Annotated in this window: 43 protein-coding genes and 3 pseudogenes (2 of these 46 only partly in view); 12 read left to right on the top strand and 34 right to left on the bottom strand. The window is 60.1% G+C overall.

Annotated features, from left to right (window positions below; genetic code table 11):
- The 3 genes from AB4N74_RS08735 to glgB all read left to right on the top strand — a co-directional run.
- On the top strand, positions 1–43 hold the 3' end of the coding sequence (locus AB4N74_RS08735; RefSeq protein ID WP_460099465.1) for an alpha-1,4-glucan--maltose-1-phosphate maltosyltransferase. The gene continues 1,952 nt to the left of window position 1, outside the view; 43 of the gene's 1,995 nt are visible here — the last part of the coding sequence; the start codon falls outside the window, past its left edge; it ends in the stop codon at positions 41–43.
- A 169-nt stretch (positions 44–212) separates the two neighbouring features.
- Positions 213–3,554, top strand: coding sequence for a maltose alpha-D-glucosyltransferase (gene treS / locus AB4N74_RS08740; RefSeq protein ID WP_093432957.1), 3,342 nt, complete (start codon positions 213–215; stop codon positions 3,552–3,554).
- 2 nt (positions 3,555–3,556) lie between these two features.
- Positions 3,557–5,788: a 1,4-alpha-glucan branching protein GlgB gene (glgB, locus tag AB4N74_RS08745; protein WP_427120085.1), complete on the top strand. Its 2,232-nt coding sequence runs from the start codon at positions 3,557–3,559 to the stop codon at positions 5,786–5,788.
- Between the two features lie 129 nt (positions 5,789–5,917).
- Here the strand turns inward: glgB and AB4N74_RS08750 are convergent, their stop codons facing one another.
- The 19 genes and pseudogenes from AB4N74_RS08750 to AB4N74_RS08840 form a co-directional block, all read right to left on the bottom strand.
- Entirely contained in the window at positions 5,918–6,985 is a 1,068-nt protein-coding gene (locus tag AB4N74_RS08750; protein ID WP_460099469.1) for an autotransporter domain-containing protein, read from the bottom strand.
- Positions 6,986–7,373: 388 nt separating this feature from the next.
- Positions 7,374–8,156, bottom strand: a complete 783-nt coding sequence (locus AB4N74_RS08755) for an endonuclease/exonuclease/phosphatase family protein (protein WP_093432948.1) — start codon at positions 8,154–8,156, stop codon at positions 7,374–7,376.
- 195 nt (positions 8,157–8,351) lie between these two features.
- Positions 8,352–9,110, bottom strand: coding sequence for a PIG-L deacetylase family protein (locus AB4N74_RS08760; RefSeq protein ID WP_093433571.1), 759 nt, complete (start codon positions 9,108–9,110; stop codon positions 8,352–8,354).
- A gap of 156 nt (positions 9,111–9,266) precedes the next feature.
- Entirely contained in the window at positions 9,267–9,953 is a 687-nt protein-coding gene (locus tag AB4N74_RS08765; RefSeq protein WP_093432945.1) for a glycosyltransferase family 2 protein, read from the bottom strand.
- Complete coding sequence (locus AB4N74_RS08770; RefSeq protein WP_460099473.1) at positions 9,950–10,549, bottom strand: SAM-dependent methyltransferase; 600 nt, start codon at positions 10,547–10,549, stop codon at positions 9,950–9,952. The genes AB4N74_RS08765 and AB4N74_RS08770 overlap by 4 nt, the downstream gene beginning before the upstream one ends.
- The gene (locus AB4N74_RS08775) at positions 10,546–11,304 is read right to left on the bottom strand and encodes a PIG-L deacetylase family protein (RefSeq protein ID WP_257354951.1); all 759 of its coding nucleotides are present in this window, start codon (positions 11,302–11,304) and stop codon (positions 10,546–10,548) included. Before AB4N74_RS08775 ends, AB4N74_RS08770 begins: the two co-directional genes overlap by 4 nt.
- Entirely contained in the window at positions 11,301–12,299 is a 999-nt protein-coding gene (locus tag AB4N74_RS08780) for an acyl-CoA dehydrogenase family protein (protein ID WP_093432936.1), read from the bottom strand. The genes AB4N74_RS08775 and AB4N74_RS08780 overlap by 4 nt, the downstream gene beginning before the upstream one ends.
- Before the next feature lies 1 nt (position 12,300).
- The gene (gene glgX / locus AB4N74_RS08785) at positions 12,301–14,460 is read right to left on the bottom strand and encodes a glycogen debranching protein GlgX (protein WP_460099476.1); all 2,160 of its coding nucleotides are present in this window, start codon (positions 14,458–14,460) and stop codon (positions 12,301–12,303) included.
- A 223-nt stretch (positions 14,461–14,683) separates the two neighbouring features.
- Positions 14,684–14,998, bottom strand: coding sequence for a DUF2934 domain-containing protein (locus tag AB4N74_RS08790; RefSeq protein WP_093432930.1), 315 nt, complete (start codon positions 14,996–14,998; stop codon positions 14,684–14,686).
- A 27-nt stretch (positions 14,999–15,025) separates the two neighbouring features.
- Positions 15,026–17,794, bottom strand: a complete 2,769-nt coding sequence (locus AB4N74_RS08795; protein ID WP_460099479.1) for a malto-oligosyltrehalose synthase — start codon at positions 17,792–17,794, stop codon at positions 15,026–15,028.
- The gene (gene malQ / locus AB4N74_RS08800) at positions 17,791–19,869 is read right to left on the bottom strand and encodes a 4-alpha-glucanotransferase (RefSeq protein ID WP_194934965.1); all 2,079 of its coding nucleotides are present in this window, start codon (positions 19,867–19,869) and stop codon (positions 17,791–17,793) included. Before malQ ends, AB4N74_RS08795 begins: the two co-directional genes overlap by 4 nt.
- Complete coding sequence (gene treZ, locus AB4N74_RS08805) at positions 19,866–21,668, bottom strand: malto-oligosyltrehalose trehalohydrolase (protein ID WP_460090805.1); 1,803 nt, start codon at positions 21,666–21,668, stop codon at positions 19,866–19,868. The genes malQ and treZ overlap by 4 nt, the downstream gene beginning before the upstream one ends.
- Positions 21,669–21,686: 18 nt before the next feature.
- Positions 21,687–23,273, bottom strand: coding sequence for a glycogen synthase GlgA (glgA, locus tag AB4N74_RS08810; RefSeq protein WP_099759054.1), 1,587 nt, complete (start codon positions 23,271–23,273; stop codon positions 21,687–21,689).
- 620 nt (positions 23,274–23,893) lie between these two features.
- A complete protein-coding gene (locus tag AB4N74_RS08815; RefSeq protein ID WP_460099484.1) occupies positions 23,894–24,847 on the bottom strand; it encodes a D-2-hydroxyacid dehydrogenase family protein in 954 nt (317 codons plus the stop codon).
- A gap of 13 nt (positions 24,848–24,860) precedes the next feature.
- Positions 24,861–25,910 carry an alpha/beta fold hydrolase gene (locus AB4N74_RS08820; RefSeq protein WP_093432913.1) on the bottom strand — a complete coding sequence of 350 codons (1,050 nt, stop codon included), beginning with the start codon at positions 25,908–25,910 and terminating at the stop codon, positions 24,861–24,863.
- An 87-nt stretch (positions 25,911–25,997) separates the two neighbouring features.
- Positions 25,998–26,432 carry a YqaA family protein gene (locus AB4N74_RS08825; protein ID WP_177413082.1) on the bottom strand — a complete coding sequence of 145 codons (435 nt, stop codon included), beginning with the start codon at positions 26,430–26,432 and terminating at the stop codon, positions 25,998–26,000.
- Positions 26,432–26,878 (bottom strand): DUF411 domain-containing protein, encoded by a 447-nt coding sequence (locus AB4N74_RS08830; RefSeq protein WP_093432907.1) that lies wholly within the window; start codon positions 26,876–26,878, stop codon positions 26,432–26,434. The genes AB4N74_RS08825 and AB4N74_RS08830 overlap by 1 nt, the downstream gene beginning before the upstream one ends.
- Positions 26,879–27,115: 237 nt before the next feature.
- Positions 27,116–27,643 (bottom strand): annotated as a pseudogene (locus AB4N74_RS08835) (methyl-accepting chemotaxis protein); the annotation flags it as partial.
- 381 nt (positions 27,644–28,024) lie between these two features.
- Positions 28,025–29,107, bottom strand: a pseudogene (locus tag AB4N74_RS08840) (cache domain-containing protein); the annotation flags it as partial.
- A 381-nt stretch (positions 29,108–29,488) separates the two neighbouring features.
- Here AB4N74_RS08840 and AB4N74_RS08845 point away from each other — a divergent pair.
- Positions 29,489–30,016 carry a hypothetical protein gene (locus AB4N74_RS08845; protein WP_093432901.1) on the top strand — a complete coding sequence of 176 codons (528 nt, stop codon included), beginning with the start codon at positions 29,489–29,491 and terminating at the stop codon, positions 30,014–30,016.
- 70 nt (positions 30,017–30,086) lie between these two features.
- Here the strand turns inward: AB4N74_RS08845 and AB4N74_RS08850 are convergent, their stop codons facing one another.
- The 6 genes from AB4N74_RS08850 to AB4N74_RS08875 form a co-directional block, all read right to left on the bottom strand.
- Positions 30,087–31,001, bottom strand: coding sequence for a GNAT family N-acetyltransferase (locus AB4N74_RS08850; protein WP_460099488.1), 915 nt, complete (start codon positions 30,999–31,001; stop codon positions 30,087–30,089).
- Positions 30,989–32,290, bottom strand: a complete 1,302-nt coding sequence (locus tag AB4N74_RS08855) for a phenylacetate--CoA ligase family protein (protein WP_460099491.1) — start codon at positions 32,288–32,290, stop codon at positions 30,989–30,991. Before AB4N74_RS08855 ends, AB4N74_RS08850 begins: the two co-directional genes overlap by 13 nt.
- 42 nt (positions 32,291–32,332) lie before the next feature.
- Positions 32,333–34,729 carry an acyl-CoA reductase gene (locus tag AB4N74_RS08860; RefSeq protein ID WP_460099494.1) on the bottom strand — a complete coding sequence of 799 codons (2,397 nt, stop codon included), beginning with the start codon at positions 34,727–34,729 and terminating at the stop codon, positions 32,333–32,335.
- A 1-nt stretch (position 34,730) separates the two neighbouring features.
- Positions 34,731–35,861, bottom strand: coding sequence for a LuxE/PaaK family acyltransferase (locus AB4N74_RS08865; protein ID WP_460099497.1), 1,131 nt, complete (start codon positions 35,859–35,861; stop codon positions 34,731–34,733).
- Positions 35,862–35,872: 11 nt separating this feature from the next.
- Positions 35,873–37,120 carry an MFS transporter gene (locus tag AB4N74_RS08870; RefSeq protein ID WP_460099500.1) on the bottom strand — a complete coding sequence of 416 codons (1,248 nt, stop codon included), beginning with the start codon at positions 37,118–37,120 and terminating at the stop codon, positions 35,873–35,875.
- Between the two features lie 274 nt (positions 37,121–37,394).
- The gene (locus AB4N74_RS08875) at positions 37,395–37,535 is read right to left on the bottom strand and encodes a hypothetical protein (protein WP_007918111.1); all 141 of its coding nucleotides are present in this window, start codon (positions 37,533–37,535) and stop codon (positions 37,395–37,397) included.
- Positions 37,536–37,693: 158 nt separating this feature from the next.
- On the opposite strand from AB4N74_RS08875, the gene AB4N74_RS08880 reads away from it, so the two are divergent.
- The gene (locus tag AB4N74_RS08880) at positions 37,694–37,882 is read left to right on the top strand and encodes a hypothetical protein (RefSeq protein WP_038363103.1); all 189 of its coding nucleotides are present in this window, start codon (positions 37,694–37,696) and stop codon (positions 37,880–37,882) included.
- Positions 37,883–37,900: 18 nt separating this feature from the next.
- On the opposite strand, the gene AB4N74_RS08885 is transcribed toward AB4N74_RS08880, so the two are convergent.
- Complete coding sequence (locus tag AB4N74_RS08885) at positions 37,901–38,278, bottom strand: fe2+ zn2+ uptake regulation protein (protein ID WP_093432884.1); 378 nt, start codon at positions 38,276–38,278, stop codon at positions 37,901–37,903.
- Positions 38,279–39,072: 794 nt separating this feature from the next.
- Here AB4N74_RS08885 and pvdQ point away from each other — a divergent pair.
- Positions 39,073–41,418 (top strand): bifunctional acylase PvdQ, encoded by a 2,346-nt coding sequence (pvdQ, locus tag AB4N74_RS08890; RefSeq protein WP_460099505.1) that lies wholly within the window; start codon positions 39,073–39,075, stop codon positions 41,416–41,418.
- 56 nt (positions 41,419–41,474) lie between these two features.
- Here the strand turns inward: pvdQ and AB4N74_RS08895 are convergent.
- A pseudogene (locus AB4N74_RS08895) lies at positions 41,475–42,477 on the bottom strand (FecR family protein).
- Between the two features lie 152 nt (positions 42,478–42,629).
- Between AB4N74_RS08895 and AB4N74_RS08900 the strand changes: the two are divergent.
- Complete coding sequence (locus AB4N74_RS08900; protein ID WP_093432877.1) at positions 42,630–42,899, top strand: PepSY domain-containing protein; 270 nt, start codon at positions 42,630–42,632, stop codon at positions 42,897–42,899.
- Between the two features lie 72 nt (positions 42,900–42,971).
- Here AB4N74_RS08900 and AB4N74_RS08905 read toward each other — a convergent pair whose 3' ends face one another.
- On the bottom strand, positions 42,972–47,837 hold the full coding sequence (locus tag AB4N74_RS08905; protein WP_460099508.1) for a dermonecrotic toxin domain-containing protein: 4,866 nt from the start codon (positions 47,835–47,837) through the stop codon (positions 42,972–42,974).
- Between the two features lie 228 nt (positions 47,838–48,065).
- On the opposite strand from AB4N74_RS08905, the gene AB4N74_RS08910 reads away from it, so the two are divergent.
- A complete protein-coding gene (locus AB4N74_RS08910) occupies positions 48,066–49,106 on the top strand; it encodes an Ldh family oxidoreductase (RefSeq protein WP_186625567.1) in 1,041 nt (346 codons plus the stop codon).
- A 199-nt stretch (positions 49,107–49,305) separates the two neighbouring features.
- On the opposite strand, the gene AB4N74_RS08915 is transcribed toward AB4N74_RS08910, so the two are convergent.
- A complete protein-coding gene (locus tag AB4N74_RS08915; protein ID WP_007917413.1) occupies positions 49,306–49,623 on the bottom strand; it encodes an ElaB/YgaM/YqjD family protein in 318 nt (105 codons plus the stop codon).
- A gap of 154 nt (positions 49,624–49,777) precedes the next feature.
- On the opposite strand from AB4N74_RS08915, the gene AB4N74_RS08920 reads away from it, so the two are divergent.
- Positions 49,778–50,032 (top strand): hypothetical protein, encoded by a 255-nt coding sequence (locus AB4N74_RS08920; RefSeq protein WP_007917411.1) that lies wholly within the window; start codon positions 49,778–49,780, stop codon positions 50,030–50,032.
- A gap of 4 nt (positions 50,033–50,036) precedes the next feature.
- On the opposite strand, the gene AB4N74_RS08925 is transcribed toward AB4N74_RS08920, so the two are convergent.
- Positions 50,037–50,945 (bottom strand): LysR family transcriptional regulator, encoded by a 909-nt coding sequence (locus tag AB4N74_RS08925; RefSeq protein WP_460090815.1) that lies wholly within the window; start codon positions 50,943–50,945, stop codon positions 50,037–50,039.
- Between the two features lie 84 nt (positions 50,946–51,029).
- Here AB4N74_RS08925 and AB4N74_RS08930 point away from each other — a divergent pair, with 84 nt between their 5' ends.
- Positions 51,030–51,953 carry a carbon-nitrogen hydrolase family protein gene (locus AB4N74_RS08930; protein WP_320336834.1) on the top strand — a complete coding sequence of 308 codons (924 nt, stop codon included), beginning with the start codon at positions 51,030–51,032 and terminating at the stop codon, positions 51,951–51,953.
- A 135-nt stretch (positions 51,954–52,088) separates the two neighbouring features.
- On the opposite strand, the gene AB4N74_RS08935 is transcribed toward AB4N74_RS08930, so the two are convergent.
- The 4 genes from AB4N74_RS08935 to AB4N74_RS08950 all read right to left on the bottom strand — a co-directional run bounded on the left by AB4N74_RS08935 (position 52,089) and on the right by AB4N74_RS08950 (position 55,810).
- Complete coding sequence (locus AB4N74_RS08935) at positions 52,089–52,634, bottom strand: GNAT family N-acetyltransferase (RefSeq protein WP_460099512.1); 546 nt, start codon at positions 52,632–52,634, stop codon at positions 52,089–52,091.
- A 53-nt stretch (positions 52,635–52,687) separates the two neighbouring features.
- The gene (locus tag AB4N74_RS08940) at positions 52,688–53,161 is read right to left on the bottom strand and encodes an LEA/WHy family protein (RefSeq protein WP_093432857.1); all 474 of its coding nucleotides are present in this window, start codon (positions 53,159–53,161) and stop codon (positions 52,688–52,690) included.
- A 67-nt stretch (positions 53,162–53,228) separates the two neighbouring features.
- Positions 53,229–54,695, bottom strand: a complete 1,467-nt coding sequence (locus AB4N74_RS08945) for a nucleobase:cation symporter-2 family protein (RefSeq protein WP_034156004.1) — start codon at positions 54,693–54,695, stop codon at positions 53,229–53,231.
- Positions 54,696–54,910: 215 nt separating this feature from the next.
- Positions 54,911–55,810, bottom strand: a complete 900-nt coding sequence (locus AB4N74_RS08950) for a LysR family transcriptional regulator (protein WP_116256224.1) — start codon at positions 55,808–55,810, stop codon at positions 54,911–54,913.
- 99 nt (positions 55,811–55,909) lie between these two features.
- Here AB4N74_RS08950 and AB4N74_RS08955 point away from each other — a divergent pair, with 99 nt between their 5' ends.
- Positions 55,910–57,001 (top strand): polyamine ABC transporter substrate-binding protein, encoded by a 1,092-nt coding sequence (locus AB4N74_RS08955; RefSeq protein ID WP_258709840.1) that lies wholly within the window; start codon positions 55,910–55,912, stop codon positions 56,999–57,001.
- A 16-nt stretch (positions 57,002–57,017) separates the two neighbouring features.
- Positions 57,018–57,671, top strand: the 5' portion of a protein-coding gene (gene speB, locus AB4N74_RS08960) for an agmatinase (RefSeq protein WP_460099517.1). Its footprint extends 306 nt past the window's final position; the window shows 654 of its 960 coding nt (coding positions 1–654); the start codon lies at positions 57,018–57,020; its stop codon lies beyond the right edge, outside the window.

Below are 57,671 nucleotides of genomic sequence, written 5' to 3' on the forward strand. Positions count from 1 at the left end.
CCCGGCGTACCAGCCATTCGGCATCTGGCGAATCACTGCCTGAACGCAGATCCCCTGTGGGAGCGAGCCTGCTCGCGAAAGCAATTTTGCAGGCGACATTTTTGCTGAATGTTAATCCGCATTCGCGAGCAGGCTCGCTCCCACAGGTTGCTCATTGAGTTGGAGTCAGGTGATCGGCTCGCGGCTTTTCAAGAATTGAACAGGAGTTTCACATGGCGAAGAAACCCAAGGCAGCCACCTTTATCAAAGACCCGCTCTGGTACAAGGACGCGGTGATCTATCAAGTTCACGTCAAATCGTTTTTCGACTCAAACAACGACGGGATCGGCGATTTTCCCGGCCTGATCGCCAAACTCGATTACATCGCCGACCTCGGCGTAAACACCATCTGGCTGTTGCCTTTCTATCCCTCGCCACGTCGCGACGATGGCTACGACATTGCCGAATACCGTGGCGTGCACAGCGATTACGGGACCATGGCCGACGCCAAGCGCTTTATCGCCGAGGCGCACAAGCGTGGCTTGCGGGTGATCACCGAACTGGTCATCAACCACACTTCCGACCAGCACCCGTGGTTCCAGCGTGCGCGCAAGGCCAAGCCCGGCTCGGCGGCGCGGGACTTTTACGTGTGGTCGGATGACGATCAAAAATACGACGGCACGCGAATCATTTTCCTCGACACGGAAAAGTCCAACTGGACCTGGGACCCGGTCGCCGGCCAGTACTTCTGGCACCGTTTCTATTCGCACCAACCGGACCTGAATTTCGACAACCCGCAAGTGATGAAAGCCGTGCTCTCGGTGATGCGCTACTGGCTGGACATGGGCATCGACGGCCTGCGCCTCGACGCGATTCCGTACCTGATCGAGCGTGATGGCACCAATAACGAAAACCTGCCGGAAACCCACGACGTCCTCAAGCAGATCCGCGCCGAGATCGACGCCAATTACCCCGATCGCATGCTGCTCGCTGAGGCCAACCAATGGCCCGAAGACACTCAGCTGTACTTCGGTGACACCGATGCGGCAGGCCTTAACGGTGATGAATGCCACATGGCGTTTCACTTCCCGCTGATGCCGCGCATGTACATGGCGCTGGCTCAGGAAGATCGTTTCCCGATCACCGACATTCTGCGCCAGACCCCGGAAATTCCCGCCAACTGCCAATGGGCGATTTTCCTGCGCAACCACGATGAGCTGACGCTGGAGATGGTCACCGACAAAGAGCGTGACTATCTGTGGAATTACTACGCGGCTGACCGTCGGGCGCGGATCAACCTCGGCATCCGCCGTCGTCTGGCGCCGTTGATGGAACGCGATCGCCGCCGCATCGAATTGCTCAACAGTCTGCTGCTGTCGATGCCGGGCACGCCGACCCTGTACTACGGCGACGAGATCGGCATGGGCGACAACATCTACCTTGGCGACCGCGATGGTGTGCGTACGCCGATGCAGTGGTCGATCGATCGCAACGGTGGCTTCTCCCGTGCCGATCCGGCCAGCCTGGTGCTACCGCCGATCATGGACCCGCAATATGGCTATCTGTCGGTCAACGTCGAAACCCAGTCCGGCGATCCGCATTCGCTGCTCAACTGGACCCGACGCTTGCTCGCTGTGCGCAAACAGTCCAAGGCGTTCGGCCGTGGCACGTTGAAAATGCTCTCGCCGAACAACCGTCGCGTGTTGGCCTACACCCGTGAATTCACCGATGCCGATGGCAAACACGAAATCATTCTCTGCGTGGCCAACGTCTCGCGCAGTGCGCAAGCGGTGGAGCTGGACCTGTCGGCCTACGTCGGCATGGTGCCGGTGGAGATGCTTGGCGGTAATGCGTTCCCGCCGATTGGCCAGTTGAATTTCCTCCTGACCCTGGCCCCGTACGGTTTCTACTGGTTCGCACTGGCGGCGGAAAACCAGATGCCGAGCTGGCACGTGGAGCCGGCGCAAAGCCTGCCGGACTTCACCACGCTGGTATTGAAAAAACGCATGGAAGAATTGCTCGAAGCGCCGTCGCGCACATCGCTGGAGCAAAACATTCTGCCGAGCTGGCTGCAGAATCGCCGCTGGTTCGCCGGCAAGGACGCGGCCATCGACAAGGTACATCTGGCGTACGGTGTGCGTTTCGGCGATGCGCAGCATCCGGTGCTGCTCAGCGAAATAGAAGTCACCAGTGGCGGGCAGACCAGTCGTTATCAGTTGCCGTTCGGCTTTATTTCCGAAGATCAGGTCGGCCCGGCGTTACCGCAGCAATTGGCCTTGTCCCGTGTACGCCGAGTGCGACAGGTCGGCTTGATTACTGACGCGTTCAGCCTTGAAACGTTTATTCGTGCGGTGCTGCAAGGCATGCAGAACAACACCGTGCTGGAGTCGAGCGAAGGCGAAATCCGCTTCGCACCGACGCCGCATCTGGAAACGCTCGGCCTCGGTACCGAGTCGGAAGTGCGTTATCTGTCTGCCGAGCAATCGAACAGTTCGGTGGTGATCGGCAATAGTCTGGTGCTTAAGCTGATACGCAAAGTCGCTTCTGGCGTACACCCGGAACTGGAGATGAGCGCTTACCTGACCGAGGCCGGATTTGCCAATATCTCTCCGCTGCTCGGCTCGGTGATTCGCCGCGATGCCAAGGGCGAAGACAATCTGCTGATGATCGCCCAAGGCTATCTGAGCAATCAGGGCGACGCCTGGGAATGGACGCAGAACAACCTCGAGCGGGCGCTGCGCGATGAGCTGGCTGATGCCATGTCCGAACAGGAACAGCATTACAACGCCCTCGGTGAACTGAAGGATTTTGCCGGCATGCTCGGTCAGCGTCTGGGCGAGATGCACAAGGTGCTCGCCGCGCCCACCGACAATGCCGACTTCGCCCCGCAGGTGTCGACGGCCAAGGACATGCAGGCCACCGGCAAGGATGTTGTGGCGCAGGTCGAACACGCGCTGAAACTGCTCAAGCAGCATCAGGGCGAACTCAATGCGGCGGATCAGAAACTGGTCAAACGCCTGATTGACGAGAAGAAAACCATCCTCACGCACGTGCAGGATCTGGCGAAAAAGGCCGTCGGCGGTTTGCGCATTCGCGTCCACGGCGATCTGCATTTGGGCCAAGTGCTGGTGATCAAGGGCGATGCCTACCTGATCGACTTCGAGGGTGAACCGGCGCGGCCATTGGGCGAGCGGCGTGGCAAACACAGTCCGTACAAGGATGTCAGCGGCGTGCTGCGCTCCTTCGATTATGCGGCCGCAATGACCATCAACGTGCACAACGTTGACCACAGCGCCGAGTCTGAAACCGCGCGGCGTCTGGTCGCCGAGCGCTATCTGCGTGAGGCCCGCGAGGCATTTGTTCAGGCATATCGCCGCGCGGCAGCTAGTCTTGATCATGCCTGGCAAGATCCTGAAGGTGCCGACGCCGCGCTGGCGTTGTTCGGCCTGGAGAAGGCGGCCTATGAAGTGGCCTATGAAGCCGAAAATCGCCCCACGTGGCTGCCCGTGCCGTTGCACGGTTTGTATGGGTTATTGACGGGGCTTAAACCCTTTTCCGATCTTGGTGGAGAGTAGTCATGAGTTTCTCGAACAAGGAACAGGGTGCGGTTAAAGAAACATTGCTGCCCTCGGCGAAAGATATTGATGCCTTGGTCCGCGCTGAACATCACGACCCTTTTTCCATTCTCGGCCCGCACGGCGATGACGCTGGCGGGCAGTTCATTCGTGCTTATCTGCCCGGAGCGCTGAGTGTCGTGGTGCTGGACAAGGACAGCGGTGAAGAACGCGGTCCGCTGGAGCAGACCGAAACGCCGGGGCTGTTTGTCGGCCATTTCGATCAGGCGCGGCCGTATCAGTTGCGCACGCGCTGGGCCGGCGGCGAACAGGTTGCCGAGGATCCTTATAGCTTTGGCCAGTTACTCGGTGAAATGGATTTGTATCTGTTCGCCGAAGGCAATCACCGTGACCTCAGCGCCTGTCTCGGCGCGCAGTTGAAAACGGTGGATGGCGTCGACGGTGTGCGTTTTGCCGTGTGGGCGCCGAATGCCCGGCGCGTGTCGGTGGTGGGTGATTTCAACGTTTGGGACGGTCGCCGCCATCCGATGCGCTTGCGGCATCCGTCCGGGGTCTGGGAATTGTTCATCCCGCGCCTGCAAGCGGGCGAGTTGTACAAATATGAAATTCTTGGCGCTCACGGCATTCTGCCGCTCAAGGCTGACCCGATGGCGCTGGCCACCAGTCTGCCGCCGGACACCGCCTCGAAAGTCGCTGAGCCACTGCAGATCGATTGGCAGGATCAGGAGTGGATGAGCAGCCGCCGTGACCGCCAGAAGCATTCCGCGCCGCTGTCGATTTACGAACTGCACGCCGGTTCGTGGCAGTGCGAACTGGATGATCTCGGTGAAGTCGCCCGCCAGTACACCTGGCCGGAACTCGCCGAACGCTTGATTCCCTACGTCAAGGAACTGGGTTTCACCCACATCGAACTGATGCCGATCATGGAGCACCCGTTTGGTGGCTCCTGGGGTTATCAATTGCTCTCGCAATTCGCCCCGAGTGCGCGGTACGGCTCGCCGGCGCAGTTCGCTGAATTCGTCGACGCCTGCCACCGGGCCGAGATCGGTGTGATCCTCGACTGGGTGCCGGCGCATTTCCCTACCGATACTCACGGTCTCGCCCAGTTCGACGGCACCGCGCTGTACGAATACGGCAACCCGCTGGAAGGGTTTCATCAGGATTGGGACACGCTGATCTACAACCTCGGCCGCACCGAAGTACATGGCTACATGCTCGCTTCGGGGTTGCACTGGTTGAAGCATTTCCATGTCGACGGCCTGCGCGTCGATGCGGTCGCTTCGATGCTCTATCGCGACTATTCGCGCAAGGCTGGCGAATGGGTGCCAAACCGTCATGGCGGTCGGGAAAATCTGGAGGCCATCGACTTCTTGCGGCATTTGAACGATGTGGTTGAACTGGAAGCACCGGGTGCGCTGGTGATCGCCGAAGAATCCACCGCGTGGCCCGGTGTCAGCCAAAGTACGCAGCAGGGCGGTCTCGGTTTTGCCTACAAATGGAACATGGGCTGGATGCACGATTCGCTGCATTACATTCAGCAGGATCCGGTGTACCGCGCGCATCATCACAACGAGTTGAGTTTTGGTCTGGTCTACGCCTGGTCCGAGCGTTTCATCCTGCCGATCTCCCACGATGAAGTGGTGCACGGCAAGCATTCGCTGATCGACAAGATGCCCGGAGATCGCTGGCAAAAATTCGCCAACCTGCGCGCGTATCTGAGTTTCATGTGGACCCATCCGGGCAAGAAGCTGTTGTTCATGGGTTGCGAGTTTGGCCAGTGGCGCGAGTGGAATCACGATCAGCAACTGGATTGGTATCTGCTGCAGTACTCCGAGCACAAGGGCGTGCAGAAACTGGTCGGCGATCTCAATCGGCTGTATCGCGAAGAGCCGGCGCTGCACGATCAGGACGACGCGCCGCAGGGTTTCCAGTGGTTGATCGGCGACGATGCGATCAACAGCGTTTATGCCTGGTTGCGCTGGAGCAAGGAGGGTAAACCGGTGCTGGTGGTGGCCAACTTCACGCCGGTGCCGCGTCAGGCGTATCGCGTGGGTGTGCCGTTTGCCGGGCGCTGGACTGAATTGCTCAACAGCGATGCTGACACCTATGCCGGTTCCAATTACGGCAATGGCGGCGGGGCGTTTACCGAGGAAGTGCCGAGTCATGGCCAGTCGTTGTCGCTGGAGCTGAATCTGCCGCCGTTGGCGGTGTTGATCCTCAAGCCAGAGGGTTGATCCGGTACCGCAAAACCTGTGGGAGCGAGCTTGCTCGCGAAGGCGATATGTCAATCAACAATGATGTTGAACGTTACACCGCTTTCGCGAGCAAGCTCGCTCCCACAGGGGCCTTCGGTAGCCTGAAGATCACCAACGCATCCGCACCCCAAGGCTGCCAATGATCCCGTTCAAATCATTGTCATCGACATCACTGCTGTAATCGGCACTGACATACAGACTCACCGCCGGCGTCACCCGCGCCACCAGCCCCAAGCCCAACTCAACGGTCGATGACTTGCGGCTGCTGCTGATCTTGTCGACCTGATCCAGTGTCACCGTGCTGCCGGTATAAACGGTGTGCCAGAGGTTGGTGCGCACGTAGGGTTCGACTGGCAGACCATTCAAATCGTAACTGCCTTTCAAACGGGCACCGACGCGGCCGCTCCAGGCGGTCAGATCGGTGGAGGACGCATTGCCCGAGCCGGCGTAGGGCGTGTCGAGGGTGATGCGTTGATTGATCAATTGCGCCTGCGGTTCGACCACCCAGTTGTCGCTCAAGCCAATTGGATAACCGCCTTCTACCGACAAGGTCAGTGCACTGCCTTCGGTAGCTTGGCGTGCACCTTGTTCATTGCGACTGAAACCGCTGACCCGGCCACCGCTGGCCGATAAATCCACGTGCCAGCCCTGGGCGCCGATCAGGCTGTAATAAGCGCCGACGCTTTGGCCTTGCAGGTTGAGAGTGTCGCTGTTCGGGTCGGCCAAGGCGCGGCTGGTGAGCAAGCCATTGCCATTGGCCTGGATCTGGTTGAAGCCGCCGATCAGGCCGAGGGTCTGGGTGTGGTTGCCGCTTTGCACGGTGAGCACCGCCGGGCCTTTGAAGTCGCCGCTGCCGGGTGTTGCGAAGCCTGACGACAGCACATCGGTTTGCGCCTGGCGGGCGTTTCGACCGTACAACTCGTCCCAGGCCGACGGTGCGAGGTCTTCGGTAATCAAGCGCGTGCCCCGCAGATCGGGCCGTGGGCTGAAGCGTTGCGGGCCGGGGGTGATGACGGTGGTGGGCAACGTCATCACGGGCACATCCGCGCGGTACCACAGGGTGGTTTCATCCGCCGCAGGACCGGCCTGCGCCTCCATGGATGAGCACAGCAAGATAGAACTCGACACTGTGCAGAAAGTGATTTTGATCTCGTGTGGGGTGATTGAAGTTCTCATGGAGGTCTACCTTGCAGGCGCATGCGGCATCTCGATGTGGCGTCTCTCCTACCCCGAACGAGGGGCGACCGAATGGAGCGGGGCGAACCGTGGCCGCTCGATTTCGCGAGTGTCCGAAGGCTCGTCCCGGTAGTTATTCCGGGGGTAGTAAGGTAGAGATAAGAAGAGTCGCGCGCCGCCGTCAAGAAATTGAACGATGAGCGGTAGTGGCAAAACAGGCTTTGCAAGCGTTTGTTTTTCTGCACATAACTAAGTGATTGTTTGTATGGAACAACCCAGCCAAAGCCCCGGCTCAGAGCGTTTCAGTTACCGACAGAAGGTCTGCCGGCACTGAAAGGGCACAAGGGTTGTCAATCTGGCACATAGGGTATTGCTGTCATTAATGCGGTTACAGATGCACTTCAACCGCCAATGGCAGGTGATCGGACAGATGCGTCCACGGCTTGTTGCCGAGGATCTGCGGGTCATGACTACTGGCATTGCGCAGGTAGATCCGGTCCAGTCGCAGCAACGGAAAACGTGCCGGATACGTTTTGGCCGGGCGCCCGTGATGGCGCTCGAAGGCTTCGTGCAAGTAATCGCGACGGGCGAGGGCGGCGTTGCCCTGTAACTGCCAGTCGTTGAAGTCGCCGGCGATGATTACCGGGGCATCCTCGGGCAGCGATTCAAGCAACTGACAGAGCAGTTGCAGCTGCAATTGCCGATGGCTTTCGAGCAGACTCAGGTGCACGCAGATTGCGTGGACCTCGGTGTGACCCGGCACATCGAGCACACAGTGCAAAAGGCCTCGGCGTTCGGGGCCGGTGATTGACACATCGAGATTGCGGTATTCACGGATCGGGTATTTCGACAGCAGCGCATTACCGTGATGGCCGTCAGGGTAAACGGCGTTGCGCCCGTAGGCGAAATCGCTCCACATGCTGTCGGCGAGAAATTCGTACTGCGAGGTTTGCGGCCATTCGTTGTAACGGTTCGAATGCCGTTCGTGTTCACCCACCACTTCTTGCAGAAACACCAGATCGGCCGAGGTGCTGCGCACCGCTTCGCGCAGTTCCGGCAGGATGAATCGCCGATTGAGCGCGGTAAAACCCTTGTGGGTGTTGACCGTCAGCACCCTGAGGCGATGAATGACGGGCGCGTCGATAACATGACGCTTGGGATCGCTGGACACGTTCACTCCTCTGGATTGCGGGCCGCTTATTCATGCGACTGATGGCGAGGGGCGGCAGTTCCTTCTGGATAATTTCGATTGCACATCAAACCCTGTGGGAGCGAGCTTGCTCGCGAAGGCGTCGGTCCAGTCGATACGAGTATTGAATGTGACGGCCTCTTCGCGAGCAAGCTCGCTCCCACAGGGAATCAGATATCAGACGAAGACGATTTCGTAGGGCAGGCGCATTCTTTCGAGAATCACCGGCGGCAGCATCGGCGCAATACCAATCGCCGGCTCACCCTTGAGCTGACTGGCGTAAGCATGGGTGGCGTGGCTCTTGCGCGCCACCGTCCAGGTGTCGAGACGCAGTTTGCGCGCGCGTTCCCAAGGGATCAGTTGCTGGTCGCGCTCGGGCCAGTGCCAGGCCCAGACCGGTACGTCGTGGAAGGTCGCCCCGGCTTGTTCCGCTGCCTGTGCGCTGGCCCGACCCACCGCTTCATGGTCGTCGTTGCCATCGCCGCGCCAGGTGCTGAACACCACATCGCCTGGGCGCAGGTAGCGGCTGATGAATTCGGTCACTTGCGCTTGCTGTTCGCACAGAGCGTTGTCGGTGAACCCGCCGCGCACCCATTTCAGGCTGTGCATTGGCAAGCCGAGACGGCGCAGGGCCTCGACGCTTTCCTGCGGGCGGAACACGCTCAGGCGTTTTTCCGACCATTGCCGCGAACCCGGGTGGCTGGCGCTGCCATCGGTGATCGAGAGCAATTGCAACGGATGACCGAGGCTGGAGAGTAATTGCAGCAGACCGCCACAGGTGACCACTTCATCGCCCGGATGCGGCGCGATGACCACGGCGCGGGCGCCGGCGGGTACCAGACTTAAAGTATTGATGACCGGGATGTTGTCCAGTTGCGGGGCGCTGTTCCAGATTTGCGCCGACGAACTGCTGTCGCTGAGGGTTAACGGTTTCATGGTGTGACGTCCTTGTGTTGTTTCGCCCTCAGTCGTGCGTTTGGCGGTGATTGCCAGACGCCGCCGACCCGTGAAGGCTGGTTGATTGCCCAGCGACGCTCCGAACCCTGGATTGCCGCGCAGCAGAGTATTGCTCATGAAGCGAAGTTCGTCGCGTCACAGATCAATCTGATCCGCTTTTTTTTGCTCCATCTGTGCCAGGTGTCGCAGATAGTCACCAAAGCCACCGCGCGCACGGCTGTCGAAGCGCGCGCTGGTCAGCACTTGCGGGCGATGACTCCAGGCGATGTTGGCACCGTCCCGTTCCAGTTCCCGCACCAACTGCACATCTTCGTCGCAGGCCAGCGGTTTAAAGCCTCCAGCCCAACGATAGGCGTCGGCGCTGATGCCCAGATTGGCACCGTGGATATGCCGGTGACCATCGCAGGCACGGTAATCCCGGTGATAGCGGATTTGCGCCGCTTCATCGAACGACTCGTGCCAGCGTTCGACCGTGACGGTACCGCATACCGCGTCCGCGCCCAACCCCAGTTGCGCCACCAGCCAGTCGTCGGCCACGCGGCTGTCGGCGTCCGAGCAAGAGATCCAGCGCGCGCCGCGCTCCAGCAATAGCTGCGCGCCGGCCGCCCGGGCCTGACCGACGTTGCGCGCATCGATGTGCAGGCTCAGCACCGGATAGCGACTGACGATCTGCGCCGAGCGGTCGGTGCAACTGTCGAGCACCACCAACACCTCAACCTTTTCACCGGCCAGCAAACCGTGGCGGCTGGCGCGCACTGCGGCGCTCAGGCAGTCGTCGAGCAGGTCTTCCTCATTGTGCGCCGGGATCAGAATGCCGATCATCGCAAGCCCTCCAGTGCCGCCACCGAGCGCGGTTCGCGGCTCCACACCTCAAGGATGAAGTCCGCTTCCTGATGCAAGACCAGACGGGGCAGATGCAGTTTTTCGTGAATCAGGTCGTGAACCTGCCGCGCATTCAGCGGGCAGCCTTCAATGGGCGGACGCCAGTGACAGGCGAGGAACTGGCCGTCGGCAGTCAGGCAATCACTGGCTCGACGGATCACTTCTGTCAGATCCTGACTATCCAGGTAGTAGCCGATCTCGCTAAATACGATCAGGTCGAATTTTTCCTCCGGCCAGTCGCCGGGAAGACGCTTTTGCCGCACTTCGGCGTGGTCGAACAGGCTCAACCGCGTGCGCGCCAGAGTCACTGCCGCACTGGCCGTGTCACAGCACAACAACCGATCGCAACGCGCGGCCAGTTCGGCGCTCAACTCGCCGTTGGCGCAACCCGGTTCGAAGATTGCCCGGTAGTGCGGGCGCGGCAGGGCGGCGAGGGTGATCGCGCGTTTGCGCTGCTCGTACCAGCGCTCACGGAACGCCCATGGGTCATCGTTGCCGGCGAACAAACCGTCGAAATAGCGATCCTCGACACTCATAGAAACACCACTTCGAAGGGCTGTAAGAGGCGATCGAGCACATACGGTGCGAGTACCGGACCGAGACCGGCGTCAGGATCGCCTTCCAGTTGACTGGCGAAAGCGTGCACCGCGTGGCGTTTGCGCGCGACTTGCGCCGGCGTCAGGAGAATCTTGCGTGCGCGTTGCCACGGTACGAAGGCGTCTTCCGGAGTTGCCCAGTGCCAGGTCCACACCGGCAGTTCATGGCAAGTCGCACCGACGCGACGGGCAGCCTCGGCACTGGCGCGGCCGACGGCCTCGTGGTCGCAATGTCCGTCCTCGCTCCACGTGGTAAAGAGCACGTCGTCGGGGCGCAGATGACGCTCGATGAACTCGACCAACTGCGCTTCCTGCGCCGCGACCTGAGTGTCAGTGAAGCCACCGCGCAGCCACTTCACGCGGTGCATCGGCAGACCGAGACGACGCAGCGCTTCGGCGGATTCCTGTGGGCGCACCACGCTCAGACGTTCCACCGGCCAGCGACTGGAACCGGGATGACTGGCGCTGCCGTCGGTGACCGAAATCAGTTGCAAGGGCCGACCGGCCTCGGCAAGCAATTGCAGCAAACCGCCACAACCGAGCACTTCGTCGTCCGGGTGCGGCGCGACAATCACCGCCCGCGCGCCCGGTGGCACCAGACTGAGGATGTCGATGCTATCCAGTTCCGCCAGATGCCGCGAAGCCTGCCATTGGTGCAGGCTTGTGCCCTGACCGACAATCGGATTGGTTTTCATAGTGCCCATGCCTCCACGGATTGCCCGGCCACCAATTGCCCGAGCGCGGCCAGATCCCGTTCGGCATGGCTCTGGCGCAGAAACACCGGCAGATCAGCGCTGAGCCGGGCAAAGTGGCGATCTTTGCAAAACGGCCCGGCACCGAGGGCGCGGCCGACTTCACGCATGACCTGTTCAGCCGACTGCTCGACCACCGCGCGGGCACGCCGGGCGAGCAATTCGGCGTTGTCCTCGGGATGCGCATCGATGTGCAAGGCGCTGAAACGCAGTACATCGGCAGCGGCCTGCAAAGCGCTGTCGACCGCGCCGAGATGCGCCAACGCGTGCGGTTCCGGACGTTGCCCACACTGGGTGCGCAATACTTCGGCAATTTGCCGTGCGGCGCCGTACCAGCACGCGGCAATACCGATCCCGCCCTGCCAGAAACCGGGGCGTTGCAGATAGTCGCCCGGATTGCCAATGGCCTGCGCTTCGGCACCGTCGAACAGCACCTCGACGCTGCCAGTAGCCGCCATGCCCACCGCTTGCCAGCCTTGCTCGGTGACGGTGACGCCCGGTTGGTCGAGGGCGACGGCGACCAGTTGCTGCTGATCGTCGCCATCCCAGGCGGTGAGCAAGGCGTGGCTGAGCACGGCGGCGCCGGAGCACCATGCCTTGCGTCCATGCAGCGCGACCATGTGCCCGGCCGGGCTGGCTTTGACTCGTGCTTGCGGTGGCTCCGCTGCCCACATGCCCCAAGTGCTGCCCGGCGTAGGTGAGCCGCCGAGTTGTTCAATGATCGCCAGCGCGTCGGTGTGGCCTTCGAACAGTTTGCACAGACCCAGGTCATGCCCGCCGACTTCCGCCAACTGCTGAAAGCGCTCCAGCGTGCGGCCACTGCCCGGTAACGGCAGACGATCCAGCCCGGCCTCGACCAGCGCCCGCAGGCACCCGCCGAGGGCTGCGGTGTGCGGATAATCCGTTGGTCGTCGGCTCAGATAACGGTGCAGATCCATATCAGTCTTCTTCGTCACGTTGCAGTTCAAACAGCAGCAGCGAGCGCCCGGTGACCGAGTATTCGTGACCGAAATCGAAGCGTTCCTGACCACGGATCGACGGCTGATTGGTGTCGATCATGCAGGTCCAGAAACTGCCTTCCGGTACCTCCGGCAAGGTGAAATTGACGATGTCATGATGGGCGTTGACCACCAGCAGCAAGGTCGCATCCGCACCTTTGCGGCGAATCCCGGTTTCCTGCGCGCGGCCGTCGAGCAACATGCCCAGGCAGCGGTTGTGCGCATCGTGCCAATGCTCGGTGGTCATCTCGGTGGCATCCGGCGCCAGCCAGGTGATGTCCTTGACGCCGATGTCCTCGTTGTATTCGCCAACCAGGAAGCGGCCGCGACGCAGGATCGGATAGGCCAGGCGCAGCTTGATCAGGCGTTTGACGAATTTCAGCAACGCCTTGCCGTCCTCGCTCAGGTCCCAGTTGACCCAACCGATCTCGCTGTCCTGGCAATAGGCGTTGTTGTTGCCGTCCTGAGTGCGGGCGAACTCATCACCGGCGACGATCATCGGCGTGCCTTGGGCGAGCAGCAGGGTGGCGAAGAAATTGCGCATCTGCCGATGGCGCAGGGCATCGATTTCAGGATCGTCGGTCGGGCCTTCGACGCCATGGTTCCACGACAGGTTGTTGTTGCTGCCGTCCTGGTTGTTTTCGTCGTTGGCTTCGTTGTGCTTGTCGTTGTACGAGACCAGATCGTTGAGGGTGAAACCGTCGTGGGCGGTGATGAAATTCACCGAGGAGTACGGCCGCCGCCCGCGCTGGTTGAACATCTCACCGGAAGCGGTCATGCGGCTGGCAAAGTCGGCGACCTGGCCGTCGTCGCCTTTCCAGAACGCGCGCACGGTGTCGCGGAATTTGTCATTCCACTCGACCCAGCCCGGCGGGAAGTTGCCCACCTGATAGCCGCCGGGGCCGCAGTCCCACGGTTCAGCGATCATCTTAACCTGGCGCAGCACCGGGTCCTGGCGACAGGCGACAAGGAAGCTGTGACGCTCGTCGAAACCGTCGTGGTAGCGGCCGAGAATCGTCGCCAGGTCGAAACGGAAACCGTCGACGTGCATCTCGCTGGCCCAGTAACGCAGCGAGTCGGTGACCATTTGCAGCACGCACGGGTGGCTCAGGTCGAGGGTGTTGCCGGTGCCGGAATCGTTGATGTAGTAGCGCTTGTCGTCGGGCATCAAGCGATAGTACGAGGCGTTGTCGATGCCGCGCATCGACAGGGTCGGGCCTTGTTCGTTGCCCTCGGCGGTGTGGTTATAGACCACGTCGAGGATCACTTCGAGGTTGGCTTCGTGCAGGTGCGCGACCATCTCCTTGAATTCGGCAATCTTGCCGCTGGCCAGGTAGCGCGGGTCCGGGGCGAAAAACGCGATGCTGTTGTAACCCCAGTAATTGGTCATGCCTTTGTGCAGCAGATGCTGGTCATTGACGAAGGCATGAATCGGCAGCAATTCGACGGTGGACACGCCGAGCCTGCGAATGTGTTCGAGCACGTCGTCGACCATCAGCCCGGCAAAGGTGCCGCGTACGTTCTCCGGTACCGACGGGTGACGCATGCTGATGCCGCGCACGTGGGTTTCATAAATGATGGTCTTGTCCCACGGCACGCTGACGCGATGGTCATTGCCCCAGGTGTGCGCCGGGTCGATGACTTTGCACTTGGGTACAAATGGTGCGCTGTCGCGTTCATCGAAACTGAGGTCGGCGTCGGGGTGGCCGATGGTGTAGCCGAACAGCGCTTCCGACCATTTGAGTTGGCCGACCAACTGCTTGGCGTACGGGTCGATGAGCAATTTGTTGTGGTTGAAGCGGTGGCCGTTGGCCGGGTCATACGGGCCGTAGACGCGGTAGCCGTAGATCAGCCCCGGGTGCGCATCGGGCAGGTAGCCGTGGTAGATCTCATCGGTGTATTCCGGCAGTTCGATGCGTTCGAGTTCGACTTCGCCGGCATCGTCGAATATGCACAGTTCGACCTTGGTGGCGTTGGCGGAAAACAGAGCAAAGTTCACCCCCAGACCATCCCAGGTCGCACCGAGCGGGAAGGGCAAGCCTTCACGGATTCTCGACGGCTCGGCGTGCGCGGTGGGCTCGACATTCTTTGGACGGGTCATGATTGCTCCTGCAAAACGGTAGTCTAGGCTGACACATCCCCCTGTAGGAGTGAGCCTGCTCGCGATAGCGGTCTATCAGGCGACATCAATGTTGAATGTCAGATAGCTATCGCGAGCAGGCTCACTCCTACAGGGGATTGGTGGGTTTCTTGAGGGCGAGTAAGCCCTCGGTGGCGAGCGAACCCGCCACACGTTCATTCAGTTCAATAATCCGGTTAGAGCGTCAGATCGCCGAAGGCTTCTTCGGCGCCCGAGGCTTTTTCTCGGCAGGCTTTTCGCCTGGGGGAACCACTTTAGCGGCGCTGGCCGGCTTGGCTTTGGCCGGTGGTTTCGGCTTGGCGGCCGGGGCCTTGGCCTCAGCTGTCTTGCCCGCCGGTTTGCTGCCGGCGGCTTTCGGCGGTTTCTTCGGTGCCAGCGCTTCCGCTTCGGCGAGCTTGCGCGCCATTTCCCAGTGGCGTTCTTCATGCCCCTCGGGCTTACCTTCCGATTCCCAGATTTGATAGGCGAATTCGCGGATGCGTTTATCGTCGGTACTCATCGCAATGCTCCTGAACTGAACTCATGCTTACGTTAAGTGTTGGATAAAGAGATTGACCGGGACATCCCCCAGCGCGTCGCTGATATTCAGCTCCCTGTTTTTTGTGACTGCGCTGCTTGAAAAAAGTCCCTTCAGGTTTGTCGCAGAGGCGGCGAACGGTAAAACCACCCGCGTATCGCCCCAGCGCAGCGCATCGACCTGAGGTACAGCACCGTTTTCCAGCAGGGTGGCGCAACGGACCGGCACGATCACGATGGCCTGCTTCCCCTCGTGCTCACGGGCAAACGCGAGCACGTTGTGCGCCTGACTGCCGAGCACTTCCAGAGCCTGGTAGCTGCCGCGGCGGAACAGCTCGGCATGTTCGACGCGCAGCTTTAGCACTTGGGCGATCAAGGCTTGCTTGATGCGCCCGTCACGCCAATTCGCCAGCAACTCCACAGCTGGCAATGGCTCGTGCAAAGCGTGTTCGCGAGCGGCGTAATCCACCGGCCGGCGGTTGTCCGGATCGACCAGGCTGAAGTCCCAGAACTCATTGCCCTGATACAGGTCCGGCACCCCCGGCACGGTCATGCGCAGCAAGGTTTGCGCCAAACCATTGAGCGCGCCGGCAGCGGCGATGCTGTTGACGGTCTTGCTCAGCGCGGCGCGCAGCAGTTCGCCTTCCTCACCGGTGAGGAGTTTTTCGGTGAACGCTTGCGCGGCGTTTTCGTAGCTTTCGCTCGGTGCGCTCCAACTGCTTTGCAGCTTGGCTTCACGCAGGGCTTTCTGCTGCCATTGCCAGATGCGCTTGGCGTAATCGGCGAAACCCGCCTGGTCGTCGTCACGCAGTTGCAGCGGCCAACTGCCCAGCAACGCTTGATAGAGAATCAGCTCATCGCCGCTCGATGGCATCTGATCATCCACCCGCACCGGGCGGGCGAGGGCGCGCCACAGCTCGATCTGCTCGGCGTACCAATGGCTGCGCTCACTGAGTACGGCCAGACGTGCGCGGGTGTCTTCACCACGTTTGTGATCGTGGGTCGCGGTGGCCAGCAAGTTGTCGGGGAATTCCTTCAGCCGTTGTTGATTGACCGCATGAAAGTCGCTGAGCGGAGCGCTGAACTGTTCGGTGTTGTAGCCGACGTCATTGCGCGACAGCAGCACAGCGGAGCGATACAGCGCGGTGTCTTCCACGGCTTTGGCCGCTGCCGGGGAGGTCAGTTGCTGAAAGCGTACGCAGGCATGCTTGAGAATCTTGCGCGAACGCCCGCGCGGTTTACGCCGCCACGGCGTACCGCCAAGCCAGGTGGCAACGCAGTCGAGCACCGGCCAGTCGCCTTCACCGAGGCTCTGTCGCGCGCCGTCCATGGCCTGCTGGAAGAACTTTTCATCCTGCGCGGAGCGGCCCATGGCGCTGATGTACGTGCGATACACCGGGAAGTGCACGATCAACGCTTGCAGCACTCGGCGGATCGCCCCGAGGGTCAGGTCGCGGGTCATCAGGTCATCGCGGGCGACTTGCAGCAGGGCCTGGGCGACGCTTTCGCAATCGCTGGCGAGCGAGCCGTTGAGGATCTGCTGACGCGCCAGTTGCGCTTCCTCGATGAACGCGGCCGGGCGTTCGCTACGCCGTTGCCAGAGGTCGCCGAGCATGTGTTCGCCATCCGGGTCGTGTTGCAGCAGCGACAGCTGATTCATGAATTCATAACCGGTGGTGCCATCCACCGCCCAGTCGCGGTGCAGGGTTTCGCCGGCGCCGAGGATCTTCTCGACGTAGATCGGCAAATGTCTGCCCGGTGCCAGCAGATCAACCCGGCGGCGCAGTTTGCGGCAGTAACCGCGCGGGTCGGCGAGACCGTCGATGTGATCGATGCGCAAACCATCGACCAGCCCTTCGGCAATCAACTGGAAGATCTTGCCGTGGGTGGCTTCGAACACTGCCGGGCGCTCGACACGCAGCCCACCGAGTTCGTTGATGTCGAAAAATCGCCGCCAGTTGATGTCGTCAGCCGCCGTGCGCCAACTCGCCAAGCGATAGCTCTGACGTTCCAACAACTGATGCAGCTTCTGGAAGCCTTCTTCGCTGGTCGAATCGTAGTGCTGCAGGTTGTTTTCGATGGCCTCGGCGATTGACGGATCACTCGCCAGTTGGCGCAATTCTTCTTTGAGCGGAATCGCCAGTGAATGAGCATCGGTCTGATAGCTGAGGGCGCCGAAGCGATCGGCCAACGGCTTCAGCGCATCCGAGGATTTCAGCAGCTCAGGGTAATCATTCGGGCACACCGGGAAGTGATGGTCATAGTGCTCGACATGGAAACTGCCGGTCTGCGCATTGAAGTGCAGTTTCAGCGTGCCTTCCTGCAGGGCCACGCCGTAATCGCTGCCGAGGAACGGCAGCAGCAACTGGCCTTCCATCAGTGGATCCGGCGAATGCCATTGAATGTCGAAGAACTCGCCATAAGGACTCAGCCGCCCCCATTCCAGCAGATCAAGCCACCACGGGTTGTCGCTGCCACCGACTGCCATGTGGTTGGAAACGATGTCGAGGATCAGGCCCATGTTGTGTTCGCGCAGGGTGCTGATCAAGCGCCGTAATGCCGGCTCGCCGCCAAGTTCCGGGTTGACCTGGGTCGGGTCGACCACGTCGTAGCCGTGCATCGAACCGGCCCGCGCTGCGAGCAGCGGCGAGGCATAGATATGGCTGATGCCGAGCCGGGCGAAGTACGGCACCAATGGCACCGCGTGCTCGAGGGTGAAACCTTTATGAAATTGCAGGCGCAAGGTCGCGCGCAGGGGCTGGATGAGCGCTTGGTTCATTGGTCACGCTCGGCAGCCTGAAGCCTTGCGCAGGCGAGTAATTCCAGACGTCGCGCCGCATCCGCGCCATCGAGCAGCGCCTCACTGGTGCCGGGCAAGCGCCGTGACCAGTTCGGATGGGTGTCGATGGTGCCGGGCAGATTCGCCTGTTCATTGATGCCCAGCGCATCTTCCAGCGGCAACAGCACCAACGGCGCGCGGGTGTGGCCAAGGAAGCGTACGGCGGCATCGACCACTTGATCGGCCTCGTGGGATTCCTCGCGAAAGTTTTGCGGGTCCTGGCTCAACGCGTTGCGCAGGCCTTCGCGCTCACGCTGGCGGTGATGCCGCCATTCGATTTCACCGTTGGCATCGACAAAGCCCAAGCGCGCGTTCCAGTCGATATCACGACCATGCCACCAGCCGTTGAGCGTTGGCAGGTCGTGGGTGCTGGTGGTCGCCAAGGCGTTGTCCGGCCAGTCGAGAATCGGTTTGAAAAAGGTGTTGTCCTGCTCGAACAGCAGCACGCGCATGCCGAGCATGGAGCGGGCGATGAGCTTTTCACGCAGGCCATCGGGCACCGTGCCGAGGTCTTCACCGAGGACGATGGCCTGGTGACGATGGGATTCGAGGGTCAGCAATCGCAGCAAGTCATCGACCGGGTAATACAGGTACGCGCCATCGGCCGGCGCCGCGCCGTTGGGGATCACCCACAAGCGTTGCAGGCCCATGACATGGTCGATGCGCAAACCACCGGCGTGGGCGAAGTTAGCACGCAGCATGTCGATGAAGGCACGGAAACCATTGCGAATCAGGCCTTCCGGCGAGAATGCGGAAATGCCCCAGCCCTGGCCCGAGCGATTGAGAATATCCGGCGGCGCACCCACGGTCAGCGAGGCGAGCAATTCATCCTGGAAACTCCAGGCCTGGCTACCGGCGCCATCGGCACCCACCGCCAGATCGGCGATCAGGCCAATGCCCATGCCGGCGCTGCGTGCAGCGGTTTGCGCGCGCTCCAGGCAACGGTGGATCAGCCATTGGCAAAAAGCGAAGTAGCCGATGCGTTCGGCATATTCTTCGGCAAAGGCTTCCAGCGCCGCGCCGCGTGGGTCGTGCCAGTGTTCCGGCCATTGTCGCCAGTCGAGGTTTTCACCACGGGCGGCGCGCATTTCCTGAATGGCTTCGAAGCGGCAATGGTTTTCCAGTGCTTCACCACCGGCATGGCGGAAACTGGCGAAGTCCGGGTGCAGCGGGTGGTCACCGGCGACGAAACCTTCATACAAGGCTTGCAGGAGTTTTTGCTTGGCGTCGGCGGCGCTTGGCCAGTCGATCAGGGTCAGGTCTTCCAGTTGCGCAAACTGCTCGGCGAGGCCGGTCGCGTCGATCGCATCGCGCAAAGCGCGCTCACCAAGAATCGCGCCGGGCGCGGCGTACAGGGGATTGAGGAACAGACGACTGGACGGCGAATAAGGGCTGTAGCGCCCGGTATCGGCGCTGAACATAGCGTGCAATGGGCTGATCGCCAGCGCATCGGCGCCGCGTTCACCCGCCACGCGCACCAGATCTTCCAACGCTTGGGTGTCACCGAAACCGCCATCGCCGGGGCGGCGCAGCGAATACAGTTGCGCACTCAGACCCCAAACGCGAGGAATCGGATTATCCACCGCATCGCCGACACTGAAGCAGCGCTCCGGGGCCACGGCCAAGGTGAAATATTGATCGCCGATGTGCACCTGTTGATAGCCGACCGGAATCAGTCCCGGCAGTACTGCTTCAGAATCGAGTTTCAGGTTCAGCCGCGAGCCGTCTTCAAGGTGGATTTCGCACGGGGTTTGCGGGGCGAAATACCGACCCAGATCGAGGCCGACGCCGACATCGCTAGTGAGTAGCGGCGGCAAGTGGCGGTCTTGTTGGGCAGCTTGTAGTTCCAGCAGGCTGGCGTCGATTTCCTGCGCGGTGCTGGCGGGGTGGCCGAGTCCGATCAGAACATTGCGCAGCACCGCCGGGGCGACTTTTTGCGGGCGGCCGTTGGCGTCGATCCAGTCGACGGCAAGGCCGGCGCGGCTTGCAAGTATTTCCAGTTGCGCATCGCTCATAGGCGCTCTCCATCCAGAGGTTGCAAAGGGGTTGCGGCCGTGAGGCTGACAAGCGCGCAATACGCGGGCAGTTCGCCCGATTCCGATAGATCGACGCTGGATGGCTGTTGAAACAACCACACGGCCTCGGTCTGTGGAGGGTTGACCACTGGCGTGTCGCTGAGGTTCAGGTCAATTCGCAGCTCGCTGCCATTGCCCAGACGCCAGCGCGCACTGACCGCGCCATAACCGAGCATATGCGCGCCGAGCGCTTGCGTGCCGGACAGATGGGGAATGATGTATTGATGGCGAAATTGCAGCAGCTTCTGGTACAGCGCGAGGGTTTCCTGCTGTTTCACGCTGCCATTGCCGATCAACCTGGGCTGTGAAGCGTGGAAGGTTTTTTCGGCGTTCGGGTCGGGAATCTGCTCGCGTTTGTGCGGATCGGTGAAGGCACTGAATGCGGCGAATTCATTGCGGCGGCCCTCACGCACCAACTTGGCCAGTTCACCGTGGTGACTGGTGAAAAACAGGAACGGCTGCTCGGCGGCGAACTCATCGCCCATGAACATCAGCGGAATCATCGGCGACAGCAGTAACAACACGGTCGCTGCCTGCACGGCACGCGGATCGGCCAGGTGATGCAGGCGCTCGCCGAACGCGCGGTTGCCGATCTGATCGTGGTTTTGCAGGAACAGCACGAACGCCGTGGAGGGCAGGTGTTCGCTGGGTTCGCCGCGTGGTTCGCCATGGCGGGTGATGTGGCCCTGGAAAACAAAGCCCTGACTGAGGCAGCGCACCAATTGTTCGGTGGGTTGTGCGGCGTAGTCGGCGTAATACGCATCGGTTTCGCCGGTGAGCAGGACGTGCAGGGCGTTATGGCCGTCATCGTTCCACTGCGCGTCGTAGTCGTATTCCAGCAGGCTCGACTGGTTGAGTTCGTTTTCCACGGTCAGCCAGACATGCCGACTGGGGTCGATCTGCGCGCGGATGCGTCGGGCCATTTCGCTGAGAAAATCCGGATCCTCAATGGCATGCACAGCGTCGAGGCGCAGGCCGTCGAAACGGTATTCGAGCAGCCACATCAGCGCGTTTTCGATGAAGAACTCGCGCACTTCGCTGCGACGAAAATCGATCGCCGCGCCCCACGGCGTGTGCTTGTCTTCGCGAAAGAAGCCTTTGGCGTAACGGTGCAGGTAATTGCCGTCCGGGCCGAAGTGGTTGTAGACCACGTCGAGAATTACCGCCAGACCGTGGCTGTGGGCGCTGTCGATCAGGTGTTTGAGTTGTTCCGGCGTGCCGTAGGAGGCTTGCGGAGCATAGGGCAAAACACCGTCGTAGCCCCAATTGCGTTCGCCAGGGAACTGCGCCAGCGGCATCAGTTCGATGGCGGTGATGCCCAGGCCTGCAAGGCGCGCCAGATGTTGTTCGACTTCCGCGAAACCACCGAGCGCACCGACGTGCAACTCGTAGATCACCGCTTCGCTCCATGGCCGACCGTGCCAGGCCGTGTGTCGCCATTGATAAGCCAGAGGATCGACCACCACGCTGTGGCGGTCGAGGTCGCCATCCTGGGCTCGGGAGGCCGGATCGGGCACCTCCAGTTCGCCGTCGATGTTGTAGCGGTAGCGGGTGCCCGCCGGACAGCGGGCCTTGATCACAAACCAGCCGTCTGCCTGAGGCAGCATCGGCAGCGACTGACCGTTTTCAAGTTCGACACTCACGTAAAACGCATCCGGCGCCCATAGCGCAAATTGCGTGTGTTCGGCGTCCAGCATGATCGCGCCGTGGGGCCAGGTTTCAGTAGACCGTAACGGCATCGTGGTGAACCTCCCTGGTTATTTGTGGTGAGCTTTACCCAGCGCCTTGGCGACCAGTTGTTCGTAGAGTTCGGCGTACGGTTCAACCGCTTTGCACCAGTTGAACGGCGCAGCCATTGCGCGGCAACGCATGGCGTTGAGCAGTTCGGGGAAGGCGAATACCTTGAACGCGCGGCTCAGGGCCTCTTGATAGCTTTCAGCGGTGGACTCATCGAAGAGGAAACCGGTGACGCCGTTTTCAATGGTGTCGGCCAGACCGCCGGTATTGCGCGCCACCGGCAGCGAGCCGAAACGCTGGGCGTACATCTGACTCAAACCGCAAGGCTCGTAACGCGAAGGCATCAGCAGGAAATCGCTGCCGGCGAACATGCGTCGGGCGTCGGTTTCATTGAAGCCGATGCGCACACCGATCTGCCCAGGAAAGCGCAGCGCCAGTTCGCGCATGGCTTGTTCTTCTTCCGGTTCGCCGCGACCGATGATTGCGATCTGGCCACCGTTCTGCACGATGTATTCGGATACCGCTATCGTCAGGTCCAGACCTTTCTGGTAGACCAGTCGCGACACCACAGCGAACAGCGGTCCGCTGGAATCGTTGAGGCCGAACAGCTCACGCACGTGCGCGGCGTTGATCGCTTTGCCTTCCCAGTCGCCAATTGCAAACGGTGCAAACAGGTGCGGATCGGTCGCAGCGTCCCAGCTTTCATCAATGCCGTTGGGGATGCCGCTGAGCAAGCCTTGCTGAGTCTTGGCGGCGAGGAAACCGTCGAGGCCACAGCCGAAATCCGGGGTGGTGATTTCCTGCGCGTAAGTGGCGCTGACCGTGGTGATATGGCTCGAATACGCCATGCCGGCCTTGAGGAACGACATCTTGCCGTAGAACTCCATGCCTTCCTGTTGCAGGGCATGGGCTGGAATCCCCAGCTCCGGGCAGGAACCGAGGCTGGTCACGCCTTGATAGGCGAGGTTGTGAATGGTGAACAGGGTGGGCGTACGCTGCCCGCGCCAGTGCATATAGGCAGGCGCGAGACCGGCCGGCCAGTCATGGGCGTGCACCAGATCCGGGCACCAGTGAATTTGCGCGAGGTTGGCGGCGATGTCGGCGGCGGCCAGACCGAGGCGGGCGAAGCGAATGTGGTTATCCGGCCAGTCGCGGCCGTTGTTGGCGCCGTAAGGCGAGCCTTCGCGCTCATAGAGTTCGGGGCAGATCAGCACGTAGATGACCAGACCGTCCGGCATGTCCATGCGCCCGATCTTGCACGGCGGCAGCGCTGCGTGGCCGCCCAGTTCGCCGATGATGTGGATCGGATTTTCGCTGTGCATCACCTGCGGGTAACCGGGGATCAACACGCGTACGTCGTGCAGATGAGCCATGGCCCGGGGCAGGGCAGCGGAGACGTCACCCAGACCACCGGTTTTGACCAGATCGGCGATTTCCGAGGTAACGAACAACACTTTTTTCTTGTTAGGGTTCTGACTCGCTACCGGAGTCAGCGTTTTGGTGCCGGGGATGTTGATCTGTCGGCTGCCAGGAACACTGATGGTGCTCGATTCACCAACCGCCTGCTGAGCACGCTCTCCCTGAATTTCCAATGCCGCACTGATCATATGAATCTCCCGTCTCGTTGATCTGATTCTTGTCTTGAACAAGCGATGTCCATGGCCAAGTCCTGTGGCCGGGCGCAAACGCGCCACGCATCGGTGAGCAAACGCTACCCAACACGCGCAAGCAGAATGGGTGAACGGGCCGTTGCAAGGATTGCACCAGTCGCTATGGCCCTGTCTTTCAGATGACCAGCCGCCGCGCGCAAAAGTTTCGACTTTTTTTCCGCGATGTGACCGGTCGGTTTTACCCCGCGAAAGTCAGTCTAGGCCAGATCCTAGAGCGGGGCGGAGCAAATGGGTAAATTGTTCGACAATCGGTTGGCAAGCCACGCCGACCGTGCTTTTGAGGGGGAAACGCACCGACGAAGTGCAGGTTTTTCTGCGAGGGAGGGCGAAAACGGTGACTGATCGGTCACGATTCTGTGCTAGCGGGAAGTGCGGTTGCACTGTTGTGGTGCGGGCAGTTTGTTGATGGGGTGACAGTGAGTGCCCCTTCGCGAGCAGGCTCGCTCCCACAGGAGATCTTCAGTGGACAGAAAATGTGTTCCTGGCACAGATCCAATGTGGGAGCGAGCTTGCTCGCGAAGGCGGTGGTCGCTACACCAGCGTAATGATGGGAATTCTCAGTTCAACAGGCGAACCGGCTCCCCAGCCGCCCAAGCCTGAATATCCTCGATCATCTGCGAAAAGAACTGCTCATAGTTCTGCCGGCTGACATACCCGACATGCGGCGTCGCCAAGACATTGTCCAACGTTCGAAACGGATGCATCGCGGGCAGCGGTTCCTGTTCGAACACGTCCAGCGCCGCCCCGGCGATCTGCTGTTTCTGCAACGCCTTGATCAGCGCCGCCTCATCGACAATCGGCCCGCGGGCGGTGTTGACCAGCAGGGCCGTTGGCTTCATCCAGCCCAGTGCCTGCGCATCGACCAGCCCGCGACTGCGCTCGCTGAGCACCAGATGCACCGACAATACATCGGACTGTTCGAACAGTTCCTGCTTGCTCACGTACATCACGCCAGCCTGTTCAGCGCGTTCGGCGGTGAGGTTTTCGCTCCAGGCAATCACCCGCATGCCGAACACCTGACCAAACTGCGCCACGCGTTGGCCGATGCTGCCCATACCGAGAATGCCGAGGGTCTTGCCGTGCAGGTCACCGCCCAGCCCTTGCTGCCAGTGACCGTCGCGCAGGGCATTGGCTTCGTTCACCAGATTGCGTGTCGCCGCCATGATCAGCGCCCAGGTCAATTCCGGCGCGGCATGCTTGTAACTGTCGGTGCCGCAAACCTTGATCCCCAGCCTGGCGGCCGCTTGCATATCCAGTGCTGCGTTGCGCATGCCGCCGGTGACCAGCAACTTCAGATGAGGCAAACGCTTGAGCAAATCCTCATCGAAGCGCGTGCGCTCGCGCATCACGCAGATCACCTGATAGCGGCCCAGTCGCTCGGCCAGTGTGGCATTGTCCGCCGGGTAATCGTGTTCGAACGTCACCTCACCGAGGCCATCGAGCACCGACCAGTCGACCACGTCGCGGGCCACGTCCTGCCAGTCATCGATTACTGCAATCTGCACCGCCATCAGCCTTACCTCATCAACGAACGGGATTGGTTGTATTCAGCCAGCCGAGCAAGGCCTTGTGGAACTGTGCCGGCTCTTCCATTTGTGGCGCGTGGCCCATGCCGGGAAACTCCACCAGCGTCGACTGCGGGATCAGCTTGGCCACTTGTTTGCCGAGCACGTCGTAATGGCCGATTTTCGCTTTCACCTCAGGCGGCGCGAGGTCCTTGCCGATGGCCGTAGTGTCGGAGGTGCCGATCAGCAGCAGGGTCGGCATCTTCAGGTCTTTGAACTCGTAATACACCGGCTGGGTGAAAATCATGTCGTAGATCAGCGCTGAGTTCCATGCGACCTGAGTCTTGCCCGGGCCTTTGCTCAGCCCGGCGAGCATGTCCACCCAACGGTCGAATTCCGGTTTCCAGCGGCCGTCGTAGTAAGTGGTGCGTTCGTAATCACGGATGCCTTGGGCGCTGACTTTCAGCTCACGCTGATACCACTGATCCACGGTGCGATACGGCACGCCGAGGGCTTTCCAGTCTTCCAGGCCGATCGGGTTTACCAGCGCCAGTTGCTCGACCTGCTCGGGGAACAGCAAGGCATAACGCGTGGCGAGCATGCCGCCGGTGGAATGACCGAGCAGCGTGGCTTTTTGAATGCCCAGCGCTTTGAGCAACTGCTGAGTGTTGGTCGCCAGTTGCTGAAAGCTGTATTGATAGTTGTCGGGTTTACTGGAGGTGCAGAAGCCGATCTGGTCCGGTGCGATCACCCGGTAACCGGATTCGCTCAAGGCCTTGATCGAACTGTCCCAGGTGGCTGCGCAAAAATTCTTGCCGTGCATCAGCACCACAGTGCGGCCGTTGGCCTTGCCGTGAGCGGCGACGTCCATGTAACCCATCTGCAGGGATTTGCCCTGGGACTGAAAGGCAAAGTGTTTAAGGGTGTAGGGATAATCGAAGCCTTGCAGTTCCGGGCCATAGGCCGGGCCTTCCGGCGTCGCTTCGCTTGACGTCGCAGCCTGCGCCGACAGGGGCAGGGCGGCGCAAAGAAACAGGCCAGGCAGCCAACGGGAAAACATGACAGACATAAGGTCAAACTCCGTTTGAAATCGGCCGATGCTGGAACGAGCGGATTACGCCGACGTTAAACACAGGCAATGCCCGCGCCTGAACGTTCAACCCAGCCACCCCAGCGTCAGCAGGGCCAGCACGCCGTAACGTGCACCTTTGGCCAGGGTGACGATCAACAGAAAGCGCCCTAGCGGTTCGCGCATCACGCCGGCAATCAGGGTCAGGGGGTCGCCAATGATCGGCAACCAGCTCAGCAGCAACGACCAGTGACCGTAGCGCTCATAGTGTTTGCGCGCCCTCGCCATGTGCGCGGCGCTGACCGGAAACCAGCGCCGATCCTGAAAGCGCTCGATCCCGCGCCCCAGCCACCAGTTGACCAGCGAGCCGAGTACGTTGCCCAGCGTCGCCACCGCCAGCAGCCCCCACAGCCAGTAACGCTCGCTGACGATCAGGCCGACCAGCAACGCCTCGGATTGCAGCGGCAACAAGGTCGCCGCGCCGAAAGCGGCGAGAAACAGGCCGCCGTACGCCGTGATGATCAATGGGCCGGGTAATCCGCCACGACCACGTCAGCCCCGTCTTTCTTCAGGCCGATAACCTGATAAGCATCACTCATGCCGTCCATTTCCATGCCCGGCGAGCCCATTGGCATGCCCGGTGCGGCGACGCCGAGCAGATCGTCACGCTTGCTCAGGGCCAGAACCTGTTCCGCGGGCACATGGCCTTCGACGAATTTGCCGTTGATGATCGCGGTGTGGCACGAGGCCAGACGCGGCGGTACGCCATGTTGCTGCTTGAAGCTGCTCATGTCGCTTTCGACGTGATCTTCGACTTTGAAGCCATTGGCTTCAAGGTGGCTGATCCATTTCTTGCAGCAGCCGCAATTGGCATCGCGATGGACTTCGATCGGAATCAGGTCGGCAGCCTGGGCCATTGCGGAGATGAACAGGGCGCTCAGGGCGAGCAGACGCAGGTGGGTTCGCATAACGGATTCTCGGCTCGGGTGACAATCGGAAAGCACGCATTTTGACCGGTTTTTGCCGCTGGGCATCAACGCAATGTTTCCAGTTGTTGCAAAACGCAGCACCAACCTGTGGGAGCGAGCCTGCTCGCGAATGCGGTAGTTCAAACACTGAAGCGGGGACTGAAAGATCGCTTTCGCGAGCAGGCTCGCTCCCACAAGGGTTATCTGTTGGGCAGAAAACCCTTGTGGTACGAGGGATCAGCGCACTTTGAAACGGCCCATGATCGCGCTCACCCGGCTGTTGGCTTCGAGCAACTGGTGAGTGTTGAGTTCGCTGGCTTTGCCACTCTGCACCAGCTCATCGACCATGTGGCGGATCTGCACCATGCTGCGGTTGATCTCTTCGGTCACGGCGCTTTGCTGCTCGGCGGCGGTGGCGATCTGGGTGCTGAGGCTGTTGATGTGGCTGACCGAGCCGGCCATTTCGTCCAGACCGGAGTTGACCCGTGCGGTCGCGTCGGCGGCGGACTGGCAACTGGCCTGGGTGTTTTCCATGGCGCTGACCGACGAGCTCACGCCCTGAGTCAGACGCGTCAACATCTCGTTGATTTCCGAGGTGCTGGCCTGGGTGCGCGCGGCGAGGGCACGCACTTCATCGGCAACCACGGCAAAACCACGGCCCTGTTCACCGGCGCGTGCTGCTTCGATGGCCGCGTTGAGCGCCAACAGGTTGGTCTGCCCGGCAATCGCGCCGATCACCCCGAGAATTTCGGTGATGCGCTGGGCGTCCTGCTGCATGTTTTCAACTTTGTGTGTAGCGCTGGCCACTTCATCGATCAACGCGACCACGCTGTTGGTCGCTTCGCCCACCACCACCCGCGAACGGTCGGCATTTTCATTGGCGCGCTGGGTAAACGCGGCGGTTTCGGCGGCGTTCTGCGCAACGCTTTCTGCCGTCGAACTCATTTCGGTGATGGCGGTAACGGTCTGATCGGTTTCCGAAGCATGACGCAACAGAATCTGGCTGGTCTGCGCCGAGGTGCGTTGCAGGTTATCCAGGCTGGAGGCCATGGCGCCGGTGGCCTGGGTGACTTCGCCGATCATGTTTTGCAGGTAGGCAATAAAGGTGTTCACCGAGTGACCGATGGCGCCGAGTTCATCTTCGGCGCGAATGGTGATGCGCCGGGTCAGGTCGGCATCGCCGCTGGACAGCAAATCGATGTTGGCTTTCAAGGCTTTCATGCGTTGCACCAACTGACGAATCGCGTAGACCTGCAACAGCACCAGCAGGATCACCAGCGGAATCTGCAACAGGCTCAAGGTGCTGAGGACGTCATCACGCTGGGCGGTGAGCATTTTCGTCGGCAGCGCCGTGGCGAGGAACCACGGCGTGCCTTCGATAGGACGCATGAAGAAAGTGCTGGCTTCACCGTTGTTATCGAATTCGATGCGCTGCGCCTGATCGCGATTCTGCAGTCCGGCTTTGACCTGGCTGGCGAAGGTCGACGTGCCGGCCAGTTCGCTGATGTTCTTCAGCACGATCGGGCCACTGATGCGCGAGCTGTTACTGATGACCTTGCCGTCGGCTTCAACGATCAGCATCTCGGCGTTGAGGTCTTTTTCCTTGCGCGCCACCAGGTCGTTGAAGAAGCCAAGGGTGACGTCAATGGTCGACACGCCCCACGCATTGCCGTTTTTCTGGATGGCCATGGCGCAGTTGGTGCGCGGCTCGGCGCTGGCGTCATCTTTATAGGCAGCCGCCCAGGCGCATTGACCGCGCGGTGTGGCCATGCCGCCCTTGTACCAGCTCTGGTCGTAGTAGTTGGGCGCCGCGTCGCTGTTCCAGAACGTGTTGACGGCGAGTTTGCCCGAGGCGTCGCGGTGCCAGAACGTACTGTATTTGTTGCGCCCGGCTTCACGTTGCCCCGGCAGAGGCCAGATCCCGCCGCCGAATACTTTCAGCTCGCCGTATTGATCGACCAGACCTGGCAGCACCGCGTCGATGGCGGCGCTGTCGAGCAGCGGGATGGTCTGGGTGATGCTGCGCTGTTGCGCCTGCACTTTGTTCAACTCGCCCTGAATCTGCTCGGCGACTTCGGCGATGCGGTTAAGTACCACCTGTTCTTCGGTGTGACGCAACTTGGGGGCAACCAGCTGGCTGATGCCGACCACGGTCAACACCGACAACAGCAGGATGAACAGAACCAGAAACAGCGTGTAGCGAGCCTGAATAGTGCGGAATGCGGGCATGGAGTCCGGTCCTTGAGCAGCGTTTCTTATTAGGGGCAGGGATAAAACAGTGCGGGTATCTCCAGCGTATCGTCGTGGTGCCCGGAAGCTTTAGGTACTCGCGTCCTAAAAAGCAGCAATACCGATGACCGGCCGGTATCGAGATCGATACACAGGTGTTGATCAGCGCGCGTCGATAAGCAAAAAAGTGATTTTCGTTACCTTGTCATGACAACTTTGGATCAGTGAACGCGGGCCATTGGGCTTTTGTATCGAGAATGTACAAGAATTGTAAAAAAGTGCAGAAATAGGTTGGTGCCATCAATTCGCCCGCCGATACTCGCGGCCATTATTGCCGTTCAACACGGATATTTTTTTGTTCATTTCACAGGGAGTCTTCTCATGACGATCGGTATTGTCGGCGGCTGGGAGAGCAAAGCAGGCGTTATGGTTCGTAACACCGGCGCGAAAAAACAAGTGGCCCAGAGCATCAAAGTGCAGCAGATGCTGACCAAGGTCGGTACCAATCCCACCGCGCTGAATACCGCTGAAATGGACAAGCAGGGCCTGCGCAAGGCCATCAAGGGCTTTGATCCTGCGAATGTTTCAGTAAAACAATTGGGAAATCTGAGCGAGATGCTGCGCAGCCGCGGCCTGATCTCCGAGATCACGTCGTTTACCTTGAAGAACGCCGGTGACAAGTTCGACCGTTTTGGCGTGACCAAAGATATCGATGCCAAATTCAACGCCCTGGAGTATTTCGCGACCCAGCTCGACGCCATTCAGAACAATGGCCTCAATGGCAACGCTTACGGCCAGAGTCTGATTCCCGAGTTCAAGAAAGCGATCTATGTCCTGCAGAACCTCAAGACCTACGGTGAAGGCAACGCCGCGAAGCCGGTCGATGAAGGTGTCAAAGCCAAAGCATGAGGCTGACCGTTTAGCCCGCTCAACGCTTGAACGGGCTGGTTGATGTGCAAGAACCCGGCAACGCCTCGCTTCAGCGTGCCGCGACGCGTTGTTGAGCCTGATCATGCAGTCGTTGCAGGTGTGGGCAGCGCAGCTCCAGCGATCGCGCGCGATAGCCCCGATGAAACAAAGCCAACCATCCAGCGCCCCGTTCATTCGGGGCAATCCCGGTGAAGACGAAGCCCATTGCCGACAGGCTATCCACGGCATTGGCGAAGCCTGTTGCCAGTCTTAGCCTGATCGAGATCATCCAGTGTTCGGGCAGTCGTCGTAGCTGTTGAAGCAAGCCGGCGTCGAGTTTTTTCAGCACCACGTCATAACGCCCTGAGCATTGTTCAACCTGCATCGGTTCTCCCACCCAACGCGCTTCTTTATCTTGTGTTCCGTATACGCCGCACAAATGCGCCATGAAATCGTGACAGCTTTGCGGCCAGGACAATGCCGGGAGCGGGCGGCGATAGCCTTCGACAGGGGTGTAGCCGATGACGATGGACTCCGGCAGTGGCTCGCCAAACGGTGAGGGGACGTAGTCGAGCAACAACCCGGTGCTGCAAAAACCGAGTCGGTCAGCCATGCGTTGGGTGTAGAGATGCTGCGTCACCTGTTTGATGGTCACGCCGTGGCAACCGAGTGCCTGGGCATGGATCAACAGCCGCATGCCCAACTGCGTCGCGATGTTCTGCCCGCGTGTTGACGGATGGACCACGCTCAACGCCAGTTCCGCCGTAGACGATCCCGCGTTTCTGCACAACGTGGCGTGGCCGAGGATTTTTTTCCCGGATTCCGCCACCAGCGAATGCCAGCGACCCTCGCCATGGTTCTGATTGATCATCAACGGCAAATACACGTGCGGCTGCACGTAGTGGTCACCATAGATTTCCCGAAACAGATGGCTGATGGCCCTGGCGTCGGATCGGCGATAACTGCGCAGCGTCAAGTTGTCCATGGACGTTGCTCCGGTCCGGGCGTGGCGTAGACACGCAGATCGACGACGCGTTGGCGCTTGCCGGAACGCGGATGGCGCGCGAGTTCATCGGGAGTGCAATGGGTAATCTGCAACTCGATCAAGCGCTCAGCGCAGAGTTGCTTGATCAGCGGGTATTGCTCGATCAGTGCGCACTGCAAGGTCGTGTTGGCGTCAGCGGTCTCGGCCGTCAGCGCGTTGGGTAGCCATTTCAGGCACACGATATCGACGTTGGCCGATTGGCTGATGACCAGTTGCCAGTCGTCGCTGGCGGTGATGCGTGCGACGATTGCGGCAATGTCTTCGATCAACAGAGTCAGGCTGCTCACGCGCACCCGCTGACTGCTGGTGCTGCGGCCCATCAAGGCGAACTTGCGCATCGACGCGGTAGCCGGCTCTCGCCAGCAAGCGAGATCACCCACGGGGTAGCGGATCAGCGGCATCAGTCGGCGGGTGAGGTTGGTGATCAGCAGTCGTCCGGTTCGGTCGCATTCTTCGATCACTTCACCGGTGTGTTCATCGACGATTTCCAGCACGCTGTGGCTGGCCAGCATCCGGTGCTCGCCGAGTGCGCAATCGCGGCTTGCGGCGCCGATGAAACCGGCATCGACACTGGCGTAACCGATCGAGGCAATCCGCGCGTTGGGAAACACCCGGTGCAACGCCTGCAATTGTCCGGTGAACAGGCTTTCGCCGCCGTAAAGGATTGTTTCCACTTCGGCCAGGGTTCGCGCCTGGCGCTCCAGCACGGCGGCGAACGCCAGCAATTGCGCGGGCACGCCGGCCAGCACATTGATCCGGTGTTGGCGGATCGAGTCGGCCAGCACCGCAGGGTCGACGTCGCCGGTAAACGGGTATTCGGTAACACCCGCCGGTTCGTGCGCCAGGGCGTCGTGGATAAAAATGAAACTGGCATACAGGTCGCCGACGAAAAACAGGTTCGCCACCCGGTCGCCGGGATTGAGTTGACCGGCGAGATGGCTGCCGAAGTCCCGCACAAGTGTCTGCCATTCTTCGCGGGTAAATACTGAAAGTTTACCGGCGCTGGTTGTTCCACCGGTCTTGAATACCAGGGCGCGTTCGACCGTTGAGGTCAGTACCGGCCATTGTTCCAGATGCTCGCTACTTGCCCAGTATTGTTGAGGATCGATTACCGGAAGTTCATCCAGGGTATTTGTCTGCGGCGCGACGTTTTGCAAGTGTCTGGCGTAATACGCTGAATGTTCGCGGGCAAAAGCGAACAACTTGCCAAGTTCTGTTGTTGTATTCATGGTGTTCTCGTTAATTGTTTTGGCCGTGGCTGACGATCGCTGTTAACGGCGCGAGTCGATTACGGGCGGACTCTTTCCGCTGTGTTTGTTTCTGTCGAAATGTTGCGGCTCGCAGGTTTGCGCCTGCACGGTGAGAAGCCCGGTGCGCACGAGTGTCGCCAGCGTCGCGTAGCCCTCGAGTCGGCAGAGAATGTCTGCGGGTTCGCCAGGGCTGTGAATCAGCAGGCGCTCAAGGCCATCGGGTGCGTGATCGAGGTGTAACTGAAACGGCGCCTGCAGGTGGCGGGCGAGTTCGTTCAGACAAATGAAGTCGCTGCCGATGCGCAGCAGTCGGCCGTGTCGTTGCAGCAATTCGAAACGTGGCGAACTCAGCCCGCACGGGCAGTCGCCGGCCAGCCAGTGGCCGGTGTCGCCGACTTCATAGCGCTGCACCTGTTGGCCTTCACGTGCTTTGGAGGTGAACAGCAAACGGCCGACTTCAGCGCCAACGACCGGCTTGTCCTGCTCCAGTGCGACGATTTCCAGCTGCTGGATAGCGTCCATCAAATGGAACACACCGTCGCCAGTGGCGGCGCAGGCATGCCCGAATGGCCCCGCATCGACACTGCCGTACACCGCCGAACGGATACTGGCGACGCCGCAGCGATGCAGTAATTCGCGGCACTGATCGCTGATGTGCTCTCCGCCGAGGAAAACCTTTTCAATCACCCCATAACGACTCAGGCGCGGCCCCTCGTTGAGGAACAGTCGATGCAGGGTGCTGGGCATGCCGATCAGCACGGTCACGCGCTGCTCAATGATCACTTGCGCAATATCGCGGTAATCATCGTCGGCCGGCGCGCCCATGGGCAGGTGCGTCGCACCGAGCAATTCCAGGACTTTGGCAAAACTGAAGAAGCCGCCGTACAAGCCGCCACTGAAGAACAGGTTCATCACCTTGTCGCGGCGCGGATCAAGGCCCGCCGCGAACAACCCATCGGCCGTCGCGCGCATTTGCCGTTGAAAATCGCGGTAACTGAAGCCCGACAGCGCCGGTGTGCCGCTGCTGCCGCCGGAGCGGAAAAACAGCTGCGCCGCCGCTGTCGTCGGTCGCGTGATAAACGCTGCTTTGTCGGTGATCGGCAGACCTGTCAGTGTCAGTGCGCAAGGTGGCTGGTCGAGGTTCATGTGGGTGGGCAACTGCGTTGGCGCGAGGCTGACCGACACGCGGCGGCTCAGGCGTTGCAGTGCGTAAACGCCGTCGTGGGGCTCGCCGTCGTAGCCGTCGTGGATCGCGTTGATCGGCGTAATTCGGCTGACGCCCGCTGCAATCAATGTGCGTGCGAGCTCATTGATCTGCGCTTCACCGCAGACCAGCGCGCAACTCTGTAACACGTTGCGCCAAGGCAGCAGTGTTTGCGTCAGTCGCGCCCGTGGCAGTGGTTTGAGCAGCAACGTGCGAAACAGCGGCGAAGGCGCCAGCGACTGATCATGGCTCCAGATCACCCGCCAGCCCGGCGCGCGCCAGACCTGCCCGGTGTTACCGGAAAAGCTCTGGCCCAGACGCGCCATCAGGGTGTGGCTGGTGATCTCGCTGGCTTCCTGAACCGTCGGAGTCAGCGCCGGCCATTGCCCGACGCGACGCTCGAATGCCTCGGCCAGTGCGCTGCCGATGCCTTGCACAACGGCGGGATCGTCGCTGTCGACCAGCAACCATTGCGGGCTGGAGCAAGCTTGTTGGTCCAGTCGGCAGACTTCATCGACAATCGCGTCCAGCGCTGGCGGCGAGGCCGCGTCTGGCGTCAGGTAGGCGAAACTGATGCGGTGCCCCCAGTCGATCCAGCGGCATCCGGGTGGCAACTGTTGGCGGATGGCTTGCAGCGCGGTTTCGCCTCCCCACGCCGATACGCCATTGGCCATTTTGCACAAGCGGCCGATCTGCTCCGTCGCTACGGGTAACACCGCGACGTAATAGCGGAGTTGACCGCTGGGGTCGCATTGCACCAATGCGTGCAGCAGGCGTGCGGTCAGGCCTTGGTCGCTGCGGCTGGGGCGTAGCCAGTTGAGGTTGCCGGCCAACAGGCTTTCGAGCATGGCGCAGCAGGCCAACAGCGGCGCGTTGGCCGGGGTGACGTGAACCACCAGGCCCAAGGGACTCCAGCGTTCAAAGCGCGACTGCTGATAATCAACGCGCCGCAGTGAATCGGCCTGATCACCCAGTTCGCGTTCAAGTTTGGTTTGCAGGGCGTGAGGCTGACAGAAGTCAATCAGCGCCAGGCGTTGTTCGTCATCCAGCGGCAGTTCGGCGCTGTGCAGATGCTGCGCAAAGTTGCCCGCGGCGGTCAGAACAACGGCACTATCCAGCGGTGTGCTGAGGTGGTGCGGCAAGGTCTGATGCAGTTGCGCCAGTGCGTTGTCGAGGTCGATTTCGGCGCAAAGCTCTCCGTGGATCAGGTACATGTCAGTGCCTCCCCAATAATTCGGAGGCGGCCATCGCGCAGCTCCTGCCGGCGGTGGTGCCCGCACGGCCATGCAGTTCGAACCAGTCGCTGGCGAGGCCGCAGCCGCAACTTGAGCCCGGGTGCAGCGTCGCCAGATCGCTCATCACCACCGCATGCGCCGGGCTGGACGAAATGTAGGGCGAGACGAATCCCAGCAAGCCTTGCTGGCCGTAGGGCTGGATGGAAAAATCCTGCGGATTGCGCACGTACGCCTTGGCGTAAACCGGCACATGAAAATGATGCCGGGCACATTCGATGTACGGCACCGCGTGCTCGACTGCACCGTAACCGTCGCGGCAACGTGCGGTTTCGATGCCCAGTTGCCGGGCGATGCGTCCATACAATTGCTGTTTGGGGATTTCCTCGCTGGCCCGGGTTTTCCAGCCACCGCCAAAAAATGCCAGCGAACCTGCCGGCAGTTTCAGCTCGGGCACGCCTGTGGCCTGCATGTGTTGCAGGGTCTGCCAAAGGAACGCCGGGAAACCGAAAATGCGCACGGGCAGGCCTTCTTCGGCGAACGATTGCAGAGCCGTGATGACGCCGAACACATCGAATTGATGGCCGTCGCCGTTACTGCGTAACGCGTAGGCGACGCGGTTGACGGGAGCAAAGCGGCACAGGAACTGATCGGTATACGACGTTCCCAAGGTGATCGCACCTTGCGGTTCGTAGCTCAGCAGCAGGTAATTGCAAGGCGTATCTGGTGAGTACCAGCCGTAATGACTGAAGATCCGCTCGACCATGAACTGAGCGCCCGCGAGGCTTCGCGGGTCATAGCGCATACGGCTTTTCTGGCCGCTGGTGCCGGACGATGTCAGTTCCAGGGCGCGCTCTCCGGTCGGACTGAGCAGCAATTGCTGTTTGAAGAAGTTCGCCAGAATCGGCGGCAGACGGGCCCAGTCATCAAGACTGTCCAGGTCCTGTTCGTCGAGGCCGTTGGCGTTCAGCCAATGGGCGTAGCCGGGGGTGTGCCGGCAATGAAACCGACTGATCTCGGTCATGGCCTGATCGAACAGGCCCACCGGCACGGAATCCGGGCAATAGGGGTGTGGCAACGCGCAAAGCGCATCGCTGGCGGGGAAGTGGTGCATTCAATATTCCTTTACTGAGCAGAGGCGGAGTCGGGAGGGGTGCGTTGCAACAAACCCTGCAACAGAGGGAGACACATCAAACCGCTGAAAGCGGCGCAAAGCGCGAAAAGCTCGAGCCTTGCGCCACCGCCGATTGCAGCAATCAGCAAGCCGCCGAGGCCCATCACGGCAATCGAAATCATCCCGACCAATGCCGATACCAGACCTTTACTGTCATCACTGGCAAACAGCGCCAATCGATACAGCGCGGCATTGCTCATGCCCAATCCGACTGCGTACAACGCCAGACTGGCGACCACCGGCCCGAGTCCGGCGCCAGCCAGTGCGCAGACGATCAGGGCCAGAAGCCCCAGGCAAAACGGCCAGAGCGCCAAGCGGATCAGTTGCGGCAAGGCGTGCGTGATCAGCAACCGGTCAAGGATCAGATTGCCGACAATCACCGCAGAGAAAATCGGGATTTGCCAGACGCCATATTCAAGCGGCGTCAGCCCGAGCAACTCGATCAGCAGCAACGGCGCCAGGCCGATCCAGGCGATCAGCGGCAGGCTCATCAGCCCCAGCGCCAGGCTGGCGGCGAGGAATCGGCAATTACCCAACAGGGCGCGGTAACGTCGGCAGGTTTGCTCCCAGGAAAAGCGCACGGCAGGTTGCATCTGTCCGTCTCGACGGGCGACGCCAACCGTTTCCGGCATCCATGCGAATAGCCCCAGCCAGACCATAGACGCGGCAAGGCCCAGGCCCAGAAACACTTCGCGCCACGACAGCCATTGCAACAGCAGAATGCCCAGCAGCGGCCCCATCAAGGGGGAAAGCAGGGCGATATTGCCGAGCAGCGCCATCAAACGCACCGCATCGGCTTCACAGAACACTTCCTGGAGGGCCGGATAACTGACCGCCACAACAAAACCCAGGCCCATGCCCTGCAGCAGTCGCAATAGATTGAAGGCTTCAATGCTTTCGGTGCTGTAGGCCCCCGCGCAGGCGACCGCAAATAACGCGCAGCCGATCAACAATACCCGCCTTCGACCCCATTGATCGGACAGCGGGCCAATCAGCCATTGCAGGCAGACACCGCCAAGCAGATAAAGATTGAAAGCGTTCGGTACATGCCGCACATCGGCATCAAGTTCGGTGGTAACGCTTAACATCGCAGGCATGATCAAGTCGCTGGCCATATACGTCAGAAGTTCAAACGCGCTGATCACCAAACAAAATCCGAGCGCTTTTTGCGGCTGGATCTGTATAAGAGTTCTCTGCATAAACGTTCCTGTTAGTGAGTGAAAGGAAGTTGCCAGAGACTAGTTGCAGAGGTGCGCCCGGCCTATTGTTTTGCTGCGACATTAGATTTCAAATGCTTGCAACTTATTTAGTGATCGGGTTTTGCGCAGAGCACGAGTTAGAGCGATTTATGGAAGCATTTGGCAAAAACAGAAAAGCCCGCAACGGGGCGGGCTTTGTTTGAAGTTGATCGGACTTGTTGATTTCCTGCCACGGTCTGTTCATTGGCAAGCGGGCAGGGCGAACAATCCTGTTCTAGCGATGTTGGTAATAACCAGGGCCACCCTGGTAGTAACGGTGGTGATCGTCATGCCAGCCGCCGTGGGGGAAGATGATGCAGCCACTCAGGGTCAGCAGGGCAAGAACGGGAATCAGCCAGGTGATTCGACGCAGCATTTTGAAAATTCCTCATGGTTACGCCGTCATGAAGCCAAAACTCTTCATCGGCTGTAACATGAGACCCCGATTGCAGCGGCGCATCCCCGTAGAACGGTAAGTGCATGGCATGCAAACGGATACAAACCGGATACATTTCAAAGTTTCAGGAAGCCGCAATGACCCACAAGCAACGCTTGATTTATTCGATTCTGATCGCCGTGTCGGTCCTGGCCATCATGCTCGGCCTGTCCTGGCTGCAAAATGCCGGCATGATTTCGGAGAAGACGTTTCAGTTCGTCGCCATCGGTGTGGCGGTGATCGTGGTGGTGATCAACGGCGTGATGCGCCGCAAGGTCAAGCCTTGACGGCGATGGCTGCACGCTTCAATCGTGGTTGAGGACAGCTGCAGCCTGTGGATGCAGGCTGTAGCTCTTGTCGTCATTGAAGGTGATCACACCTTCGGCGCACAGGCGCTTGAGCACCTCACGCACACTGAGGAAGGACAGCGGAATATCGAGGTCGAGCAATTGGCTGTGGACACCGCGAACGCCCAGGCGCCGTTCGCTTTGTGCGGCGACCAGTAAGGCGTCGATGACTTTCAGACGAATCAGGCTGGTGCGCAGCCCGAAACTTTTCAGCAGCAAGCGGATGCGTTCGTTACCGTGACGCTCGACGCGTTGCCCGAAATCGCTCGCGTGAGGGCTCATGGAAACTCCTTTGGGTGCCTGGCTACCGTCCGTTGGTAGTTGCGAGTTGTACATGCGATTACTCCTTTTCAGAGTCTGATCGGGGTGGTTTTTTTGCGCTCTCTAGAACAAGACGTATCAGCACGACAAATCATGAAAGAAAAAATGTAGAAATTTTGTCGGGGATTTGTCTTTTCCTTGTGATTGGGGGTTGGCCTTGGCGGCCTTTGGGCCGACCAGGTTCTTTGGGTTTTGGGTGTATATCCGTTTTTTTGGGGGGTTGCGGCTGGCGGTTTCGCTCTTACAGCGACTCACTTTTCCAGACGCCGAAAAGTAAGCAAAAGGCTGGGCCCCGGCGTTCGGCCCGCTCGCTGGGGCTCGGGGTTCCTTCGCTCCGGGATCGATCCGGGCGCAGCGCCTACGGTTTGCTTCGCTGCACCTCCTCTCGCTGTGTTTGGCTTCGCCAAACGGTCGCTGCGCTCCCACCCCCGGATCAATCCCTCCACTCAGCCTGCCGAAGGGGCCAGCACGGCAAGATCAAGAGCTGCAGCCGAGCTAACGCTCATCCTGTTGAGTGGTGAGGAGCGGGGTGGGTTTTGGAGGGGGCGGGCTTTTCAAAACTTGGATTCGGCTCGGTATTTCACGTCGGCGTATCTTTCGAAATCACCTCGGTCAGTTCCCTCTCCCTCCGGGAGAGGGCCAGGGTGAGGGGCTTTTGATTCTGCTTCGGGGATTGCGTGGAGAGCCTAAATTTTTTCCTCTGACTTCGTTTCTTGGACAGGCTCATTGCGCGTGGACGCGTGGGTGTTTCCAGAGCGGATCCGTGCCAGCGCCGGGTTCGCTCTTTGGCATGTCGATCAGGAGCGAGCGTGATAATTTCCAGACAGTTAACGGGACTGACCTTGGCCGGCGTGGCTTTCGGGCTGAGTTGTTCGGCCTATGCGTTCAGTCCGACCACGGATGTCAGCGCCGATATTCGCCGTACCGCTTTTGGTGTGCCGCATATTCGTGCGCAGGACGAGCGCGGGCTTGGTTTCGGCATCGGGTATGCCTATGCGCAGGACAACCTCTGTCTGCTGGCCAATGAGATCGTGACGGTCAATGGTCAGCGTTCACGCTACTTCGGCCCGGACCAGTTCACCGTCGAGCAGCGTGAAAACCGTGTCAGCGATGTGTTCTTTACCTGGCTCAACACGCCGGAAGCGGTCAAGGCGTTCTGGCAGGCGCAACCTGCGCAGGTGCGTGATCTGGTCGAAGGCTATGCTGCGGGCTACAACCGCTATCTGGGCGAGCGCCGTCAGCAAGGCTTGCCGCCACAGTGTCAGGGCGAGTGGGTGCGTGAGATTGCACCGCAAGATCTGGTGAAGCTGACCCGCCGTCTGCTGGTCGAGGGTGGTGTCGGGCAGTTCGCCGAGGCACTGGCTGGGGCTACGCCGCCGCAGGCGAGCGCGGTGATCGAACACGATGTGCAGGCCTATCAGTTGGCCGATGCGCGTCAGCAACGCTTCGCTCTGGACCGTGGCAGTAACGCTGTCGCGGTGGGTAGCGAGCGCTCGTTCAACGGGCGTGGGATGCTGCTCGCCAACCCGCATTTCCCGTGGGTCGGTGGCATGCGCTTCTATCAAATGCATCTGACCATCCCCGGCAAGCTCGACGTCATGGGCGCTGCCTTGCCAGGCTTGCCGATGATCAATATCGGCTTCAATCAGCATCTGGCGTGGACGCACACGGTCGATTCGTCGAAACACTTCACCTTGTATCGTCTGCAACTCGATCCAAAGGATTCCACACGCTATATGCTCGATGGCCAATCCTTGCCGCTGAACAAGCAGACCGTGACCGTGCAGGTCAAACAGGCCGACGGCCAGGTGGTGCCGGTTTCGCGTGATGTCTACAGCTCGCAGTTTGGCCCGATCGTGCAGTGGCCGGGCAAGCTCGACTGGGACAATCAGTTCGCCTACAGCCTGCGCGATGCCAATATCGACAATGATCGCGTGCTGAACCAGTGGTACGCGATGAATCAGGCGTCCACGCTTCAGGAACTGCAGAATTCGGTACACAAGATTCAGGGCATTCCGTGGGTCAACACCCTGGCCGTGGATGACAAAGGCCAGACGCTGTACATGAACCTGTCAGTGGTGCCGAACGTCAATGCCGAGAAACTGGCCAAGTGCAGTGATCCGCGTATCGGCACGCAGATGATCGTGCTGGATGGCTCCAACAGCGCGTGCGCATGGGACATTGATCCGCAAGCGGCGCAGCAGGGTATTTATGCTTCCAGCCAATTGCCGCAATTGTTGCGCAAGGACTTCGTTCAGCACTCCAACGACTCGGCGTGGCTGGTCAACCCGGCGCAACCGCTGACCGGTTTCTCGCCGCTGATCAGTCAGGATGGCCAACCACTGGGCTTACGCTCCCGGTTTGCTCTGGATCGCTTGAGCACGCTGAGTAAAAAAGGCCCGCTGGCAGTGAAGGATCTGCAGCAAATGGTGATGGACGATCAGGTGTACCTGGCGACTCAGGTGGTGCCGGATCTGTTGAAGTTCTGTGCTTCTGACCTCGGTGTCGATGCGCGAGCGCTGAAGCCGGTTTGCACCAGCCTCAAGGCATGGGATGGCCGCGCTAATCTTGATTCGGGTATGGGCCTGATGCATTTCCACAACATCATGCAGGCCTTGCAGGCTTCGCCGGATGTCTGGCGTGTCGCGTTCGATCCCAAAGATGCGCAACACACGCCGCGCGGTCTGGCGATCGAGCAGCCAACCGTGGCCAAGGCACTGCGTGAGGCCATGTTGGCATCGGTCGAGTCGAGCACAAAAATGGGCCTCAAGCCGCAGACCCGCTGGGGGGATATCCAGGTCGTCAGCAGCGGCGGGCAACAGACGCCAATTCACGGTGGGCCGGGCACGTTGGGCATCTACAACGCTATCCAGAGCGTGCCGCGTGAAGACGGCAAACTCGAAGTGGTCAGCGGCACCAGCTACCTGCAAGTCGTGACCTTCGACGAAAAGGGCCCGCACGCCCAAGGGCTGCTGGCGTTCTCGCTGTCGAGCGATCCAGCGTCGAAGTATTCGCGGGATCAGACCGAGGCGTTCTCGAAGAAACAGTGGAGTGTCCTGCCGTTTACCGAACAGCAGATTCAGGCTGACCCGCAGTATCAGGTGCAGACTGTGCGCCAGACACTGGACAAAGCGGGGAAGGTCGCCGCTCAGTAATCCCGAGCGTCAATTGCGTTGAGCCAGAGGGCCGCATCCTGCAAGGGGTGCGGCCTTCAGCTTTTCGGCGGTTGTTGCGGTATCGAGTTGATCACCGGGTTACCTTCCTTGTTACGGGTGAGGTAGACCGGCAGCGCCTTGGGCAGGCTGTTGGCGAGATTGTTCAGCTCTTTGATGTTGTAGATGCCACCCACGCGAATCGTACCGGTGCTGTTGTCCGCCAGCTCCAATGGATTGCTCAGATAGCGGTTGATCAGTGGCAGCGCTTCGCTCAACGCGAGGTTATCGAGCACCAGTTTGCCATTGCGCCAGGCCAGCGAGATGTCACCAGGGTAAGTCTGGCTGATCTGGGGCATGTAATCGCCCTGTTTGTAGCGCGCCTGCATCGACGGGCCGAGGCGCAAACCATCGCCCGGCAACGAGCGATTGCTGGTGACCAGCACCGAACCTTCGATCAGGTTCACACGCACTTGGTCCTGATACATCCAGACATTGAAACGCGTCCCGGTGACGCGAATCTTGCCTTCGCCTGCGCGGACGACAAACGGGTGGGCCATGTCGTGGCTGACCGTAAAGAACGCTTCACCTTTTTTCAGGGTGACGCGGCGTTCGTCCTTGTAATTGCTGAAGGTCAGATCAGTGTTCAGGTTCAGTTCGAGTTGGCTGCCGTCACTCAGCGTGACCTGGCGGACAGTATCGGTAGCGGCGAAATGCTGATAGCTGTTGGGCAGCCAGCCCAGAGTCCAGCCGGTGTAAGCCGCCAGCGGCAGGGCGAGCGCACAGACGCCGGCCGCTACGACGAGTTGACGCCACGAGCGCGGTGCCTGACGGGCCGGCATGACCGGAACGGATTGCGGGCGTGGCAAATGTTCGGCCACCTCCCAGACTTCCAGCATGGCCTCGTACTCGAATGCATGCAGGGGATGAGCGTCGTGCCATTGCTTGAATGCGCGACGTTCTTCGTCCGTGCAGTCATCAGCGTGCACTCCGCATGCACCAATGCGCGGCGGCATCGGTGATCGCATCGTATTCGGCTTCCGAGAGAGTGTCTTGGGTCATTGACTCGTCCTGATTTCGCCCATTCTAACCTTGTCGGGAAGTGAGCGAGAACAACCGTCATGGCATTTACCCATCAAAGTGGAACTTATTTTTCCCTCAGACACCCAAAAAGCAGGACGACCAAGACCACTATCCACAAATGGAGAAAACAAATGATCAAGAAGACATTCGCAGCGTTGATCGCCACGGCCGGTTTGCTCAGTGCTGGCGCAGCGTTGGCCGATCGCCCCGGCGCTGGCTGGGTCACCATCGAAAAAGCCATCGAGATCGTCAAGACCAAGGCCGGTTACGTCGAAGTCTATGAGATCGAAGCCGACAACGACGGCTACTGGAAAGGTGAAGGACGCAAGGCTGACGGCGTGGTTTACGAGTTCCGCATCGACGGCGCATCGGGCAATATCTTGCGCGACCAGAAGGATTGATCACGCGGTAAATACTCAGTGTGTTCCTGAAAAATGCGCCGGCCTCAGACCGGCGCATTTTTTCTCCCGTGGTCACGGTGACGCTTGCACGGAGTCCACCTGGCTTGAAGTTGGCGCAGGCAACGGTATCGGCGCCGTTGGCGGATCCAGTTGTCTGCCCATTTCGCTGATGAGTAAGGCGATCGAGTCCGCGTTGGCCATCAGCACTTCGATGCGCGCTTCATCAGCGAGCGGATTGCGAAAGGCTTTACGTGCCTCTGCAAGGTTTCTGGTTTTGGTCAGACTGAGGACTTTTTTGTAGACATCGGCCTGCTCCGGCAACTTATCCAGATCTACCCACAGCCCTTGCTCATTCCTGGTCGCGAATAAGTGTTCGGGCGCAGCGGAGCGTGACAAGGATTTACGATAACGTTCCAGACCCGTTTTGAGCTGTTGCCCGTCCGCGGTGGTGGTATCGATAAGGTCGGGGTATGGACTCATCGCCTCTACGGAGACGAAATCTTCGCTATCGGTGATCAGGTGCGACAGTTCGTGCAGCAGCGTGATCGCGCGAGCATGGGAATCAACATTGAACCTAGGCGGCAAAAAAGCGGTGTAGACATCCAGTTTCGGATTGAAAAAATGCTCGGTGAAGTGCACGACTTTTCGCCGGTCTTCCTTGAAGACAAAGGCAACCGTGTCATAGTCGTAGCGCGCATTGAGGCCAGCGAAAAAGCGCTCTGTGTAGAGCAAGTCATCCTTTGGGTCCGTCAGTTCGCGGCAAATCGGCAGGATCACCTTCTCGATTTTCTTCAGCAGCATCGGTGTGATCTGTCGCACGTCGAAAAAATCCCTGAGGACCGTTTCCACACGAGTGCCCCCGAGGTTGTCGCGATGTTCGACGAAGTTATACAGGCAATACAACGCGTAGTTTCTTGCCCGGGTAACCGCTTGCTGAATCACGAAGGCTCTGGCGGGGTATCGGCGGTTGATCTCTGCCATCCCACGCGCCTGGATCAGCATCAGAATTGAACAGTGCTGCTCCACTTTGGTTTGCAGAGCCAGGGGCCTCCTCGATCGACAGCGATGCACGGCCTGACTGGCGCGGGCAAGCACCAGTCGTGAGTTTTTCTGTTCAAGCGCCGGCCCACGGCTCCCGTCTTTTTTGCGCAAGTACCAGGCTTTTTCGGCCTGGACCACCGGATATACCTTGCCGGCAATCGCTGCATATTTGTGCGTGCTGGATGAATCCCCGTACACCAGCTTATTGCTATCAAGTGTGAGGCTGTCGAGTGCGGTGGTCGTTTCATAAGACTGCAAGTTCGCGCGCGAGGTGCTAACCGGTGGGACTTTTGACCAGCGAGCGGCGGTTTTTTCCGTGGTGTTCGCGCCGGTTTCGGCAACCTTTGCTCCAGTGACCTGCGTCTCGGAGGCAAATTCAGCTGTTTGCGCCTCTGCCTCTGTTTCCCAGGACAGCCGACCCAGACTAAACAGAGATAACGCCCCGGCGATAAAGCCTTTCAGAGCGTTGGCCCAATGATGATCCTGAAGGTCTTCGGCGGACTCCTTGAACTCGTTGTAGCTTTTCCAGAGAAAAAACAACGAGGCGATTTTCCCCGACAAGAGATGGGGAACCAGGCGCACACCGTGACTGAACAGAGACTTCGCGGTTTCCCAATCGGCTTGTGCGTTGATCTGCGGCTGGCACGCGAGCAGTTGCGGTAGAAGGCTGAGCGTGTCCTTGTGCAAATGCTCCAGCAGATTGCCGGTGATGGGCGTGCGGTGAAGTTTGATTTCACTGGTCTTGCCAATCGTCGTGTTCAGCAGATTCTTGAAGACGGCTTGTTGCCCGGAAGGCAGGCGCCGGATGATCAGATCCTGAAAATGCCCCGGTGTATTCAAGGCCTCGATCAATTGCGCTTCGTCCTCGAATTCGCGAAACACGAACCGCGAGTAGGGTGCGTAGAGCACGCGTGGCCCTGTATGTTCCGCCCCGGGGCCAATGACATAAAGTCCGAGGGCGTCGACGAAATCGCTACCGGGGGTCTTGATCAATGACAGCGGGCAAGCACTGGCGTGAGCACCCTCTACGGTGGCGCGCGCTACCCCGTCGGGCATGTCCAGAACCTGGCAAACATAGTCGAAACCGCTTTGCGACAACTGTTGTTGCAACTTCAAGGCGTGCGCGTGCTGCATCAACTGCCAGGGCAACTGACGAAGGAACCGTGCTTTGCTGGTGCGTGCCGGCTCAGTGTCGGATGAGAGCGCCTCGGTGACTTTCCGGGTGTAGGCGGTGGTGATGTCGAGGGATTGCAGCAGTTGCTGAACCGCAGACTGATTGAGCGTTGCTGGCAAAGCGCTGGCGATGGTCGAGGCGACCTTGAACCCGGTGTCCTGCACGATGTTGTAGTGATGCAAGGCAAAATCGAGCAGGTTGCAGGGCGGGCCTGCCAGCGTGAGATTCGGGGTGATCTGGATCTGCTTTGGTTTGAGATCGGTGCCAGGGAATCGGGCGTCGAGCAGTGTTTTCAGCGTCTGCTCCACATGGCTGGCTAAAGCGGGGACGTCGTGGAGAAAATCCTTGCCATCGATAACGCTGCGCCGCACTTCATCCAGCAGTGCCAGTTGTGTGCGTTGTTCCGTGACCGGCGCCATGCGTAACCAGTCAGGGAAATCCTGCTGGCGGACGAAAGCCTGGGCCAGGTCGATGGCCCGACGCAAGTTGGTATCGATGGCGGTGTTTGTTATTCGAGTAAGGAAACTGGCGAGTACATCCTTGTCCGTGATGCAAACGCGTAACGCCTCACAATGGGCCAGGAAGTGTTCAATGGCCGATTGCATGCGATCGTTCAACACGTTGCCTTCAATCAACTGGAACGGGCCCAGTGTGTATTGTTGGTCCAGTTGATAGTGCGCCGTTGACAGATTTTCCAGCAGTGTCTGAGACTGGTTATTGTCGTCCAGGCGCTGTTGCAGTTGCTTCTGCGCGATGGCGATGTCGTCGAACGATTCCAGACCCATGGCCGGCGTCCACAGGATCGCACGCCCGGAATGCTCGACGTCCATGCCTCCGCGCTCGGTCAACAGTACGCAATGCGCAAGCGACAGTGCATCGGCTTTGCCTGCGCAGGTAACGCTGAGCGACCAGGCATCCGGCCGGAAGCCATTGAGCGACTGACGATCCCTGCGTTTGGCGTGTTTTGCATCGAACACGGCATCGACAATCTTTCGTTCGGCCGTCAGCCAGGAACCGCTGAGGTTCCTTATGTGTGCCTCAGCGCGCACGCCATCCTCAAAGGCCTGTGCCAGTTTCCATCGAATACCTTCGAGAAACACGCGTTGTTCGGCGTTGCTGGTGGTCGGCTGATCCTTGAAGTGACTGCCAAGATTCTCCTCGGCGCGTTCAAGCTGTATCGCCAGTTGCCTGGCCTTGTCGGTCTGCACCCGTGACGACAGCGGTGCACTGGAAAATAACGGTCGGGTACTCCAGCGCTCGTTGACGTCGAGCTTGAGCAGACGCTCATGAATCATCGAACGGATATCCAGCGCTTTGTCGAAAAGCGCATGGATGTCGGTTGTGCGTTCACTCTGGCGGAAGAGCTGCAAGACGAATTCAATGTTTTGCCGTTGTTTGGTGAGGATTGCTTCAAACAGCGTGCTGATGATGTCGCCGCCGATGTTTTCCCCGGACACTTGCGCGTGGGCAAATCCGAGATAGCGATTGCGCTCCTCCAGGTTCATCAGTCCGTACAGCTCGTCTTCATGGCCGGCGGCATTGAGTTTGGCGGTCAGCGTCTGTTTGAGATCGGCGTAGTTGGTGAGGACTTGCAAGCCTTGGGTAGGGGTGTAGAGATAAGCCTTGTCATGGTTGATCATCAGCGACCCGGCCAGTTCGATGTAGGCGGTGTCCTCGCGCAAGCACACGGTTTCGAAGTTGGGCCGCCGGGACGCCACATTCGGTTCGCGGATCACGCTGTGCAGGGCGTCGAATTCAGTGGCAGACAGGATTTCCGCTTCGCGCTTGAGCATCAGATCTGCACGCATTTGATCCTTTAACGACTGGCTGAAGTACGTGCGCCTGGGCGAGCCATCGAATGCAGCGGCATTCCAGTAGGCCTCCAGCTGTCGAAACAGCAGCATGGTCAGTCGTCCCGATGCGGACTTGATCGCATCGGCCCAGGCGGTCTGGTCAGCCGCCTGGCTTGCGCGGGCCGGGTGGGAGAATTCCGCTGTCTGGCCGCGCGGCCAGCCCTGACGGCGAAAGTGCAGCAGCAGCGCTTCACTCAATGACAGCGAACTGACCCATTGCCTCATCTCCGCGTGCAACGGGGCGCTGTCGAGGTAAAAACCGACGCGGGTGCGCGACTGCGGTAAATCGGCAAAATGCGGTTCGAGCAGTTCGTCGAGAATGTTCTCCAGCAAGGTGGCGAGCGACGGCAGACGTTTCAGCTCATCCAGCACATCGCGGGCGCAGGTGTCCTGAGACTGGCTGATCGCCGCTTTTTGATCGTCAAACACATCACCTTCGATGGTTTCGCGGGTGAGGGTAATGCCGCGTTTCTCTACCAGTTCCTTGCGCAGCAAAACACTGAGAAAGGCCAACAGATCATCGGTTTCTCCAGCGTTATCGAGGCGTGTTTGCAGCGCGTCCATCAGCGTCTGGTAATCGCTGTATTTTTTCAGACCGTCGTAAGGTGTGTACAAAAACACGCCATGGTCATCCGGCCCGGTGCCGAGAATAAAACTGCCGGGCAGGGGGATGGCGAGTTGCTTGTCGGCGTTTAGCAGAATGCGTTCGGCCAGCATGGGTGGGGTTTGTTCGCTGCGCAGGGCGTGGGTCGCCAGTTGCACATGCGCGAGCCAGCTGAAATCTTTGCTGTTGAGGCCGTGGGTCGGACCCAGGCTGGCATGCCGGCCCGGGGATTTGAGTATCTCGGGGAATAGCAGGAGGCTGGACATCATTGGAACTCTGAACGGGGCGCCGTGGGCGGGGAGTTCAAGAGTAGGTACGCAGGTCGCTGTGCAGGCGGTACATAGTTACCGCACACGTCGAGTTGAAATGTGCCATGAGCCAATGCCCGTCATCGCCAATACAAGGGTTGACAGCCGACAGCTGTGGCATGGTTAATCGGCGGGCAAGTCGTCCGTACGCTGTTGTTCCCTCCAATAATCATTCTGGAGCTTCAGATGTCTGCGCCACACGATCATGTGTCCTCTGCTGTCTCGTCCTCGTTGTCTCTTGAAGCGCTGACGCAACTGCTTGAAACGATTTTTCTGCGCCACGGCACTTCCGCCGAAGTCGCCCGAGTGCTGGCCGCCAACTGCGCCGGCGCCGAGCGCGATGGTGCCCACAGCCATGGCGTGTTCCGCATACCCGGGTATGTCTCGACCCTGAACAGCGGCTGGGTCAACGGCCACGCGGTGCCGCAAGTCGAAGATGTCGCTTCCGGTTTTGTGCGTGTCGATGCCGGCAACGGTTTCGCCCAACCGGCACTGGCCGCCGCCCGGTCGTTGCTGGTGGAGAAGGCGCGTAGCGCCGGGATTGCCGTGTTGGCGATTCGCAACTCGCATCACTTCGCCGCGCTGTGGCCGGACGTCGAGCCATTTGCCGACGAGGGGCTGGTGGCGCTGAGCGTGGTCAACAGCATGACCTGCGTGGTGCCGCACGGCGCCGACCGGCCGCTGTTCGGCACCAATCCGATTGCGTTCGCCGCGCCACGGGCCGGCGCCGCGCCAATTGTCTTCGACCTGGCCACCAGCGCAATCGCCCATGGCGACGTGCAGATCGCTGCGCGCAAAGGCGAGCGGTTGCCCGCCGGAATGGGCGTGGACAGCCTTGGTCAGCCGACTCAGGATCCCAAGGCGATTCTCGAGGGCGGGGCGTTGCTGCCGTTCGGTGGACATAAAGGTTCGGCGCTGTCGATGATGGTTGAGCTGCTGGCGGCCGCATTAACGGGAGGGAATTTTTCTTTCGAGTTCGATTGGGCCAATCATCCCGGGGCGAAAACGCCGTGGACCGGGCAATTGTTGATCGTCATCGACCCGAGCAAAGCCGCCGGGCAGAGTTTCGCCGAGCGCAGTGGTGAGCTGGTGCGGCAGATGCACAGTGTCGGCCTCAAGCGGTTGCCGGGCGATCGCAGGCATTGGCAGCGCAGCAAGTCGCTGGCTGAGGGCATCGTGCTGGATGCACAGACGCTGGCGCAGTTGCGTGAGCTGGCGGGGGCGTGATCAAAGATCAAAAGCCCCTCACCCTAGCCCTCTCCCCGAGGGAGAGGGGACTGACCGCGGTGAATGGGGGAGGTGCGCCGACGTGAAAGATCGAGTTGAGCTTAGGTTCTGAAAGCCCGGAACTGGTTCAAAGCCGGTAAAAACACGCAGGCATAAAAAAGGCGAACCCAGTGGGTTCGCCTTTTTTGTGTGCCTTGACTCAGCGACGGCCGAGCAGCAAGCCAACCACCAGACCGAAACCGGCGGAGATCGCCACGGTCTGCCACGGATGACCGCCGATGTAGCTTTCGGTGGCATCAACCGCCGGTTTGGTGCGATCACGTACGCTCGACACCGAATCCAGCGCCTGTTGCAGTTTCAGGGCGATTTGTCCGCGCAGCGTTTCCGCTTCCTCGCCGACCAGTGAGGCGCTGCTCTTGAGCAGTTTGTCGGACTCTTGGATCAGAGCCTGAAGTTCGCTGAAGGCCTGATCCTTGATTTGATCTTCGGCGGCTTGCACGGCGGATTTGCGGGCCATTGGGTGACTCCTTGCAGTTGAATGGACAGTGATCAATGGAGTGTGGTGCTTGCTGAAAAGTTGCACTGAATTTAGGTCAGAAATAAAAACCTGCGCGGGAGATTTCCGTCGAGCGTGTAAGATGTCGCCATTTTACGCAGCAGGATAATTCCCCATGAGTTTCAATCTGGCCGACAAATCACTCGCAGAGCGCGCTGCGCTAGAAGACGAGAAATCCCGTCTGTTCGAACTCTGGCAAAACAATCTGGGCAAAGCCAAAGGCGAAGCCGCGCGTTTGTTCGGCGAGCGCGGCAAGCGCAAAGGCAAATGGGCCGAGTGGGTCCGCGCAGAACTGGACGGCATGTCGCCGCCGGAGTTCGCCAACATGGTGCGCAGTGAAGTCAATCGCCTGATGGCCGCGAACAAGTAACGCTTCAGGTGAACGTCGCGGCAATCGCTTCGCGGACTTTGACCACCACCGGATCGATCTGCGTGCTGGTACGCCAGCCCAGTTCGATCGGATAACGCGGCAGTTTCAGCGGGCAGGGCAGCAGCGCCAGGCCGCTAAGCTCAGCAATACTTTCGGCGGCATGCGTCGGAATCGTCGCCACCGCCCGACTGCCCTTGAGCAAATACGGCAGCGCGGCGAAATGCGTGGTCGACGCGCACACCCGTCGAGTCAGGCCCAGCGTCGCCAAGCCCTCATCGGTGATCCCGATAAAGCCGCCGGACGACACCAAGATGTGCTCGCGGTCGACAAACTCCTCAAGATCGATCTGCTGCTGACCGGACGCAAGGCTCGCCGGATCGACCAGACATGCATAACCGCCTTCGCCCAACACCTGACGGCTGAGCAAGCGCTCGGCAAAGCCTCCGGCGGTAATCGCCAGATCGATGCTGCGCTCCATCAGCGCGCGGGCGACGATCTGGCTATGGGTCTGACGAAAGATCAGGCGCAACTTCGGAGCGCTGCGGGCAATTTCCTCGATCAGGCGGCGACCGTAGGCAATTTCGAAATCATCCGACAGTCCTACGGTGACCGAGCGGCCGTCGTACTGGTTAGCCGCCGGGTCGACCATCGCCAGGCTTTGCCGGCACTTGTTCAGCGCTTCGCTGACCACCGGTTTCAATTGATTGGCCTTGAGCGTTGGCGCCAGGCCGCGCCCGGTACGCACGAACAATTGATCGCCGTAGACCTCGCGCAAGCGGCGCAGCGCCGCACTGACCGCCGATTGTGTCACCCCCAGTCGCAATGCTGCGCGGCTGGCGCTGGACTCTTCATGCAGGGCTTCCAAGACTTTCAGCAGGTTGAGGTCGACCGTGGCGATATTCATTTGGCTCATATCATTCAGCAGTGAATGGGGCTTTATTCATGATCGCGTGGCGCCGCAGAATCGGCAACCACTGAACCTGATGGAGTTATCGCGATGGCCAAATCAATTGTTGCTGCGCTGCAAATCGGCGCTTTGCCCGAAGGCAAAAGCGCGACCCTGGAGCAGATTCTGAGTTGGGAGGGCGCGATCATCGAGGCGGGCGCGGCATTGGTGGTGATGCCGGAAGCGCTGTTGGGTGGTTATCCGAAAGGCGAGGGCTTCGGCACGCAATTGGGTTATCGCCTGCCCGAGGGGCGCGAAGCCTATGCCCGATATTTTGCCAATGCGATCGATGTGCCGGGTGTCGAAACGCAAGCGCTGGCCGGTCTGTCGGCGCGCACCGGGGCCAACCTGGTGATCGGCGTGATTGAACGGGCTGGCAGCACGTTGTATTGCACGGCGCTGTATTTCGACCCGCAGGCCGGACTTGTCGGCAAACACCGCAAACTGATGCCCACCGGCACCGAGCGGCTGATCTGGGGCAAGGGCGACGGCTCGACCTTGCCCGTGTTCGACAGTCAGGTTGGCAAGCTCGGCGCGGTGGTGTGCTGGGAAAACATGATGCCTCTGCTACGCACGGCGATGTACGCCAAAGGCATCGAAGTCTGGTGCGCGCCGACCGTCGACGAGCGCGAGATGTGGCAGGTCAGCATGCGCCACATCGCTCATGAAGGCCGTTGCTTTGTGGTCAGCGCCTGTCAGGTGCAGGCGTCACCGAATGAACTGGGCGTGGAGATTGCCAACTGGCCGGCAGATCGCCCGTTGATTGCGGGGGGGAGCGTGATTGTCGGGCCGATGGGCGATGTGCTGGCCGGGCCGTTGCGGGGCGAGGCGGGGTTGCTCACGGCGCAAATTGACACCGATGAACTGGTGCGGGCGCGGTATGACTACGATGTGGTCGGGCACTACGCGCGGCCGGATGTGTTTGAGTTGAGTGTGGATGAGCGCGCCAAACCGGGTGTGCGATTCAACACTTAGGGTACTGCCTGACACCGAACCCTGTAGGAGTGAGCCTGCTCGCGATAGCGGTGTGTCATTAACAGAGATGCCGGCTGATCCGCCGCTATCGCGAGCAGGCTCACTCCTACAATGGATCGGTGGTGTGTCTGGAAATCAGTGGCGTTGCAGCCATTCTTCCCGGGAAATTTCCCAGATTTCTCGTGGAAAACGCCCACCGACGAAATCATCTTCATCGGTCCGGATCAAGCGCATCCCGGCGCGCTCCGAGAGTTTGCGCGAGCCGGTATTCGGCGCCGCTTTCGGCACGCGCATCAGCGGGCGTTGAAGTACGTTGAACCAGTAATCGGTCACCGCTGCGCTCGCTTCGGTCATAAAGCCCTGACCTTGCCACGCCGGTGTCAGCCAGAATCCACGGTGGTTGTCAGTTTGATCCATCAGGCTGATGTTGCCGATCAACTGTTCGGGCGCGGACTTGCGGCGTATCGACCAGTGCCATTCCTTGCCCGCCGCCACGGCCGGCAAGGCAACATCGCGCAAATAGGTGAGGGCGCCGTCCTCGGGATACGGCCATGGCACCGCCGCGTTCAGATAACGCACCACATCCCAGTGGGGAAACAGTTGCTGCACGGCGTCGGCATCGGCCAGTTGCAACGGGCGCAGGAGCAGTCGTTCGGTGTACAGCGTCGGTGTGTCTTCCATAAACCTGCAGCCTCCCTGAATGTCTTTGGGGAAAGAAGCAGGCTAACGCATTTTTACCAGGTCGCGGCAGTGGCCTTGGGCAGGCTGAGCTTGCCGCTGTCGACAAAGCGCATGGTGCCAAACAGACCGCCGGCAAGCTTGCCGCGCAGCACGTAGGGCAGGTTGTCGAGGGTTTGCGTCTGGCTCAGGCCCAAGGTCTGGCGCAGTACCGAGAACGCCGAGATGCTGACCGGAACGCTGACAATGGTTTCGGAGAAGCGTGGGATCGAACCGCTCTGATCGCTGACACCCGAGGCCAGTGAATGACCGTTGACCTCCAGATCCAGCGCGATGCCGTTGTAGTCGATGGCCGTCTCATTGGGGTTCTGTACGCGAATCTTGATGGCGAAGCGCACTTCCAGATCCTGGCTTGGCAACGGTTCGAGGCCGACTACGTTGATGTTCACCGGATCACGGTTGGGGAATAGCGCACAGGCGCTGAGGGACAGCAGAAGCAGTGACAGAATGACGGCTTGAAAACGGCGCATAAACGGTCTCTCAACAAAAAAGGGCTGAACCGTCGCCGGCTCAGCCCTTTCTATTGAAGGCCAGACGTTAGCGGTTCAACTGTGCGACAGCCGCCGCTGGGGCAGGTTCACCTTTGGCCGGCATGTCCGGGTTTTCCATGACCTGAAGAATAGAAGCTTCCGGGTCGAAATCGTCTTCTTCCAGCTCAATGAATTCTTCCGGCAGGAAGATGTTCAGCACGATAGCGCACAACGCGCCGACAGTGATCGGTGATTCGAAGATGTTGCGCAGCGCTTGCGGCAGTTCGCGCAACACTTCCGGCACCGCCGCGATACCCAGGCCCATGCCCAGCGAAATCGCCACGATCAGCATGTTGCGTCGATGCAGACCGGCTTCGGCGAGGATCTTGATCCCGGCCACCGCCACAGTGCCAAACATCACCAGTTCGGCGCCGCCGAGTACCGGTTTCGGCATCAGTTGCAACACCGCGCCGATCATCGGGAACAGTCCCAGCAGCACCAGCAAACCGGCAATGAAGAAGGCCACGTAACGGCTGGCCACGCCGGTGAGCTGAATCACGCCGTTGTTCTGCGCGAAGGTCACCATTGGCATGCTGTTGAACACGGCGGCCATGGCCGAGTTGAGGCCGTCGGCGAGCAGTCCGGACTTGATCCGCCGGATGTACAGCGGGCCTTTGACCGGTTGCCGGGAAATCATCGAGTTGGCGGTCAGGTCACCCGCAGCCTCCAGCGGCGACACAAGGAAAATCACCGCCACTGGCACGAACGCCACCCAGTCGAAGTTGAAACCGTACTTGAACGGCACTGGCACGCTGACCAGCGGCACCTCTGGCATCGAGGCGAAATCCACGGTGCCCATCAGCCATGCGACTACGTAGCCGAGGGTCAGGCCGATGACAATCGCGCCCAGGCGCAGAAACGGCACATCAACGCGGTTCAACACAACGATGGTGCCGATCACCAGCGCCGCCAGAAACACATGGCTGGCTGCGCCCAGATCCGGCGCGCCGAAACCGCCGGCGATGTCGGTCATCGCCACTTTGATCAACGACAGCCCCATCAGCGTGATGATGGTGCCGGTGACCACCGGGGTAATCAGCATGCGCAGTTTGCCGATGAACTGGCTCAGCACCACCTCAATGAACGCGGCAAAAAAGCACACGCCGAAGATCGTCGAGAGGATTTCATCGGTGCCGCCACCGCGCGCCTTGACCATGAACCCGGCGCTGAGAATCACGCTGATAAAGGAAAAACTGGTGCCTTGCAGACACAACAACCCCGAACCGACCGGGCCGAAACGCTTGGCTTGCACAAAGGTGCCAAGCCCGGAGACGAACAGCGCCATGCTGATCAGGTAGGGAATTTCACTTTGCAGACCGAGGGCGCCGCCCATGATCAGGGTCGGGGTGATGATGCCGACGAAGCTGGCCAGCACGTGTTGCAGCGCGGCAAACACTGTGGCGGTCAGGTGCGGACGATCGTTGAGGCCGTAAATCAGGTCGTTGTTGCGCGGGGCTTTTTCAGAGGCGGTCATGGTGTTTTGCGCGCCGCGAGGCGGGGCCGGGTCAGAAAATGGAGGCGCAGAATGCCGGAAGAGGGCGGTAAGGGCAACGAGCAATAACTGCCTGAAAGGTCAGGTTTTATGGGTCGCTACGGCAAACGCCCGTGTAGGAGCTGTCGAGTGAAACGAGGCTGCGATCTTTTAAGATCAAAAGATCGTCCGATCGCGGCCCGAGCCTGCGGCAGCTCCTACACGAGATTGAATGCGCCCAGTAAATCCTCTTCAAAAGCTTTTTGCGCATCCCCCGGCACCTGCGCCCGATGCCGGGCCAGATGAAAGTCGACTTCGAAACTCAACTCGCCCTCACGGATCGGCTTCAGTAGGCCCTTCGCTTGCCAGCTCCGCGCATAGTGATCCGGTAGATACCCCACGTGTTTACCCGACAAAATGAAGGTCAGCGTGCCTTCAACCTGCTCCGAGCGCGCCGAGCAGACCTTGCCCTGAAACGGCTCGTCACTGCGAAAAAACCGATAGGGGTGATCGACCCGGTCGCAGGCCTGCAACGCGGCATCGCTGGGTGCGTCATCAGTGAACAAGGGATGGCCGGCAGCGCAGTACAAATGCTGGGTTTCGCTGAACAACTGGCGATAGTCGAAGGCACTTTGCACCTGCGAAAAATAGCCGATCGCCAAGTCCAACCGCTGTTGCAACAGCAGCCGTTCCATTTCGCCGGGCATGGCGCTGATCAGTTCGATGCGCACCGACTCATCACGCTCGCGAAAACGCCGGATCGCCGCCGCCACCCGCTGCAGCACCGATTGATCCACCGACTCGGAAATCCCCAGGCGCACTTCACCGATCAAGCGCCCGGCGACGCCGTTGGATTGATGGCGGAACGTTTCAATCGATTCAAACAGCGTGCGCACCGCGATCAGCAACTGCTCGCCCTTGGGCGTGACACTGAAACCGCCCTTGCCACGGCTGCACAGACGATAGCCGAGGCGAGTTTCGAGTTTAGCCATTTGCTGGCTGATGCTCGACTGGCTCAGGCCCAGATCACCCTGGGCTGCGCTGAAGCCACCGCACTCGACCACCCGCACAAACAGGCGCAACAGTTGCAAGTCCACGTCGTGGAGTTGACCCAACATCACATTACTCCTGGATAAAGTCAGGATAATTATTAGACAATTTTTCTAATGTATCCGACGGCGCATCCTGCAACCACTTCCTCCGGTCAGGTGTTCGTCATGGCTCCCGTGTTCAAGCTGTGTTTCCCCGCGCTTTTGTTGTCGGTGGCTGTTCAGGCTCAGGCCGAGGACAAGACACTCAATCTCTACAGCTGGGCCGATTACGTGCCGCCGCCAACCCTGCAACGGTTTGAGCAGGAAACCGGTATTCATGTGCGTTACGACACCTTTGATACTTCCGAGGTGCTGGAGACCAAGTTGCTCACCGGCGGCAGTGGTTATGACGTGGTGGTGCCGTCGTCCAGCGTTCTGGCCCGTGGACTTGCGGCGGGTGCCTTGAAAGAAATTCCTCATGAGGGCCTCAAGGGCTACGCCAATCTTGATCCGGATTTGCTGGAGAAAATGGCCGCTGTCGACCCCGGCAATCGCTATGGCGTGCCGTACACCTGGGGCACGCTGGGTCTGGGCATGAACGTCGAGGCTGTGAAGCAGCGTCTGCCTGATGTGCCGCTGAACAGCCTCGATCTGCTGTTCAAACCGGAGAACGCCAGCAAGCTCAAGGACTGCGGTATCGCGATCCTCGATTCGCCGCAGGAAGTCATCGGTCTGGCCCTGCATTACTTGGGCAAGGATCCCTACAGCACCGACAAAAACGACCTGGCCGCCGCCGAGGCGTTGTTGCAGAAACTCCAGCCGTCGGTGCTCTATGTCGCCAGCGGCCGGCAGATCAATGACCTGGCCAGCGGCAACGTGTGTCTCGCGCTGACTTACAACGGCGACGCGAGCATGGCCGCTGATCAGGCGCACAAGGCCAATAAACCGTACGAAGTGGCCTACCGCATTCCTAAGGAAGGCACGCTGGTGTGGCAGGACAATCTGGCCATTCCCAAAGACGCGCCGCACCCCGAAGCCGCGCGGGCGTTCATCGAGTTCATGCTGCGCCCCGATTCCGTGGCCGAACTGACCAACACACTGTTTTTTGCCACCGCCAACCAGGCCGCCACGCCGTTGGTGGATGAGGCCGTGCGTAACGATCCCGACATCTATCCGCCGAGCGAAGTTCGCGCGCGGCTGTATGCCGATCGCAGCATGAGCCTCAAGGACATGCGCCAGCGCACGCGCTTGTGGACCACTTTCCGTAGTCATCAATAACAACAGGAACCCCACGATGGATGTGCCTATGCAAAACGACCAGGCCATGACCCGCGACAGCCTCTACGGCACCGCCGCCGAAAGTACTTACGCCGGCATTACCAGTTTCATGCGTCGGCGCTACAGCCGTGACTTGCGCGGCGTCGATGTCGCGGTCAGCGGCGTGCCGTTCGACACCGCCACCAGTAACCGTCCCGGCGCCCGCTTCGGACCACGCGGGATTCGCGCCGCTTCCACCGGAATTGCCTGGGAACGCCACTGGCCGTGGACGTTTGACCCGTTCGATCATCTGGCGGTCATCGATTATGGCGACTGCGATTTCGATTTCGGCGCGCCACACAGCATTCCGCAAAGCATCGAAGCTCACGCCGAGCACATTCTGACCGCTGGCAGCGCGATGCTGACGTTTGGCGGTGACCACTTCATCAGCTACCCGCTGCTCAAGGCTCACGCGCGCAAACATGGGACGTTGTCGCTGATTCACTTCGATGCGCACAGCGACACCTGGTCGGACGAAGAGGGCAAGCGGGTCGATCATGGCACGATGTTCTGGCACGCCGCTCGGGAAGGGCTGGTGGATCCGGCAAGCTCGGTGCAGATCGGCTTGCGCACCACCAATGACGATCACATGGGGTTTCAGGTACTCGATGCGCGGCAGGTGCATCGACGT

This window comes from Pseudomonas sp. H3_C08, assembly GCF_054669455.1.

Coding starts and splice junctions, on each gene's coding strand:
- treS (WP_093432957.1), top strand. CDS start 213: ATGGCGAAGAAACCCAAGGCAGCCACCTTTATCAAAGACCCGCTCTGG.
- glgB (WP_427120085.1), top strand. CDS start 3,557: ATGAGTTTCTCGAACAAGGAACAGGGTGCGGTTAAAGAAACATTGCTG.
- AB4N74_RS08750 (WP_460099469.1), bottom strand. CDS start 6,985: ATGAGAACTTCAATCACCCCACACGAGATCAAAATCACTTTCTGCACA.
- AB4N74_RS08760 (WP_093433571.1), bottom strand. CDS start 9,110: ATGAAACCGTTAACCCTCAGCGACAGCAGTTCGTCGGCGCAAATCTGG.
- AB4N74_RS08765 (WP_093432945.1), bottom strand. CDS start 9,953: ATGATCGGCATTCTGATCCCGGCGCACAATGAGGAAGACCTGCTCGAC.
- AB4N74_RS08770 (WP_460099473.1), bottom strand. CDS start 10,549: ATGAGTGTCGAGGATCGCTATTTCGACGGTTTGTTCGCCGGCAACGAT.
- AB4N74_RS08775 (WP_257354951.1), bottom strand. CDS start 11,304: ATGAAAACCAATCCGATTGTCGGTCAGGGCACAAGCCTGCACCAATGG.
- AB4N74_RS08780 (WP_093432936.1), bottom strand. CDS start 12,299: ATGGATCTGCACCGTTATCTGAGCCGACGACCAACGGATTATCCGCAC.
- glgX (WP_460099476.1), bottom strand. CDS start 14,460: ATGACCCGTCCAAAGAATGTCGAGCCCACCGCGCACGCCGAGCCGTCG.
- AB4N74_RS08790 (WP_093432930.1), bottom strand. CDS start 14,998: ATGAGTACCGACGATAAACGCATCCGCGAATTCGCCTATCAAATCTGG.
- AB4N74_RS08795 (WP_460099479.1), bottom strand. CDS start 17,794: ATGAACCAAGCGCTCATCCAGCCCCTGCGCGCGACCTTGCGCCTGCAA.
- malQ (WP_194934965.1), bottom strand. CDS start 19,869: ATGAGCGATGCGCAACTGGAAATACTTGCAAGCCGCGCCGGCCTTGCC.
- treZ (WP_460090805.1), bottom strand. CDS start 21,668: ATGCCGTTACGGTCTACTGAAACCTGGCCCCACGGCGCGATCATGCTG.
- glgA (WP_099759054.1), bottom strand. CDS start 23,273: ATGATCAGTGCGGCATTGGAAATTCAGGGAGAGCGTGCTCAGCAGGCG.
- AB4N74_RS08815 (WP_460099484.1), bottom strand. CDS start 24,847: ATGGCGGTGCAGATTGCAGTAATCGATGACTGGCAGGACGTGGCCCGC.
- AB4N74_RS08820 (WP_093432913.1), bottom strand. CDS start 25,910: ATGTCTGTCATGTTTTCCCGTTGGCTGCCTGGCCTGTTTCTTTGCGCC.
- AB4N74_RS08830 (WP_093432907.1), bottom strand. CDS start 26,878: ATGCGAACCCACCTGCGTCTGCTCGCCCTGAGCGCCCTGTTCATCTCC.
- AB4N74_RS08845 (WP_093432901.1), top strand. CDS start 29,489: ATGACGATCGGTATTGTCGGCGGCTGGGAGAGCAAAGCAGGCGTTATG.
- AB4N74_RS08850 (WP_460099488.1), bottom strand. CDS start 31,001: ATGGACAACTTGACGCTGCGCAGTTATCGCCGATCCGACGCCAGGGCC.
- AB4N74_RS08855 (WP_460099491.1), bottom strand. CDS start 32,290: ATGAATACAACAACAGAACTTGGCAAGTTGTTCGCTTTTGCCCGCGAA.
- AB4N74_RS08860 (WP_460099494.1), bottom strand. CDS start 34,729: ATGTACCTGATCCACGGAGAGCTTTGCGCCGAAATCGACCTCGACAAC.
- AB4N74_RS08865 (WP_460099497.1), bottom strand. CDS start 35,861: ATGCACCACTTCCCCGCCAGCGATGCGCTTTGCGCGTTGCCACACCCC.
- AB4N74_RS08870 (WP_460099500.1), bottom strand. CDS start 37,120: ATGCAGAGAACTCTTATACAGATCCAGCCGCAAAAAGCGCTCGGATTT.
- AB4N74_RS08875 (WP_007918111.1), bottom strand. CDS start 37,535: ATGCTGCGTCGAATCACCTGGCTGATTCCCGTTCTTGCCCTGCTGACC.
- AB4N74_RS08880 (WP_038363103.1), top strand. CDS start 37,694: ATGACCCACAAGCAACGCTTGATTTATTCGATTCTGATCGCCGTGTCG.
- AB4N74_RS08885 (WP_093432884.1), bottom strand. CDS start 38,278: ATGTACAACTCGCAACTACCAACGGACGGTAGCCAGGCACCCAAAGGA.
- AB4N74_RS08900 (WP_093432877.1), top strand. CDS start 42,630: ATGATCAAGAAGACATTCGCAGCGTTGATCGCCACGGCCGGTTTGCTC.
- AB4N74_RS08905 (WP_460099508.1), bottom strand. CDS start 47,837: ATGTCCAGCCTCCTGCTATTCCCCGAGATACTCAAATCCCCGGGCCGG.
- AB4N74_RS08910 (WP_186625567.1), top strand. CDS start 48,066: ATGTCTGCGCCACACGATCATGTGTCCTCTGCTGTCTCGTCCTCGTTG.
- AB4N74_RS08915 (WP_007917413.1), bottom strand. CDS start 49,623: ATGGCCCGCAAATCCGCCGTGCAAGCCGCCGAAGATCAAATCAAGGAT.
- AB4N74_RS08920 (WP_007917411.1), top strand. CDS start 49,778: ATGAGTTTCAATCTGGCCGACAAATCACTCGCAGAGCGCGCTGCGCTA.
- AB4N74_RS08925 (WP_460090815.1), bottom strand. CDS start 50,945: ATGAGCCAAATGAATATCGCCACGGTCGACCTCAACCTGCTGAAAGTC.
- AB4N74_RS08930 (WP_320336834.1), top strand. CDS start 51,030: ATGGCCAAATCAATTGTTGCTGCGCTGCAAATCGGCGCTTTGCCCGAA.
- AB4N74_RS08935 (WP_460099512.1), bottom strand. CDS start 52,634: ATGGAAGACACACCGACGCTGTACACCGAACGACTGCTCCTGCGCCCG.
- AB4N74_RS08940 (WP_093432857.1), bottom strand. CDS start 53,161: ATGCGCCGTTTTCAAGCCGTCATTCTGTCACTGCTTCTGCTGTCCCTC.
- AB4N74_RS08945 (WP_034156004.1), bottom strand. CDS start 54,695: ATGACCGCCTCTGAAAAAGCCCCGCGCAACAACGACCTGATTTACGGC.
- AB4N74_RS08950 (WP_116256224.1), bottom strand. CDS start 55,810: ATGTTGGGTCAACTCCACGACGTGGACTTGCAACTGTTGCGCCTGTTT.
- AB4N74_RS08955 (WP_258709840.1), top strand. CDS start 55,910: ATGGCTCCCGTGTTCAAGCTGTGTTTCCCCGCGCTTTTGTTGTCGGTG.